Below are 56900 nucleotides of genomic sequence, written 5' to 3' on the forward strand. Positions count from 1 at the left end.
GGCGCACAGCGCGGCGCACAGCGCGGCGCACAGCGCGGCGCACAGCGCGGCGCACAGCGCGGCGCACAGCGCGGCGCACAGCGCGGCGCGGCGCGGCGCGGGCGGCCTCCCCCGTGGGGAGACCGCCCGCGCACTCGCACTGCGTACCTCTGGGTGGCCCTCTAGGTGGCTTGGACCACCACGGTCTTGGCCACCTTGTCGTGCAGACCCTGCTTGTAGGGCTTGTCGACGAGCATCGAGATGACGAGCGCGATCGGCCACAGGCAGAAGCAGCAGATCAGCGTCGGCAGCCAGAGCACGGCGGAGCGGGAGAGCGCGGCGTTGGACTGCGGGACGCTGCCGTCGTTGAGCATCGCGACGCGCAGGCCCATCCACTTCTTGCCGAGGGTCTGGCCGTTCTTCTTGACGAACCACCAGTCGTAGCCCACGTAGGCGACGATCGAGATCAGCGTCATGAGCAGGCCGCTGCCACTGTAGGACTTGGTGATGACCTCGGTGATGTCCTCGCCCTGGTTCGTCTCGACCGTGTAGCGGTTGCGGTCACCGGCAAAGAGCTGGATGACGAACAGCGGGACGGCGATGATCAGCAGGTCGATGACGCGGGCGGCCAGCCGCTTGCCGAAGTCGGCCAGCGGCGGCATCCCGGCGAGCGGGTCGGGCATGCCGTAGCCGCCACCACCGCCGTACGGGTCACCACCGCCCGCGCCTCCGTACGGGGGCGGCGGGGGCGGGTAGCCCCCTCCCCCGGGCGGGGGCGGCGGAGGATAGCCTCCTCCGCCTCCGGGCGGGGGCGGCGGGAAGCCTCCGCCGGCTCCTGCGGGCGGTGAGCCGTACGGCGAACCACCCGACGGCGGAGGCGTCGGTTCCTGGGGCTTCTTGAGGAACGGGTCGTCCTCGGGCGGCTGGCCCGGCGGCGGCTGGTCGGTGCTCATGGCCCGAGTCGAACCCGGCCCGGACCGGCCCGCAACGGGGACGCGTCCATTCGGGGGACGAGGGAGTCCGGCGGCAGGCCCTGGGGCCTGCCGCCGCCGCCCGCCCGGGCGGCAGGCCCTAGCGGGCCACGTACGTCCCCGCGGCGCGGTCGTGGAGGGTCCGGCGCCGCGGGCGGTCCGCGAGGGCCCACAGGGCCCCCGGGAGGCCCAGGAGGGCGTACACGAGCCAGCGGCGCAGCGCCGCGCCGAAGCGTGGCGGGCGCAGCGTGGCGGTGGCCAGGACCCGTACGCCGAGCAGCTTCTTGCCCGGGGTGCGGCCCCAACGGGCGGTGGGCAGGGCTTCGTAGAAGACGCCGAAGAGGAGGACGGCGCCCAGGACCAGGCCCAGCGAGCCCGCGGTGGTCCCGTCGAGCAGCCACACCGTGGTGCTGCGGCCGCCCGCCCGGGCGGCGTCCACCTTGGCCTGGAGGTGCGCGGTGGCGGCGGGCACCAGGGGCAGCGCCACCCCGGTCGCGACGGCGGCGTACACGAGGGAGTCCAGCAGCCGGGCCGTCGCGCGGCGCACGAGCCCGGCGGGGCGCACGGCCCGCTCCGCCATCCGCTCGAACACCGCGCGCCCGGTCCTCGGGGGACGCTCGGCGCGGTTCGGGGACACGGCGGCCTCGGCCCGCTCCGCACGGTCCGCCGCCTCTACGGGGGCCACGCGCCGGGCGGACTCCGCCGCGGCGGCCGGGGCCGGGCGCTGCGCCGGCCGCACGCGCTCCACCGGGTCCGCGTCCCGGCCCGGCGAGCCGGGCGAAGCCGGGGCGGCGGGCCGCACGGGCGCCGGAGCGGCGGCACGAGCGGCGGCCGCGGCCGCGCCGACCGGGGAGGGCGCCGACAGGATGCCGAGCCCGCCCGGGGCGGCGGAGCCGGACACCTGCCCGGGCAGGACCGCCGACACGGGGGCCGGGGCCGAATGCCGGGCCGGGGCCGGGATCTGCACCGGGGCCGGGGCCTGGGCCGAATGCCGGGCCGGGGCCGGAGTCTGGGCCGAGTGGTGAGCCTGTGCCTGGGCCTGCGCCGACTGGTGAGCCGGGGCCGGGGCCTGCGCCGAGTGGTGAGCCTGTGCCTGGGCCTGCGCCGAGTGGTGAGCCGGGGCCTGGGCTTGAGCCGAGTGGTGAGCCTGGGCCTGGGCCTGCGCCTGGGCCTGCGCCTGGCCGTGCGCCTGCACCGGGTGGGGAGTGGGGGCCGGGACCGGCGTGCGGGCCAGGGAGATGCCGGCGGGGCGGGGCGCGGCGGCCGCCTCGTGGCCCCAGGACACCCGCCGGTCGCGCGGCCCGCCGAAGCCGGCCTGGTGGAGCGGGTCGGCCTGCCATCCCGCGGCCTCGGCATCGGACTCCGCCCACGCCTGCTGCCCGGACCCCGCCGGGGATACGGACCCCGCCGGGTAAACGGGCTCCGCGCAGGACTCGAGCTCCGACCGGGAAACGGACTCCACCCAGGACTCGACCCCCGACCGGGAAGCGGGCTCCGGCCGGGAAGCGGCGGGCTCCGGCCAGGTCCCCGGCTGCGGGCACGACGTGGTCTCCGGCCCGGCGGCCGCCGGCTCCGGCCAGGCCTCGGGGGCCGGGCGGGGAGCAGGCCGCGGCTCGGGGTCCGGCCATCGCTCCGGCTCGCGCAGCGCCTCGCTCATGCCCGTCTGGTCGAGGAACACGGGACCCGTCTCGTCGGCAGGGGCCGCGGGGCGGCTCGTACCGGGAACCCAGTTCAGGCCGTTCCAGAACCTGACGTACCCGGGGATGGACGGATCGGGGTAGTAGCCCTCGCGGGCCGCGTGCTCGCCGTCACCAGGGGAGGCCGTCAATGTCCCCAACTCCGATCGTGGCTTGAGGCTTCTTGCAGGGGTGGACCATAGCCAAGAACCGCCCCCCGGCAGGTCCGGTAACGGGAGAATCCAAGCGTTCGGGCGAACCCTGGCGAACGCGGCCCCGTACGAAAGATTTCGGTCAGCCGATTGATTTCGGCCAATCCTCGATGTGCGTCGCGAAGTCGCGTCATACCCGGGCACTTCGGCGCTCTCTCCGGGTGTGGGCCGGTTCTCCGGCCCCGCGCAGCACCCGAACACGTACCCCCGTACCGAAGTGAGGCCGCCATGCACCACCCCGTCGTCGAGCGCGAGCTGGAACTCAAGCTGGTCCTGTCCCCCGAGCGCAGCGTCCCCGTCCCCGCCCGCCTGCTGTACCTGACGGACGACCCGTACGCCGTGCACATCACCTTCCACACCGGCTCCAGCACCCCGGTCAACTGGACCTTCGCCCGCGAGCTGCTGGTCGAGGGGGTGTTCCGCCCGTGCGGCCACGGCGACGTGCGGATCTGGCCCACGAAGGTCGGCCAGCAGGCCGTCCTGTGCATGGCGCTCAGCTCCCCCGACGGCGACGCCCTGCTGGAGGCCCCCGCCGGGTCGGTGTCGGCCTGGCTGGAGCGGACCCTGCGGATCGTGCCGCCCGGCACCGAGGCCGACCGGCTCGGCCTGGACGCGGCGCTGGCCGAGCTGCTCGCCCCGACGCCGGCCGACGAGCTGTGGATGCGCGACCCGTGGCCGTCGGACGAGTCGGCGGACGGGGAGCTGTGACTCAGAAGACCTTGCCCGGGTTGAGCAGTCCCTCCGGGTCGAAGGCGTGCTTGACGGCGCGCTGCATCTCCAGGCCCACCGGGCCGAGTTCGCGGGCGAGCCACTCCTTCTTCAGGACGCCGACCCCGTGCTCCCCGGTGATGGTCCCGCCCAGTTCGAGTCCCAGCGCCATGATCTCCTCGAACGACGCGCGGGCCCGCCGGGTCTCGTCCTCGTCGGCGGGGTCGAAGCAGACGATGGGGTGGGTGTTCCCGTCGCCGGCGTGCGCGCAGACCCCGATGAGCAGGTCGTGCGTACGGGCGATGGCGGCGGTCCCGTCCAGCATCTCGGCGAGCCGGGTGCGCGGGACGCACACGTCGTCGATCATCGTCGCGGGCCGCAGGGCCTCCAGGGCGGGCAGGGCCATCCGGCGGGCCTGGAGGAGCAGTTCGGACTCCGCCGCGTCCTCGGCCGGTACGACGGCGCTCGCCCCGGCGGCGGTGCACAGCGATCCCACGGCGGCCAGGTCCTCGGGCGCGTGCGGGGTGTCGAAGGCGGCGAGCAGCAGGGCCTCGGTGGTCTCGGGCAGGCCCATCTTGCCCAGCGCGTTGACCGCGCGGACGGTCGTACGGTCCATCAGTTCGAGCAGCGAAGGCGTCAGACCGGCCTCCATGACGGCGCAGACGGCTTCGCAGGCGGCCGCGGCGGAGGGGAACTCCGCGGCCAGCGCGAGCTGGCGGGGCGGGGCCGGGCGCAGCGCGAGGACGGCCCGGACGACGACGCCGAGGCTGCCTTCGGAGCCGACGAACAGGCGGGTGAGGTCGTACCCCGCGACGCCCTTGGCGGTGCGCCGGCCGGTCCGCAGGAGCCTGCCGTCGGCGAGGACCACGTCGAGGCCGAGGACGTACTCGGCGGTGACCCCGTACTTGACGCAGCACAGACCGCCGGCGGCGGTGCCGATGTTCCCGCCGATGGTGCACTGCTCCCAGCTGGAGGGGTCCGGCGGGTAGTGCAGTCCGCGCTCGGCGACGGCGCGCGAGAGGACGGCGTTGACGACGCCCGGTTCGACGACGGCGATCCGGTCGACGGTGTCGATCTCCAGGATCCGGTCCATCTTCACGAGGGACAGCACGATGCAGCCGTCGGAGGCGTTGGCCGCGCCCGACAGGCCCGTACGGGCGCCCTGGGGGACCACCGGGACGCGGAGCGCGTGGGCGGTGCGCAGGACGTGCTGGACCTGTTCGACGGTCCGGGGCAGGACCACCGCGGCCGGGGTGCCGGCTGCGCAGAAGCTCGCCATGTCGGTGGCGTAGGAGGCGGTCACCTGGGGGTCGGTGAGCAGGGCCTCGGGCGGGAGGCCTTCGAGGAGCAGCGCGTGGAGCTCGCGTGAACCATCATGAGCATCGTCAACCATGAGGCCAGCGTGGCACCCGGGGCCATCGGTGTGAACACGCCCGCGACGCTCTTCGGACACCTCGGCGAGCTCTTCATATTGACGCACAGTGACTTCATGGACCCTATGCGTGACGCATCCGTCTCTCAGGAGAGGCAGCAGCAGGCTGCCCCGCCCGTGACCTTCACCGGCCGCAAGACGCTCGTGGCGGCGGCGGCCCTGGTGGTCCTGATCGCCGGGGCCCTGCTGATCCGGCCGGCCCGCACGGGCGACGACGCGCGCCCGCCGGGGCCCAGCGAGCGGGCCCGGGCGGCGGTCGGGATGGGTGCGCCGGTGGCGGCGATGGACCTGTCGGCGCTGGTCCTCGACCGGGAGAACTGGGTCGCGGGGCACCCGGACGACGAGGCCTCGTGGGCGGTGCTGGGATCGGCGTACCTGGAGCAGGCGCGGCGCACGGCCGATCCCGGCTGGTACCCGAAGGCGGAGGGCGCGCTGAAGCGCTCACTGGAGCTGCGCCCGGCGGAGAAGGGCAACTTCGACGCGATGACGGGCATGGGCACGCTGGCCAACGCCCGGCGGGACTTCGGGACCGGGAAGAAGTGGGGCGAGCTCGTACGGGCGCAGGCGCCGAAGCGGTGGACGGCGTACCCGGTGCTCGTGGACGCGTACGGCGGCCTCGGCGACTACAAGGCCGCGGAGAAGGCGATGGAGCGCCTGGTGGACCTGCGGCCGGGGCTGGCGGCCTTCATGAAGGCCTCGCAGGTGTACCGGGACCGGGGCTGGCGCGAGGACGCGGCCATGTCCATGGAACACGCGGGCGGCGCGGCGAAGGCCCCGGCGGAGAAGGCGTACGTGCTGTTCCGGCTCGGGGAGCTGGCGTGGGAGCGCGGCGACGAAGCGGAGGCGCTGAAGCAGTACGAGGCCGCGCTGCGCACCGATCCGGCGCAGGCGCAGGCGCTGGGCGGCCGGGCGCGGGTGCTTGCGGCGCTGGGCCGCGGCGGGGAGGCCGTACGGGACTACCGGATGGCGCTGGGCCGGGCCGCGGTGCCGGCGCTGTCGCTGGAGCTGGGCGAGCTGCTGGAGTCGCTGGGCCGGGGCGACGAGGCGAAGGCGGTGTACGACGGGATCGCGGCGCAGGCCGCCCGGAGCGGGGTGAACGAGGAGCTGCTCCTGGGCCGGTTCGAGGCGGACCACGGCGACCCGGCGGCGGCCGTACGGCGCCTCACGGCGGAGTGGGCCCGGCACAAGAGCCTGCCGGTGGCGGACGCGCTGGGATGGGCGCTGCACAAGACGGGCGACGACGCGGCGGCGCTGGAGTACGCGAAGAAGGCCACCGAGCAGGGACTGCGGCTCGCGGAGTTCTCGTACCACCGGGCGGTGATCGAGCGCGGCCTGGGCGACGTGGCCGGGGCGCGGCGGCACCTGGAGGAGGCGCTGCGGACGAACCCGCGGTTCTCGCCGGTACGGGCGCCGCTGGCCAAGCAGGCCCTGGCGACGATCGGCAAGCCCCCGGCGGGCGGCCCGGAGAACCTGCAGCCCACCACCCCGTGGGTGGCCCCGGAACTCCCGAAGGCGGCCAAGCCCGCCGCCAAACCGAAGCCGAAGCCGTAGGGGGCGCTGACCGCCGGCGGGGCTGGAAAATCCAGCCCCGCCGGCGTTTGAGGCGGTCTTTTCAGCCCCGCCGGCGTTTGAGGCGCGGGGGTCCGGGGGCGGAGCCCCAGGCGGCGGCGCCGCCCAGGAACCCCGGCTCCGCCGGGCCGGGAGCCCGGTTCCCGCAATCTACAGATTGCCCCGCTTCTCCTGCTCCCGCTCGATCGCCTCGAACAGGGCCTTGAAGTTGCCCTTGCCGAAGCCCATCGACCCGTGCCGCTCGATCATCTCGAAGAAGACCGTCGGGCGGTCCTGGACCGGCTTGGTGAAGATCTGCAGCAGGTAGCCGTCCTCGTCGCGGTCGACGAGGATCTTCAGCTCGCGCAGGGTCTCGACGGGGACCCGGGTCTCGCCGGCCCACTCGCCGAGCGTGTCGTAGTACGAGTCCGGGGTGTCCAGGAAGGTCACACCGGCCGCCCGCATCGTCCGTACCGTGCTGACGATGTCGTTCGTCGCGAGCGCGATGTGCTGGACTCCGGCGCCGCCGTAGAACTCCAGGTACTCGTCGATCTGCGACTTCTTCTTCGCGATCGCCGGCTCGTTGATCGGGAACTTCACCTTCAGGGTGCCGTCCGCGACGACCTTCGACATCAGCGCCGAGTACTCGGTCGCGATGTCGTCGCCCACGAACTCCTTCATGTTCGTGAAGCCCATGACCTTGTTGTAGAACGCCACCCACTCGTTCATCCGGCCGAGCTCGACGTTGCCCACGCAGTGGTCGATGGCCTGGAAGGTGCGCTTGGCCGGGGGCTCGACCATCGGGGCGACGGAGACGAAGCCGGGCAGGTAGGGCCCGGTGTAGTCGCCGCGCTCGACGAGGGTGTGGCGGGTCTGGCCGTAGGTGGCGATCGCCGCCAGCCGCACCGTGCCGTGCTCGTCGGTGAGCTCGTACGGCTCGTCCAGGCCGCGCGCTCCGTGCTCGACGGCGTAGGCGTAGGCCGCCTTCACGTCCGGGACCTCGATGGCCAGGTCGACGACGCCGTCGCCGTGGTCGGCGACGTGCTCGGCGAGGAAGCGGCCGCGGTCGGTGGAGGCCTTGATGACCGAGGTGAGGACGAACCGTGCGCCGCCGTTGGTCAGGACGTAGCTGGCCGTCTCGCGCGTGCCGTTCTCCGGTCCGGAGTAGGCGACGAGCTTCATGCCGAAGGCGGTCGAGTAGAAGTGCGCGGCCTGCTTGGCGTTGCCTACGGCGAAGACGACCGCGTCCATGCCCTTCACAGGGAAGGGATCGGCCTTGGCGGCGGTGCTGGGCGCGGCGTCGAGCGGCTGGGTCTCAGTCATGACCGCAGAGTCCCGCCGTTCCACAAGCTGCGCAATAGTTTCCATTTCTGCTGTACATGCTGCACAGTCTCAGCCCACCATGGGTGGGATATCTGTGCACTATGACCACCGACCGGCCACCCCGGAGGCACCCATGGGAATCGACGAACTCGACGGCAGGCTCATCGTCCTGCTCGCCCGCGAGCCCCGGATCGGGGTCCTGGAGGTCTCGCGCCGGCTCGGCGTGGCGCGCGGTACGGCCCAGGCCCGGCTGGACCGGCTTCAGTCGAACGGAGTCATCCGGGGGTTCGGTCCGCAGGTGGATCCGGCGGCCCTGGGGTACCCGGTGACGGCCTTCGCCACGCTGGAGATCAAACAGGGGCAAGGCGCGGACGTACGGGCCCACTTGGACGGGGTGCCGGAGGTGCTGGAGCTGCACACGACGACCGGGCACGGGGACATGCTGTGCCGGCTCGTGGCCCGGTCGAACGCGGACCTTCAACGGGTGATCGACCGGGTTGTCGCGTTTGATGGGATTGTTCGGGCTTCGACGGCGATTGTCATGGAAAATCCCGTACCCTTGCGGATCATCCCCCTGGTCGAACAGGCGGCCGAGGACGACTGACGGTGGACGACCGACCCGCGGAACAGCGGATGAGACGGATGAGACGGATGAGGTGACATGGCGTGAGCTTCTGGGCCTACCTGTCCAACCGCCACCAGCAGCTCCTCACCGACGCCTTCCAGCACGCCAGCGCCGTCTTCCAGTGCATGGTGATCGCGACCGCCCTCGGCGTCGCCATCGGCGTCCTCACCTATCGCAGCGGCTGGGCCGGGAACCTCGCGGTCACCTCCACCTCCACGGTGCTGACCATCCCTTCCCTCGCCATGATCGGCCTGCTGATCCCGATCGTCGGCCTCGGCGTCGCGCCCACAGTGATCGCCCTGACCCTGTACGGACTGCTGCCCATCGTCCGCAACTCCATCGTGGGGCTGCGCGGGGTGGATCCGGCCCTGGTCGACGCGGCCAAGGGCATCGGGATGTCCCGTACCGCCCAGCTGCTGAGGGTGGAACTGCCGCTCGCCTGGCCGCCGATCCTGACCGGCATCCGGGTCTCCACGCAGATGCTGATGGGCATCGCGGCCATCGCCGCCTACGCCTCCGGGCCGGGGCTGGGCAACGAGATCTTCCGCGGGATCGCCTCGCTCGGCAGCGCCAACGCCATCAACCAGGTCCTGGCGGGGACGCTCGGCGTCGTCATCCTCGCCCTGCTCTTCGACGCCGCGTACGTCCTGCTCGGCCGTCTCACCATCCCGAGGGGAATCCGTGTCTGAGCCGACGTCCGAGCCGACGCACAGCCCGCAGCCGACCGGGGGCCCGCAGCCGGCGGCGAGCCCGCAGCCGGCCGCCGCCTCCGGCTCCCCCGCCGCCTCCGGTGCCACCATCCAGCTGGAGAACCTCACCAAGCGCTACCCCGGCAGCCCCAACCCCTCCGTCGACGACGTCTCGATGGAGATCAAGGCGGGCGAGCTGGTGGTCTTCGTCGGCCCCTCCGGCTGCGGGAAGTCCACCACCCTCAAGATGATCAACCGGCTGATCGAGCCCACCTCCGGCCGGATCCGCATCGGCGACGAGGACGTCACCGACATGGACCCGGTCAAACTGCGCCGCAAGATCGGGTACGCGATCCAGTCCTCCGGACTGTTCCCGCACATGACGGTCGCCGAGAACATCGCCCTGGTCCCGAAGATGACCGGCTGGTCCAAGTCCCGCGTGAAGGACCGGGTGGAGGAGATGCTCGACCTGGTCGGCCTGGACCCGCGCGAGTTCCACGGCCGCTACCCGCGCCAGCTCTCCGGCGGCCAGCAGCAGCGCGTGGGCGTGGCCCGGGCGCTCGCGGCCGACCCGCCCGTCCTGCTGATGGACGAGCCCTTCGGCGCGGTCGACCCCATCACCCGCGACCACCTCCAGGACGAGCTGATCCGGCTCCAGCACGAGCTGCACAAGACGATCGTCTTCGTCACCCACGACTTCGACGAGGCCATCAAGCTGGGCGACCGGATCGCCGTGCTGCGCGAGCGCTCGCACATCGCGCAGTTCGACACCCCCGAGGCGATCCTCACCAACCCCGCCGACGACTTCGTCTCCGGGTTCGTCGGCGCCGGAGCCGCACTCAAGCGCCTCAACCTCACCCGGGTGCGGGACGTGGAGATCGCCGAGTTCCCGACCGTGTCCGTGGACGACCCGCTCCAGCAGATCTTCAACACCCTGCGCGCCGGCCAGGGCAACGAGCTCTTGATGCTGGACCGGCGCGGCCGCCCGTACAAATGGCTGCGCCGCGGGGACCTGATGCGCGCCAAGGGCTCCCTCGCCCGGGCCGGCCAGCTCGTGCACGACACGGTGACCCGGGACGCGACCCTGCACGACGCCCTGGAGGCGGTACTCACCGACAGCGGCGGCCGGGTGGCCGTCACCGGGCGGCGCGGCGAGTACATCGGCGTCGTGGACATGGAGACCCTGATGAACTCCGTGCACGAGATGCTGGAGGCCGACCGGCTGACGGCCGCCGAGCACGCGCACGACCTGGAGGAGCTGCGCCACCACCGCGTCGAGCGGGACCTGGAGGGGCTCCGGGACCCCGCGGAGGGCTCATGAGCCCGCGGAACCCGGTCTCCCCCGAGCGCCCGCCCGGCGAGCACGAGCTCAAGGGACACGTCTTCCGGGATCCCGAGGAGCCCGAGCCCGGCGAGGAGGTCATGGCCTCCATCGCGCCGCCCCGCCCCGGGCGCCGGCTCACCTGGGCCCGGCTGGTGACCCTGCCGATCGTGCTGGCGCTGGTGCTGCTGGCCACGTACCTGTGGATCACCAACGCCACCCTCGACACGATCGCCGAGAACTCCCTCAAGGACGGCAACGTAGAGCTCCGGCTGTGGCAGCACGTCCAGCTCACCGCGATCTCCACCTTCTGGGTGCTGGTCATCGCGATCCCGCTCGGCATCGCCCTGACCCGAAGCGGCCTGCGCCGGGCGGCCCCGCTGGTCACCGCCGTCGCCAACATCGGCCAGGCCACCCCGGCCATCGGACTGCTGGCCCTGCTGGTCATCTGGCTCGGCATCGGCCCCTCGACGGCGATCATCGGCATGGTCGCCTACGCCGTCCTGCCCGTGCTGTCCAACACCGTCGCGGGGCTGCGCGGGATCGACCCGCAGCTGGTGGAGGCCTCGCGCGGGATCGGGATGTCCTCCATGGGGACCCTGATGAAGGTGGAACTGCCCCTGGCCGTCCCGCTGATCCTGGCGGGCGTACGGACGGCCCTCGTCCTCAACGTCGGCACCGCGACCCTGGCCACCTTCGGGGGCGGCGGGGGCCTGGGCGACCTGATCACCTCCGGGATCCAGACCCAGCGAATGCCGGTGCTGGTGCTGGGCTCGGTGCTGACGGTGGCGCTGGCGCTGTTCGTGGACTGGCTGGCCTCCCTGGCCGAGACGGTCCTGACTCCGCGCGGGCTGGAGGCGTAGATGCACAGGCTCTCCGCACGGACGGCCGTGGCCTGCGCGGCCCTGCTGGCACTCGGGGTGCCGCTCGCGGGCTGCGGGCTCAAGAGCGGGTCCCCGATGGTGGACGACGTCCTGCCGGGCTCGGTCGGCCAGGGACAGCCCCTCAAGGGCGCCTCGCTCACGGTCACCTCGAAGAACTTCAGCGAGAACATCGTGCTCGGCCAGATGATCGGCCTGATCTTCAAGGCGGCCGGCGCGGAGGTGCTGGACCGCACCAACCTGCCCGGTTCGATCAGCGCCCGCGAGGCGATCATCCAGGGCGACGCGGATGCCATGTACGAGTACACGGGCACGGCATGGATCACCTACCTGGGCAACGATAAGCCGATCGCGGACCCGTACGCGCAGTGGGAGGCGGTCCGGGACGCGGACGTGAAGAACGGCGTGGCCTGGCTGCCCGCGTCCACGCTCAACAACACCTACACGCTGGCCATCAGCAAGAAGAACAACGCCAAGTACGGGCTGAAGACCATGTCGGACGTGGCGGCGCTGTCGCAGCGCGACCCCAAGGCGGTGACGGTCTGCGTGGAGAACGAGTTCGCCTCGCGGGAGGACGGGCTGCCGGGGATGGAGAAGGCGTACGGGATGAAGATCCCGGCGGCCAACGTCATGAAGATGGACGCCGGGATCATCTACACGCAGGTCTCGAAGTCCGATTCCTGCCTGCTGGGCGAGGCCTTCACCACGGACGGCCGGATCAAGGCCATGGACCTGGACACCCTCGTCGACGACCGGCACTTCTTCCCCAACTACAACGCGGCGCCGGAGCTGCACGCGAAGACGCTGGAGAAGTACCCGGCGATCGCCGGCCTGCTGGACCCCCTGTCGAAGCGGCTGACGACGGAGACGGCGCAGCGGCTCAACGCGCTGGTGGACGTGGACGGGCAGGATCCGCACGAGGTGGCGAAGGACTGGCTGGTGGCGGAGGGGTTCATCAAGGAGGGGTGAACCCCGGGGTTACACGCAAGGGCATCACTCCAAAGGAGTGGATGCAAAGAAGTAGTTGCAAAGAAACCCTTGCACAGGCTTCTTTGCAACTCTACTGTTGAGGCATGCCCGATGAGAACGCCGATTCCCAGAAGCCTTCCGAGCCGAAGGTCCGCACGCTCGACCCGCACTCCCTGCGCGGCCTGGCGCACCCGCTGCGCATCCGCCTGCTGAGCACCCTGAGCCGGCATGGACCGGCCACCGCCTCGCAACTCGCGGAGCAGCTCGGGGAATCGAGCGGGGCCACCAGCTACCACCTGCGCCAGCTCGCCGCGCACGGGTTCGTCGAGGACGCACCCGAGCACGGCAAGGGCCGGGAGCGCTGGTGGCGGGCCTGCCAGGACGGCACCCAGTTCGACGAGGAAATGATCTACGACCCCGACCCGGCCACGCGTGGTGCCGCGGAGGTCTTCCTCGCCGAGATCGTGAAGATCCACGACCAGGAGCTGTCGACCTGGCTGGGCGCCGCGCACACCTGGCCGATGGAATGGCGGCGCAGTTCCGAGCTCAGCGACTTCACCCTGAAGCTGACCGCCGAGCAGACGCACGAACTGGTCCTCAAGGTCCAGGACCTGATCAACAGCTACCGCGACCTGCCGGCCTCGGAGGGCACGGAGATGGTCCGTTTCCACACGCACGCCTTCCCGGTCCACACCAAGTAGCGCCACCCAGCAGCACCCTCCACATCACCTTTCGCAGAAGGAGTCCTGCCGTGCACGCCTTCAGCCATGCCCAGAACCACGCCGAGATCCACGCCACCCGCACCGCCGAGGCCGCCGCCTGGCGCCTCGCGAGGGAGGCCGCACCTCACGTCTCCTACGTTCCCCACCTGCGCGCCCCCGCCCTGCGCAACCGGCTCGGCGAGAGCCTGATCGCGCTCGGCATCCGCCTGATCCAGCCCGCGCACCTGAACGCATGCATCACCCGCACCACCCGAACCTCCCGCCCGCACGGCGGCATCGCGTGAGCCGTCGCCCCTTCATCGCCGTCCTGCTGGCCAACACCATCTCGATAGCCGGCAGTTCACTGACCCTCATCGGGGTCCCGTGGTTCGTGCTCCAGACCACGGGCAGCGGTCGCCGAGCCGCAGCGTGCCGCTTGGGAAGGTGTCGCTGGCCGGCTACCGGGCCGAACTCGCCGAGGGCCGGCGGTTCCTGACCCGGGCCCGGCTGCTGCTGGGCATCACGGTGATGGTGATGATGACCAACGGCATCGACCAGGGCTGGGCCTCGGTCCTGCTGCCCGTGCACGGCCGCGAGGCCCTCGGCGGAGCCACCGCGCTCGGCCTGCTGATCGCCCTCTTCGGCGGGTTCGCACTGCTGGGGCCCTGCTCTACGGAGCGTCTCGGATGAGCTTAGGTTTTCCTGGGTGGGCCTGGGTTTCAGGGTCTGCCCGGAAGGCGGCGTGTGGTGCCGGGCAGGGTGTGGACGCCTGCGGTGTGCCGCGTGCCGCTGCCGCTGGATGCGGTACGGGTGCTCATCGCGTGCGGTGCCTGCCGCCTGTGCCGCCGCTGGGTGCGGCGATTCGGTGGCTACAGCAACCGCCCCGCCGGACGCTTTCCGCCCGGTATGGACCCGGGCGGGGCGGGGACCCCGCGTCGCTTCCTGGGCACGGGGCGGATTCTCATGGGCCCACCTCCAAGCGGCAGGCCGTTCTGACCCGTACAACGACGGCCCAGCCGCCAGGACACGGCCGAAGGTGCGATCAACGGATCAGCGGATCACCCACGAAACCCAGGCCAATCGACCGACTGCACGCGGCCCTGGGGCGAGCGCTTCTCCCGTAGGACCGTGTTCGCCGCGGCGTTCCTCCTGTGCGGGGCACCGCGCTTCGTGGTCGCCGCCTTCACCGACACCCCGCTGCCGCTCGCGGTGACGATGGCGCTGTCCGGGCTGGGTGCGGGCGTGCTCAACCCGATCCTGACCACCGTGATGATGGAGAAGGTCCCCGACGCCCTGCGCAGCCGGGTCGCGGGCGTGACCACGGCCGGCTGCGAGGTACGCGGGCGCTGATGGCGTTCGGCGGCGCGTACTTCCTCGTCACGCTCTCCCCGCTGGTGTTCCGGTCCTGGCGGAGCATGGAGGCGCCGCCCGCGTCCCGGCTCAGCAGGACGGAGCCGGTTCGCCCTTCTGCAGAGCCCGCAGCGCGTTCACCGCATCCGTCAGCGAAGTGACGGGGACCAGCCGGAGCCCCTCGGGGAGTTCGGACTCGGCGTCCGAGCACTCCGCCGCCGGTACGAGGAACACGCTCGCCCCGTCGCGCCGCGCGGCCTGAGTCTTCAGGGCCACCCCGCCGACCGCGCCGACCTCGCCGGCCGCGGTGATGGTGCCCGTACCGGCGATGGTCTTGCCGCCGGTGAGATCGCCGCCGCTGCCGTTCCCGTCGAGTTTGTCGACGATGCCCAGCGAGAAGAGCAGTCCGGCGCTCGGACCGCCGACGTCGGCGAGGTTCAGCTCGACCTTCACGTCCTTGGGGTCCTTGTGGAGGTAGCCGAGGGCGGCCTCGGAGGCCGTGTCCTGCGACTTGGTCATCTCCTCCATGTTGTGCTTCTCGATCTCCTTGTCGCTTCCGCCCGAGGGGTACACCGACTCCCTCGGCATGACCGCCCGGTTGGTGTCGAACCAGTCCCCGACCAGCGCGGGCAGGGTGACGGAGGTGGAGGGGCCGGTGGCCTGGATGGTGGTCATCCGCAGCTGCCCGGTGGTCGCGCGGGTGGGGGCCCCGGTGATGGAGATGACCTGCTTGCCGTCACGGGAGCCGAGCACGTCGGCCGTGAGGCCCGGCTGCGCGATCACGAAGGGCAGCGGGGCGAAGGCCGCGACGGCGAACAGCGCGAGCACGGGCACGGCGCAGACGGCGAGGGCGGCGGGACGCGGCAGACGTGTGAGGCGAGAGAGCACCGGGCCAATCTAAGACTTGATCCGTAATTCACAAAGGGTGAGCTGCGGGTCGCGGCCGGGGCGGTGTCCGGGCTTTCCGGCTTGGTCACGCGCAGGGCGTGTCTCATCCGGGGTCGCTCGGGACCGCTGTCCGGCGGTTCGGGGAGCAGAGGTTCCACGGCGTTGCCGTGGGACTGCCACGCGGCCAGCGCCCCGAGGGGTGTTCTGGCACGGTGTGGTTGACTCCCGCAGGGCTTCTTCCAGCCCTTCGTTGAAGGTGATCTGTGCGTGCCGGGATGCGGTGGTGTCCAGGTACGCGGTGGTGGGGTCGTCCACGTCGGTGAAGCGGACGAACGCCGCCAGGGCGGCGGACACCATGTCGCGCTTGCCGACCAGGCCGCACGCGATGCACCTGTGTTCCCGGTCCCGCAGCGACTTGTTGACCCTCTCTCCGCACAGGCAGTGCTGCGACAGCGCGGTGGACCAGGTGGAGGCCCGCACGAGACGCCCGCCCGCAGCCGTGCATTCGCGCCCAAGGGCGGCGATGAGCAGTCCAGGCGTGGTCTGGGACAGGCGCTTGCCCCACAGCCGGTACCAGGTGCGGATGTCGCAGTCCTCGACCACGAGCACGGGCCCGTGGGCCGCGATGATCTGCCGGGCGACCGTGCGGGCGCGATGGCGTCGGTGCTCCGCGCTACTGGCGGCGGCTTCGGCCTGGCGGGCGCGCAGCTCCCGGTAGCCGGTGGAGAGCCGGTCTCGGCGGAACGCCTGCTTGGGCACGCCATCGACGCGTGCGGCGCGGGCACCGCCGGGCAAGGTGACAGCCTTGGGTGTCAGACCCTTGGCCGCCCGCTGCTCCGCCCGCCGAGCCTGCTTCTTCGACAGTCCGTACTGCGCGGTGTTCGTCGCCCGGCGGGAACGCTCCAGCGCCCTCGCACGGCCGCGCCGCTTCTTCGCCTCCCGCTCCAGAAGCGCACGCTCCTGGGGGCTGAGGGTGATCTCGGTGGAGGCCGGGGCACCCTCGGCAGGTTCCAGGCTGGCGGGGAAGGAGACGATCGAGATGTTGGAGACGTTGCCGTCGACCCCGCCGATCCGGTCCAGGGCGGCGGCCTGCTTGCGCAGCTGTCGTACGGCGGGAGCGGTGTAGCCGGGGCCGAGGATCATCAGGTGCGCCTCGTACACCCAACCGCCTGGAGCGGACGCCTTGCGACGTCGTACGAGATCGACCTTGTGCCAGCGGCCGGGATTCGACAGGAAGTATTCGGCCCGCGCCCACTGTCCGGGCTGCTGCGGGATACGCACGGGCAGCCCGAGGTCACCCCGGCCGGAGTCGGGGCCGCCCGCGAACACCACGGCGAGCGGGCCGGTGTGATCCCACCATGTCGCCTTCCGCGTGCCGGGCTTCCCCGACGTAGTGGTCTCGCCCGTGAGAACGACGCCTGACGGCGCGGCCGGCACTCGCATCCGGCGCGGTTGCTGGACGGTGTGCCGGCCGCCGCCGGTGTAGGCCATCACGTGGCCGTAGAGGGTTCCGACGAGGCGGAAGGTCTCCCACTTTCGGTCGGTGGTGTGGGAGCGGGCGCGGCCGGGGATGCGGGTGAAGTCGTACCAGCGGCCCGTCTTGGGAGGGCCGTGCCGCTTGCCGGTGGCGTCGGCGAACAGGTGCCGCTGGACGCCGTTCCATACCTCGTCGGCCATGTGCATGGCCAGGGCCTTCGAGGCGTGGTGCTTGAGGTGCCCGGAGTCTTCGAGGTGCTTGTACGCGCACCGCTCCAGGGCCTCACGGGACAGTCCGAGGCGCTGCCGGACCGTCTTGGCCCCGTCGCGAGCGCGCTCGTGCTCGGCGGCCCAGTAGGCATCGGCCTTGGCGCGGGCGTCCCGCTGCGCGGCGCGCTTGATGTTCCACATCGCGCCGAACAGCTTCTCCAGTCGGGCCAGTTCGGCAGGGTCGGTGACGGCCAGCGGCAGCACCATCACCGACACCTGCCCGTCATCGGGCTTCTTCCACTTCGGAGCCCTATTCTTCCCCCGGAACGTCCGCTGTGGCTGGGCAGTCCGCACACTCGTCACCCCCCGTCACGCTTCGATTACCCTACGATACGCCATGCGGGTGTTGAGATCACGGTCTTCCCCGCAACCAGGCGGAACACCCCTTATCGCGGCCACCCGGCAACCGGTCGAGCCGCGCCCCCGGCTGGCGGGGACGCGGCTCGGTGTCCTGACGGACTGCTGGTGTGCCCGGTGCTAGCGCAGGGCGTCGGCCACCTCGCGGGCGGCGTCCACCACGCGCGGGCCGACCCGCTCGGGCACTGCGTCGGCCAGCATGACGACGCCCACGCTGCCCTCCAGCCCGGTGATGCCCACGAGGGGCGCCGCCGCGCCGCTGGCGCCCGCTTCGAGCTCCCCGTGGGTGAGCGTGTACCCGGGCTCGATGAGCGTGCCCAGGCGGGCGGCCAGGATGGCCCGGCCGGCTGCCCCGCGGTCCAGCGGATGGCGGAAGCCGGGCCGGTAGGCGACGTGGTAGTCGGTCCAGGTCGGCTCGACGACCGCCACGGCGAGCGCTTCGGTTCCGTCCACGAGGGTCAGGTGCGCGGTGGCGCCTATGTCCTCGGCGAGGGAGCGCAGCGCGGGCAGCGCCGCCTCGCGCACGAGCGGGTGCACCTGGCGGCCCAGGCGCAGCACTCCGAGCCCGACGCGGGCGCGGCCGCCGAGGTCACGGCGGACCAGGGCGTGCTGTTCGAGGGTGGCCAGGAGGCGGTAGACCACGGTGCGGTTCACACCGAGGCGGTTGGAGAGCTCGGTGACGGTCAGACCGTGGTCGGTGTCGGCGAGCAGTTTGAGAACTCGGAGTCCTCGGTCGAGAGTCTGGGAGGTTTCCGCGGTCACGACGCCTCTCCCTCTTTCGGTGGGCGGCGGTGACTCTCTGGGGATAGCGCCGCCGGTCCCTCGGCGACGCACGGAGAGGCCGCCGGTAGCGGCCATGGCACCGGCTGCGCTCCCGCGGCGGCGCTGCCACGGGGCGTTCGATGCGGGGACAGTAGCGAGCGGGTTCGCTCAGCGGAAGGGCTCGTCCAGAATCCGGGCGCCTACTGCCGTTTTATGCCGGTTGAAAACGCACATCGCTGTCGATTCGTGACCTTCGGCCCCTGACTGCGGCTCATGTCTGCGCACGGCCGCATAAGGCCCCGCAGGGCCTCCCACCACGGGTGCGGCGACACCCCTACGGCGGCCCGGGCGGGCGGGGACCGTACGAAACTCCCCCCGCCCCCCGCGCCGGATTCCGTAGGAATTCACCGCATCCGGGTGGCCCACTCCTGGACCTTCTTGATCCGCTCGCGCAGCTGTCCCGCCGTGGCTTCCGCGCTCGGCGGTCCGCCGCACACGCGGCGCAGTTCGGTGTGGAGCACCCCGTGCGGTTTGCCGCTCTGGTGGACGTAGGCGCCCACCATCGTGTTCAGCGACTTCCGCAGCTCCAGCAGTTCCTTGTGCGAGACCACCGGCCGACGGTCGGCCGGCAGCTCCAGCAGGTCAGCCTCCGAGTCCGGCTTGCGCCTGCTGTGCGCGATCTGCCGTGACTGCCGCTTCTGGAGCAGCATCTGCACCTGGTCGGGCTCCAGCAGCCCGGGGATGCCGAGGTAGTCCTGCTCCTCTTCGCTGCCCGGGTGTGCCTGCATGCCGAATTCGGCGCCGTCGTAGAGCACCCGGTCGAAGACGGCGTCGGACTCCAGCGCCTCGAAGGACATCTGCTCCTCGTCGCCGGTGTCCTCGTCCTCCTGCTTGTTCGCCTCCTCCATCTCCTTCTCGGAGTCGGCGTACGGGTCTTCCTCGCCCTGCTTCTTCGGCTTGTCGAGGACGTGGTCGCGCTCGACTTCCATCTCGTTGGCGAAGCCCAGCAGGTAGGGGATGGTCGGCAGGAACACCGAGGCCGTCTCGCCGCGCCGGCGCGAGCGCACGAAGCGGCCGACGGCCTGCGCGAAGAACAGCGGGGTCGAGATGGTGGTGGCGTACACGCCGACCGCGAGGCGCGGTACGTCGACGCCCTCGGACACCATGCGGACGGCGACCATCCACCGGTCGTTGCTCGCGGCGAACTCGTCGATCCGCTTCGAGGCCCCGGTGTCGTCGGACAGCACGACGGTGGCCTTGCTCCCCGTGATCTCCCGGATCAGCTTGGCGTAGGCGCGCGCGGAGTCCTGGTCGGCGGCGATGACCAGCCCGCCCGCGTCGGGGATGCCCTTCCTGACCTCGGTCAGCCGCTGGTCGGCGGCGCGCAGCACGTTCGGCATCCAGTCGCCGCGCGCGTCGAGCGCCGTGCGCCAGGCCTGCGAGATGGCGTCCTTGGTCATCGGCTCGCCGAGGCGCGCGGCGATCTCGTCGCCCGCCTTGGTGCGCCAGCGCATGTTGCCGCTGTAGGAAAGGAAAATGACGGGCCGCACGACCCCGTCGCCCAGGGCGTTGCCGTAGCCGTACGTGTAATCGGCGGAGGACCGCCGAATTCCGTCGTTCCCTTCCTCGTAGGCCACGAAGGGAATGGGATTCGTGTCGGACCGGAACGGCGTACCGGTGAGGGCGAGCCGCCGGGTCGCCGGGTCGAAGGCCTCGAGGCAGGCCTCACCCCAGGACTTCGAGTCACCGGCGTGGTGGATCTCGTCGAGGATCACCAGGGTCTTGCGCTGCTCGCACCGGTTGCGGTGCAGCATCGGGCGCACGCCCACACCCGCGTACGTGACGGCGACCCCGTGGTAGTCCTTGCTGAGCGGGCCGGCGGAGTACTCCGGGTCGAGCCGGATCCCTATCCGGGCGGCCGCTTCCGCCCACTGCTTCTTCAGGTGCTCGGTCGGCGCGACGACGGTCACCTGCTGCACCACGTGGTGGTGCAGCAGCCAGGAGGCGAGCGTCAGGGCGAAGGTGGTCTTTCCGGCGCCGGGGGTCGCGACGGCGAGGAAGTCGCGCGGCTGGGTCTCCAGGTACCGGTCCAGCGCACCCTGCTGCCAAGCTCGCAGGGCGCTGGCGGTACCCCACGGCGCGCGGCCGGGGAAGGCGGGTGAGAGGTGGTGGGAGGCGGTAGTAGTCACGGTCTCCGGTTCGGGCTCTCGGCGGCGTATCCGTTCCGGGCGTGCATTCCGGGCATCGGTACGGCCAGCGGTACGGGCAGTCGTACGTAGGACAACCGGGCCACCTTACCGGCCCGGGCCCACCCCTCGCGGAGGGACAGGCCCGTGACCTCGGCGCGTGCGGCGAGCGTCACATTCGCCGGTTCAGCGCGCGCAGCCGCTCCGCGATCCGCCCGATGTCCTCCTCGTTCCCCGCCGCCACGTCGATGACCAGGCCGTACGCAGCGTCCTGACCGGCATCACCGAGATCGACGCCGTTGAGCGCGAGGAAGGTGGCGGCGGCGAGCCAGGCCGTGCGCTTGTTCCCGTCGACGAGCGGATGGTTCGTCGCGATCGCGTGCAACAGGGCGGCCGCCTGCTCGAACACGTCCTCGTACGCCGCCATACCGAACATCCGAGCCCTGGGCCGGTGCACGGCCGACTCCAGCAGCCCGGGGGCGCGCAGCTCGACGGGCTGGTCCTGGGCGAGGCAGGCGTGCCGCGCGAGGTCGAGAACCTCTGCGAGGGTGAGGTGGCGGGTCGGGTTGCGGGCGCTCATTCCCCGAGCCTCCTCAGCAGCCCGGCGTGCCGCCCGGCCAACCGCAACGCCTCACTTCCGGCCCGCTCCCGCTCCCCCCGCACCCAGCCCCGCACGGCGGCCAGCACGGCCTCCTCGACGCTCTGCCCGGTGGCATCGGCCAGATCGGCCAACTCCGCCCGCTCGGCGTCGGGCATGACGATGATCAGCTCACTCATCCCCGGATGCTAGCCAGCACCACTCCGGGCGTGCGCCCGATTTCCGGCCTCGTCACCCTCCGGCCTGGTCACCCTCCGGCCTCATCACCCTCCGGCCTCGTCGCCCTCCGGCCTGGTCACCCTCCGGCCTCGTCACCCCCCGGCCTCATCACCCTCCGGCCTCATCACCCCTCCGGCCGCGTCGGCGTTGGAGCCGCGCATACGGGCCGACGCCGGCCAAAATCCAGCCCCTCCGGCGTTTGAGGAGCGGGGGTCCGGGGGCAGCGCCCCCGGCAACGGCGCCGCGCCGGACGAGGGGCTCCGGCCACCCCCCTCAGCCCCGCCGGGGCTCCACGTCCAGCCGGGTGGCAACCCACGCCCCCACCAAGGCCACGCAGGCCATCGGCAGGAACACCACCACGAACGCACCGGGGTGCGAAGCCCCGGCCCCCTCCGCCACGGAGTGCGCCGCACCCACCGCTCCCCCGCCCAGCGCAGCAAACGCCGCACCCCCGGCAGCCAGCAGCACCACATTCGCCAGCGCATCAGAAATCTGCAGCGACGCGGAGTTCGCCCCCGCCTCCTCCGGCGCCGACAGCTTCAGCAGCAGCACGCTCGTGGAGCCGATGACGAGCCCCATCCCCAGGCACCCCAACGCCCACACCAGCGCCAGGATCCACACCGGCACCCATTCCACGAGCACCGCCGGCACCCCGGCGATCGCCGCCGCGACCATGATCATGCCGAGCACGATCAGCCGTTCCCGGTACGGCTCCACCCGCCCCTGCGACTGCACCCACGAGCCGGCCGCCCACGTCACCCCGCCCAGCGCGAGCGAGAATCCGGCCAGCGTCGGGCTCAGCCCCCGTTGGGTGACCAGCATCAGCGGTACGAAGCTCTCCGCCGCGATGAACGACCCCGCCGCCACGCCCCGCAGCAGCACCACCGACGGCAGTCCGCGCCGTGCCCGGTAGGTCCCGCGCGGCAGCAGCCCCAGCACGGCGGGCACCAGCAGGGCCGCCCCCGCGATCCCCGGCAGCAGCGACAGCCACTTCAGATCCTGCGCGGCGTACTGCAGCAGCCCCGCACCGGCCGAGATCCCGAGCGCGAGCCGGATCCGCCGCCGGTCGAACGCCACGGGCGGAGCCTCGGGGTCCACCGGCCCGGAGGCGCTCCGCCGTATCGCGGGCAGCGCCACGGCCAACGGTACGAAGACCAGCGCGGGGATCCCGAGGAAGACCCAGCGCCACCCGAGGTGTTCGGTCACCGTGCCCGCGGCCAGCGGTCCGACGATCGAGGGCACGACCCAGCTCGCCGCGAAGGCCGCCATGATCGCGGGCCGCAGCCGCTCCTCGTAGGCCCGGCTGACCACCACGTACAGCGCGACGATGACCAGCCCGCCCCCGAACCCCTGCACGGCCCGCCCGAGCACGAACATCCACATCGTCCCGGCGGTCCCGGAACACACCAGCCCGGCGGCGAAGGACGCGATCCCCACGGTCAGCGGCCGCAGCGGCCCCTGCCGGTCGGCCCACTGCCCGGAGAGCACCATCCCGAAGAGGCTGGTCGTGAAGTAGGCGGAGAAGGCGAAGGCGTACAGCCCGATCCCGTCCAGCTCCCGGGCGGCCACGGGCATGGCGGTCCCGACGGCGGTGGCCTCGAAGGCGATCAGAAAGATGACGGAGATGATCCCGATGCTGAGCGTCCGGTACGCGGGCCCGAGGATCCCGCCCTTCGGGTGGTCGGGCATCGGTGCGGCTGGTGCAGCAGCTCGCTGCGGGAGGACGCTCATCGCCCCAGAGTAAGGCCCGTACTGCTCTTTCGACCCTGTCATTCCGACGGATCCCAACCCCTCCTCCAGCCCTAGGCCAAAGGTCCTCCCCGCCCCCTCCCGCCTCCCTCTGTGAACGCGGCATGGCAGTCGCATTGCACGCCCCGCAGATCCCTTCCCCACCCTCCCGCCCCCTCGTACGGTCATACCCATCACCACAACCCAGCCGTGTGCCCGAGTGGTTGAGGGACTCGCCTGCAAAGCGAGTTACGCCGGTTCGATTCCGGTCACGGCTTCCACGGCGAAGGCCGCTCAGGATGTTCCTGAGCGGCCTTCTTCTTGCTCGTGCGTCAGGGCTTCGGGAGGTCTGCGGCCCGAGCCGGCAGCCCGCCGCTGTTCTCGCATCCCGTCGCCTTGGCCATCGCGAGCGCCGCGGAATGGGCAAGGACCACGTAGTCCTCACCCAGGGCGGCGTCGCCCTTGCTGTTCCGGTACTCGTCCTGGTACCAGGCGGTGATCCTCAGCGGCACTGCGTGCGTGGAGCCGACACGGGTGCTCACGCAGTCGAAGGACACGCCACGCTCCTTGTCCGCACTCATCACCTGGACCCCCGTTCCGTCAGCTTCCGGGTTCCCGGGAGCCGGACTCCCGGCGGCGATGCGGATCTCCCCCGCCCGCTTCCCCTGGCCCACGGTTCCGGTAACCCGGCACACGGGCGCGGTGAACTGCCGGGGTCCGGGCCCGGCGTGGTACGCCTCCTCCAGAGTCTTGCCCATCGCCGAGACACCCACGGCCTGCGCGGCGTCGTTGAGCAGCTGCGAGGCCTGCAGCACGTTCATCAGCGCCTCAGCGGCAGCACCGTTGATCAACCCGGGGCAGGCCTCCGTAGGCTCCGCTTCCGGACGCTGCTTCGCAGAACGGGACGGCTTCGGCTCGGGGTCCGACGAGCCGCATCCCGCGATCGTCGCTGCGAGCACCGCGAGTGCCGCGAGTGCCGCAACGCGGGCGGTGCGGGTGGGCCGGGCAGTGTGCGGCATCGGGGTGTTCCTCTTCGTAGTCAGGGAAGGCGCTCCCCTGGCGGCCTTCGCCGTCTCCTCGCAGCCTTCCGGCCGATGCGCGTTACGCGGCGCAGCGCAACTGCTTCGTGGCGAATTGGTAGTACGGCTCCATCATCTCGGTGAAATAGGCGCGCGGATTCTCCGGCTTGCCCACCCCGGAGCCGCTGGTAAGGACGAGCTCCACCTTGAAAGCACCCTCGGGGCTCTTGCACGTGAAGGAAATCGCCGCGCCGCTGTTCCAGACGATCCCGCCGCTGCCGATCTTGATCCTGTCGGGATTCTCCTTCTCCCAGCTGGGCCAATGGAAGTTCTGCTCCACCGAAATCCGCGAGGCACGGGCGCTGAAACGGGTGTCCCCATCGACGTAGAGGTGACACGAGGTCCCCTTGTCGTTTTGGGGCAGAGCGAACACGGCCGGCGAATCGTCCCGGACCTTGTTTCCGTTGCCGGCCGTCCGGGCCACGTCCTTGCCCGCGAAAGCGCCCATGCCCCAGCAGACACGGTCCGGCAGCGGTGCCGCCCCCGGCCCGGTCTGGCCTGAGCATGCGGACAGGACCAGGACCAGGACCGCGGTGATCGCGCTCGCGCCGAAGCCGGGGGACGACTTGAGCGCCATATCAGGAACCCGCCTTACCGGAAGCCATGAGATTCCGGCCCGTCGAATGCGCGGTCCCGGTTTCCCTCGACGCACCCAGCTTGAGGTCGTCGATGTCCGTGGCCGTCATGTCCGAGCCCCTGGCCGCATTCGCGACGGCAGCCGCCGCCGCCTTGCTGGCCGACGCCTCCGCATCCGCGTAGTTGGCCATGACCCCCTTCTCGGTCTTTCCCGTCTTCTCCGCCACATCTTCCTTCGCGCTGTCGACGATGGCCTCGGTGATGTCCTCCTGAAGCCATTCGACGACGTCCCCTGCCAGTGGGACCAACTCCAGGTATTTCCCACCGGCCATGGTGATACCGCGGTTGACCCACTTGGCGCTGTCCTCGACACCCTTCACGTACTCTTCGTTCGCATGGGCGGCAGCGCCATAAGTGCCCTGCGCCCTGGCCTCGGAAAGCATGCCCGCGATCTGCCCACCCGGATTGACGGCATTGGCGATCGCGGTATCCAGTTGCGAATGGTCGGCGCGGTGCGCGATGACGTCGCTGACCAAGGCTGTCGTGTGGGTCTGCTGAGCGGTGGTGATCACGCCGTACGCCTCGGGATCCTGAGCCACCACCCCCAAGAACCGCGCCATGTCGGACTTCTTGAAGTCGGCCTGCTCGCCGAAGGTCTTGATCTCCTGCGTACTGTTCGCGGCGGTTGCCTGCAGGTCGGGCATGTACTCGGCGGCCATGCGTCCGAAGTTGCCGGACAGGCCGCCCAGCGCGGTCGGCTCGTCGGCAGTCGGCTTGGCCACGAGTTCCGGGTTGTCGCTGATCTTCTCGACGACCCGTTCCATGACGTCCGTCATCGGGCCGGTGTGCGGTACGGGCTTCGCGTCCTCGTCGCCCGCCGCGCGGCCCGACACCGCCGCTTCCAGGGCGCCGCCCAGCGCCTCTTGCGCCGCGTGCGGGTCGCCCGCCTTCGCCATGTCGAAGCCGTCCGCGTACGGCTTCTTGTCGAGCATGTAGTCGACCATGCCCTGATCCTTGCCGTGCTGACCGCCGACCGGCTCGTCGTCCTTGGTGACGATGCCGTCGCCGTTCGAGTCCTCACGGACCGGCTCGTTGAAGAAGGCCGTCGCCGCGTCCGGGTTGTTGCCCAGCGCCTCCATCAGGCCCGTCAGCGGGTAGAAGCCCCGGCCGCCGCCCTCGCCCTGGTTGAGGACCGAGTCGAGGCCGTACGGGGTGTGGTACTCCCAGGCCTTCGGATCCTTGCGGTCCATGGCGACCATGTCACGGCCGACCGAGGTCAGGAACTCCTTGTCGTACGTGCCCTCGCGGATCAGCGCACCGAGCGCCTGATAGCCGTAGATCGTCGTCACACCGCCGGTGACCTGCATCTCCTTGCGGCCGGCCTTCATCAGCTGGGTCGTCCACGCGGCGTCGAGGTGGTTCGGCACGTCCTTGTGCGTGGCCAGGCCGAGCATCGCCCCCATGTCGCTCTGGATGTTCGCGACTATCAGCGCACGGTCCCTGCCCGCGACGCCGAGACTCGTGGCGTCCAGGGACATGGTGGCGTACATCTCCAGCGTGCCTTCGGCGCCCACCGTCCGGTAGAAGCCCGTCGCGAACTCGGGATCCTCCCGGTTGTCGTCGAGCAGGTCCTCCAGCTCGCGCAGCGCCTCGGGGTGGCGGGCCGTGCCGCCTGCGCCCGCGACCTGCTTCATCAACGCGGCCGCCCGATCCGCCTGTTCAGCGTCGAGCGTGCCGTACTTCGGCGCGGTGAAGTTGTTGTCGTCCGTGACATTGGCCTGGAGCGCGCGGACGAGGGAGTCGTCCGCGTCCTGGGCGTCCTCGACGGCCCGGTCGACCCGGTCCTGCCACAGGCCCTGATTCTTGCGGAGCGATGCCTGGTAGTCCGGATCGTGCTGGGCGGCGTAACGGTCCTGCGCATCGGCCAGCGGGATGGCGGACACCCGCCCGCTCTCGTCTATCCGAAAGCCGGCGGCCGGGGCGTCCGCGACCAGCTTCTTGATCTGCTCCTGGACCGCCTTGAGGGTGGAGTGGCCGTCGCTGAGCAGGAGGTGGATGCCCTTGGCCTCGCGGGCCGCGTCGTCGAACTCCTTGGCCGTTTTGTCGACGAGCGGGCGGGCGACGCCCGCGGTGACGCCGTTCCACTGGGCCGTGTCCGACTTGGCCTTCATCCCGTTGCGGGCCGACTCCGCCAGCTCGTCCAGCTTCTTGACCATCGCGGCCCAGTCGGTGATCGCGGTCTGGAGCGGGCCCAGGGGCGCGTTCATCACGTTCTCGTACGTCGGCACGTGTCCGCCGCCTTCACTACTTGAGGAGCTGGTCGATCTTGGAGGCCGTGAAATCGGCGTGCAACTGCTGCTCTTCCTTGCTGTGCGAGGTGAGGGAGTAGTTCAGGCCGTTGGAGATGTTCGCGCAGGCGGCGACGAGGGTCTTGAGCTGCCTCTCCCAGCGGGTGTTGACCTTGAGCAGGGCCGCCCCACTCGCGAAGCCCTCGCGCGTGAGCGCGCCGGCCGCCTCGACGGTGGAGGCGGCGGCGTGCTTGCCGTCGGTGGAGAGCCGGGTGTGGAGCTTGTACGCCTCGGAGCCGACCTCGCCGATGTGGTCCTGGTCGAGCTCCAGATCGGCACTGCCGCCGCCGGGGCCGGGCGCGGCCGGGACGCTGTTGAGCCGCGTGGAGACGTTGGCGGACGCAGCGTTCCGGGCCGTGGACCATTCCTCGTCGAACGACATGCCGTGGCCTTCTCTTCCGTCTCTGGTGGTGTGCGGTTCAGCGGCGCCGGCGCCTGAGGGCAACGGCGCTGACGGCTCCGCCGATGAGCACGCAGGCACCGAGGCCGAGCGCGAGCCAGGGGAGGGCACCGCTGTCCTCCGCCTTGGCCTCGGCCTGGGGAGCGGGGTCCGCCTGGCCGGAGGGGGAGGCGGAGGTAGGCGCCGAGGGGGCCTTCGTCCCCGTCCCGCCGCCGGCTGCGGCCAGGTCGGGGAGCGGGTAGACGTCCGCGGGGCCGGGGTCGCCGGGATTGGGTACCGCGATGCGGGGGCGGACGACGCCGTAGCCGACGAAGTCGCTGCGCGCGGCGCCGTCGACGGGCTTGCCTGCCGTGTTGATGAGGACCCGGAGCACCTGGTTGTTGGTCCAGTCTGGGTGGGCGGACCAGATCAGCGCGGCAGAGGCGGAGGCGAGGGCGGTGGCGTCGCTCGTGCCGTGGCTTGTGCACAGGCCGGTCTTGCCGCCACAAGCTGTGACGATGTCCGCTCCAGGCGCAGTCAGATCCACCTGAGAACCGTGCTGCGACTCGGCCGTCGCCTTGCCGCCCTTGTCGACGGCACCGACCCCCACCACTCCTGGCGTCGCGGCTGGGTAGAGAACATCATTCGACCCGTCTCCGCGATTACCGACGCCAGCAAAGATCAACTTTCCCTTAGACAGGGCATATTTCACCGCAGCAAGGCGTTCCGGATCTTCATCACCCGAAGCCAGCGAAATATTGATGATCTTCGCTTCTGTGTCGGCTGCATAGCGGATCGCAGAAGTCCAGGCCGCGTTTTTCACGTCAACGTTCCCGGGAACACGAATCGGGAGAATCTTGGCCCCGGGCGCGAGCCCGAATGCCCCGTCCCCACTCGGGTGGTTCCCTGTGGCAGCAATAAGCGCCGCCATGGTGGTTCCGTGCTTATCCCAGTCCGTCCGCTCGTCACCGTCGTACGACGTCGCGAAGTCCTTTCCGGGGACCACTTGCCCTTCCAGTTCAGGGATACGGTCTACACCGCTGTCGATGAGCGCGACCGTGACGCCCTTGCCCGTGCTGGTCTTCCAAATGTCGTCAGCCTTCATCGACGTGAGATGCCACTGTCGCGACCGGATGGTCTCCGCGTGAGCTGGGGTCGCAGCAACCCCGGCCAGCAGCAGACCCACCAGAGCCGCGGTCGCCCTACGCTTTGCCATCCCGTGCAACGTCCGCTCCACTCAGTCGATCACCGGCGGAACGACGTTACGGTCGCCCTGCCACGTTTCTTCGTCCTCGGCCAGGTAGTCAGGGCGCTCGCCTTGCCGGCCGTCGCCACGTCGACCGGGGGCATGCGCACCCGCGCCGCCATGCCCCATCGGGCCCCCTGCAGGCCCCGCGCCCGGTCCACCGCGAATCAGTCCGGAACCGCCCTGGGTAAACGGCTGGCCACCGGAGATTGAGCGACCACCCACATTCGGCTGACGCCCACCGACGACACCGCCAGGCTCAGTTGCAAGACGACGCCCGGCCATGGCGCCGCCGAGACCGCCATGCGCACCGCCACCGCCCATACCCAGGCCGCCACCCATGCCCATGCCACGCCCGGCTGCCTGGCCTCCCTCGCCGCCGATGACCGTCCCTCGGGGAATACTCGCGCCCGGCCCACCGGGCGTCACTGGCCGACCGCCCGAGATCCCACTGTCGCGCGGGGGCAGGCCAGCGACACCGCCTGCTCCGCCACCCTTCCCACCCATACCGCCGGGACTGGGGATCCCCCCAGGACCGAAGCCGCCAGGGCCGACTCCACCGATCGGCTTCTGAACACCACCGCCCGGCGGCAGCGTCAGAGGCGGAACGAACCCTCCGGGAGGGACACCCGGACCGCCGCCCCCTGGTCCGACCGGACCCGGGCCTCCGGGCACCCCAGGGGCAGGGGGAAGGGTCGTACTCGGCGTTGGGCCGACGGTGTCGAGACCGGTGCCAATGCTGCGGTCCGGAGGTACCGGAACGGGGCCCGGTGTCGAACCTGTCGGTGGAAGGCCACTACCGCCTGGTGACGGCTGCGGGCTGGACGCAGAACCGGAATCATGCGACGAACCGCTGGGACCGACTGCTGCCGGGGCAGGCGACGAGCCGCCTCCCCCAACAGCGCCCTGACCACTCCCTCCAGAAGCACCACCAGAACGCGACGTATCGGCGTCCGTGGAAACTCCCTGCGGAATGAACGGATCCGGCAACTTTGGAAACGTCGGAACCTCCGCCATCTCCATCCCAGTAGCCGAAGCCTCGTACCCCTGCGCCAGCTTCGTCATCTGCTGAATCGCCTGCTGCCGGTCGCCGCTCAGCTTCGAGTGTGCCTGCTGGCCGATCTGCTGCGCGTCGGGGTCGTTGCGGTACTCGCGGGCGGCCTCCAGGTTGGCCGCGGCCCCGCTGTCGTACGTCGGCATGTTGGCCTTGACCTCGATGACGACCTGACTGGCCTGCGTCAGCTGCTTGCCGCCCTCGGCGCTGTACTCGCTCAGGCGCAGCGTCGCGTTGCCCGTGCGGCTGACCCAGTCCTGGAAGGCCGTGGCCGATTCGCCTTCCCAGCCGGTCACCCGGTGGTCCTTGAGACTTTCGCCGATCTCCTTGATGATCGCCGCGGCGTCCGTCAGCTGGGCTCCGCGGGCCTTGAGGGTCTCCGCGTTGGCCGAGGCGAGCATGGCCAGCAGCTGCTGGTGCGTGTGGTTCTCGAAGTTCGTCGCCATCAGAGACCCTCCACCTGCGACGTTCCGGACCCGGATGACTGCGAAGCCGAACTGTGCGGGGGCGGCGGCGCCAACGGGTCCCGTTCCGGGACGTAGTTCGCGTCCGCCTGCTTGCTGATCGCCAGCATCCGCCGCTTCGTGTCCTCGTCCACGCCCTCGAAACCACGGCCGCTCGTCTGGATCGCGATGCTGAGCCCCTCGATCTGCTCAGCCAGCCCCTTCGACAGCGCAAGCAGCTGCGTGTGCACGTTCGAGTAAGCCGTGAACAGTCGCTTGGCCTCCGCGAAGCCCTCGCCGAGGGAGGTCTCCGGGAGGGTGCCGTCCGCCAGTTTCTTGTCGCTCGCCGGAGAGCCGTCCAGCTTGGTCAGCAGACCGTCGACCCGCTTCTTGTAGTCCGTCAGCGATTCGTATTCGATCCGGAGCGCGCCCAGAGCCGCCGGCGAGGCCACGCCCACGCCGAAGTCCACTCCGAACACGCCCGGCCCATAGTCCACTGCCACGATGGCCTCCCCGACTCCCCGTCATCCCCGTTTACACCCGCTTCGCACGCATTCGCACACGCACGTCGCCAGTGTCCACAAACACTCTATCGAGAGACACCGACAGGCCCAAGTTCCGGGTTGCAGGTGCAATCAGGGTCACAAGGTTACGAGTTGGGCGCCGCCACCGCCGCCGATGGCCGGATCGGGAGCCTGTTGACGGGGCGGCCCGTGGCCGCGCGGACCGCCGAGGCGACCGCCGCCGGGGCCGTGACCACCGGGACCGCGCTCGCCGGCTTGGCGCCGAAGGGGGCCACCACGTCGCGTTCCTCGACGAGTTTGACGATGCGGACCGTCGGGGCGTCCAGGGAGGTGGGCAGGGCGTAGCCCGTGAGGTCGGGGTGGCGGATCAGGCCGGAGGCCGTGCGGAGGTTTTCCGTCAGGGCCGCGCCCACGCCCTGGATGACGCCCGCTTCGATGCGGGCCGCCAGCTGGCGGGGGTTGAGGACGCGGCCGACGTCCTGGGCGACCGCGAGTTCCACGACGCGTACCGAGCCGAGCTCGATGTCCACGTCGACCACCGCGCGGATCGCGCAGAAGGCGAGGCCCACGAAGGCGTCGCCCTGGCCGTCCCCGTCCAGCGGATCCGTCGGGTGCGGGCGGCACTGGGCCGTGGCCCAGAGTTCCTTGCCCTCCATCGCCTCCGCGACGGTCGTGGAGAAGGCTCCGTCGTACGACGTGATCCGGCCATCCGCGATCTGGAGGAGTTCGGTGGACATGCCGAGCTTGTGGGCCATCGGCTGGAGGAGCTGCGTACGGACCATCTTCGCGGCGCGTTCCACGGCGCCGCCCGAGACCCAGGTGTGGCGGCCGTGGGCGGAGGGGCCGGCCGGCGGCTGGTCGGTGTCGACCGGGGCCGTGACGACCTCGTCCACGCCCAGGATCTCCTGGACGATCTGGCGGGCGAGCGTGGAGAAGCCCTGTCCGGTGTCGACGGCCGCGCAGATGACGGTCGCCGCGCCGCCGACGATCTTCACGGTGGCCGTGGACACCTCGTCGGTGCCCTCCGCGCCGAGCATGTGGACCATGCCGACCCCGTACCCGACCCCGCGCCGTACCGCGCCCGGCTCGCCCGCGCCCTCCAGGCCGCCGGGGAGCAGCCACTCCTCCTCCGGGGTGTCCTTGGGGAGGGCGGGCAGTTCGTGGTCGCGGACCGCGCGCAGGAGTTCCGCCACGGGGGCGGGGCAGGTGACGGTCTGGCCGGTCGGGAGCAGGTCGCCGGTGGCCAGGACGTTGCGCAGGCGAAGTTCGGCGCCGTCGATGCCGAGGGCGGCCGCCAGCTTGTCCATCTGGCCCTCGTAGGCCGCGCAGACCTGCAGGGCGCCTTCGCCGCGCACGTGGCCCGACGGGGGGTTGTTCGTACGGACCGCCCAGCCTTCCACGAAGGCGTGCGGGACGACGTACGGGCCGCAGGCGAAGGCCACCGCCGCGGCGAGGGATTCCGAGGAGGCATCGGCGTAGGCGCCGGCGTCCATCAGGATCTGCGCCTCGACCTTGACCAGCCGGCCGTCCGCGTCCGCGTGGTGGCGGTAGCGCAGCAGCGTCGGGTGGCGGTGCGGGTGGCCGAGGAAGGACTCCTCGCGGGTGGCGGCCAGCTTCACCGGGCAGCCGGTGCGCAGGGCGAGCAGGCCCAGCGGGAGCTGGAACGCGGCGTCCTCGCGGTCGGCCGTCGCGCCCGGGACCCCGGTGACCACGACCCGTACGCGGTCCGGTTCGAGGCCGAAGCAGGCGGCGGCCAGGTCGCGGTCGGTGTGCGGGTCGGTGGAGGCCGTGTAGATCTCCACGCCGCCGTCGGGGCGCGGCACGGCCAGCCCGGCCTCGGCGCCGATGGGGGCGGGGTCCTGGCGGCCGATGCGGTAGAGGCCCTCGACGACGACGTCGCCGGTGGCTTCGGGGTCGCCGTAGCGCAGCGGGATGTGCCGGATCAGGTTGCCGTCGGGGTGCAGGTCGGGGGCGCCGAAGGCCTGTTCGGGGTCGGTGACCGGGTCGAGGAGCTCGTACTCGACGGCGATCGCGGCGGCCGCGAGGCGTGCGGTGTCCGGGTGGTCGGCGGCGACGGCGGCGATGGGCTCGCCGTGGTGGCGGACCACTTCGTGCGCGAAGACGGGCCGGTCGGCGATGCGGCGGCCGTGCGTGGTGGCGCCGGGGACGTCGGCGTGGGTGACGACGGCCCGCACGCCGGGCATGTCGGTGGCGGCGGAGGTGTCGATGGAGAGGATGCGGGCGTGGGCGTGCGGGGAGCGCAGCACGGCGGCCCACAGGAGGCCCTCGGCCCACAGGTCGGCGGCGTAGGGGAAGGTGCCCTCGGACTTGGCCCGGGTGTCGGTGGCCGGGACGGACGCGCCGATGCCGCGCGGGACCGCCGGCTCCGACGGCTCCGCGCCCCCGGGGAGCGGTGTCGTGACCGCTGCCGGGACCGTCGCCGCGTCGTGGGCGCTCACGCCGTGCCTCCCTCGTGGTTGCCGTGGATCCCCTGCATCCCGTGGTTCCCCTGGTTCCCCTGGTTGCCGTGGTTCCCCTGGTGGCTCTGGTTGCCCTGCATCCCGTGGACGCCGCCCTCGCCCGGCGCGGCCTGGTGCGGGATCCGGGCCTCGGCCGAGGCCGCGGCGGCCGCTTCCGCCGCCGACCCGCGCTCGGCCACGACCTCGCGCACGGCGTCGATGACGCCCGAGTAGCCGGAGCAACGGCAGAGGTTGCCGCACAGGGCCTGGCGGGTCTCCAGCTCGCTGGGGGCGTGGTTGCCTTCCAGCAGGTCGTGGATGGTCATGGCCATGCCGGGCACGCAGAACCCGCACTGCACCGCACCCGACCTGCACAACGCCTCTTGCACGTCCGACAGTTCCCCGTCGGTCGCGAGACCTTCCACGGTGCGGACCTCGCTGCCCGCCGCGGTGGCCGCCGGGACGAGGCAGGAGGCGACGAGCCGGCCGTCGACCTGCACGGCGCAGGCGCCGCATTCGCCCTGCGAGCAGCCGTCCTTGGCGCCGGCGAGGCCGAGGCGCTCGCGCAGCACGTAGAGGAGGGACTCGCCGATCCACGCCCCGGTGACGGGGCGGTCGGCCCCGTTGACGCGCAGGACGTAGGAGGCCGACGGGTGCTCGTGGTGGGCGACGGCCGCGGCGTCCGCTCCGTCGGCGGCTTCTTCCTCGTACGTCGCCCCCTCGCCCGGAGCCCCTTCGGCCGTAACCGCCGCAGCCGTCTCGACAGCCAGGTCGGCGCCGTCCGTACCCGGCGCGGGCGCGGCCCCGGCTCCGCCGGCGGCCGGCACGGCTCCGCCGTCACCCTGCTCCGCCTCCCCGGCCCCGGCTCCGGCCGGATCCCCGGCTCCAACTCCGTCCTGGCCCCCGGCTCCGCCCGGGCCCGGCACGCCCGCGCCGAACCCCTGCTCCGCCGCAACGCCCCCGGCTTCGTCAGCACCCCGGGCGTCATCACCACCCCGGGCGTCACCCTCGTTCCCCGGATGCGGCCGCTCCCCCGAGTCCGGGACCTGCGCCGGACCGTGGGCGGCTTCGATGTCGTGCGGGGCCGGGTAGCCCGGCTCCCCGTCCAGCGGGGTACCGACCCCCGGGCCGCCCAGCACGCGCGGTCCGCGCCCCGGGGCCGAGCCGGAGCCGAAGGGTCCGCCGGCCGGTGCGGAAACCCCGGGAAGCACCCCGGAGCCCAGCGGGTCGAAGCCGAGCCCGTCGGAGCCCGGCCCGTCCCCGCCCGGCTGCTGCGCCACGTACCCGCGCGCACCCTCGAAGTCCGGATGGGCCGCCCACGGTGCCGCCGCCCCGCCGGGCAGCGTCGCGGGGGCCTGGCTCCAGTCGGCCGAGGCCGCGAGCTGCCCGAAGCTGCCCGTGTCGCCGGCCCCGCCCGGGGTCCACACGTCGCTCGCCGCCTCGGGGAACCGCCACTCGGCGGTGGACCCCGGCTCGTGCACCGCAGCCCGGCCCCCCGCGAAGGGCTCGCCGAAGGGCTCCGCATAAGACTCACCGAGGGGCCCCGCGAACGGCTGCGCGAAGGGCTCGCCGAAGGGCTCCCCGACGGGCTCGGTCACCGGCTCCGCCACCGGATCCGCGAACGCCGCTGCCACCGACGCCGGAATCGGCACCGACGCCGGGATCGGCGCCCGCACCGCGGCCCCCGAAGCTCCCACACCCGCACCCGCGTCCGCCGGAGCCGCCGCACCCGCCTCCGGCCACTGCACCGGGATCGTCCACGTGCCCGTGGCCGCCGGATCCGTACTGCCCGTACCCAGCGGCACGATCATCGGCGGCGGCACGTAGCCGTGCCCGGGGGCGGCAAGGGGCTCCCCGGTTCCGAGCGCGTCCAGCATGTCCTGCGGCAGTTTCACGAAGGCCGTCGCGTCGGAGTCGTACTCGCCGCCGTGCGGCACCGGCTCCCAGCCCCAGTGGGGTCCCGCGGATCCCGTGGGACCCGCCGCACCCGTGTTCTCGTTCTCACTCATGAGCTCAGCGCCCTCCCCAGGGCCCTCCGTGCCAGCACGGCCACCGTCCGCCGCAAATGCAGTACTGCGGGAGCCACCGGCTCCCCCTGGTCGGGCACGCACGCCGCCGCGACGTACTCGCCGAAGGCTTCCAGCGCCTCGGGGGCCAGACTGCGGTCCCCGTCCCAGTCGATCAACGAAGCAACCCACTGCTCGGCTTCCAGCGGCCGCAGCGGCATCGGGGCGACCGCGCCGATCGCGCAGCGCACACCCCGGCGCGCGGGGTCCAGTACGAGCCCTACGGACGCCACCGCGCGCCCCGGTCCCGTACGGCCCGTGGCCTTGAGGAACACCTGCGGCGCGTGCAGCAACGGCACCCGCACGAAGCCGATCAGCTCTCCGGGGCGGAGCATCTCCCGGCCGGCCAGCAGGTGCGAGACCGGGATCTCGCGCCGCGATCCGCCGGGCCCGACGATGACGAGTACGGCCTCCAGCGCGGCCAGCACGGGCAGCGCGTCACCCGTCGGCGCGGCCGTGGCGATGTTGCCGCCCAGCGTGCCGGCGTTGCGGATCTGCGGCGGGCCCGCGGCGCGCGCGGCGGCGGCCAGGGCCGGGATCAGGGCGGCGAAGTCGGGCCGGCCCATGCGCGCGTGCGTGAGGCCGGCGCCGAGCAGCGCGTGGCCGTCCTGGTACTGCCAGCCGCGGATCTCGTTGATCCGGCCGAGGCCCACCAGGGCGGCGGGGCGCAGGAGTCCCGCGTTGACGGCGGCCATGAGGTCGGTGCCGCCGGCCACGGGGACGGCGGCGGGCATGGCCGCGAGCGCCGCCACGGCCTCGTCGAGCGAGGCCGGCAGCGTCACGGACTGCTCCGCGTTCCCCGCCCGCGGGTCGCTGCGGGGCCCCTGGGACGAGTCCCGTGCCTGCGGTGCGTGCGGTGCGTGCGTGGTCAACCCAGCTGCCCCTTCCCGATGTCCCGGTCCCGGCGCTCACGCCTGTCCGCCGTACGGTACGTGCTCACCGCCGGGACGTGGCAACTCTGGCACATCTTCCGGAGCACCGGACGCGAGGGTCCACCGCCCGCGCACCACCGGCGCACCACCCCCGCAAAGCCCCCCGTACCGCCCCCCGTACGGCCCCCGCACCACCCGCGCGATCCTCCGGCGGCCCCACCGCGATCCGGCCGCGGTCCCACCGCGACCCCGTCGTGATCCGGCCGCGACCCCGCTGCGATCCGGCCGTGACCGGGTCCCGCTCCGGCAACGCCGCGGCCTCGATCCCGCGCCGACGGCGCCGCGTTCCCGCCGGGGCTCCTCCCCGCGGGGGGCGGGCGGGGGGGCTCGTCACACGTTCGGGGGCGCTCCCTCGATCGGGCGGCCGAGCACCCCGGGCCTGCGCTGCCACGGCAACGGGCCGCCCGGCGGCCGGTAGTCGACCCCGAGGGCGTCCAGGCGCCGGTAGTGCGCCGTCATCCGTGCCTCGAAGTCCGCGTAGTCCCGCTCCCCGGGCTGGGGCAGCCGGGACCAGACCACCTCGGCGAAGGCCGCGAGGCGCGGGAACACCTGGTAGTCGACGCGGCTCTGGTCCTCCATCACCTCGGTCCACACGTTGGCCTGCGCGCCCAGCACATGGGCGGCGGCCTCGTCGGACAACTTCGGCGGTACCGGCTCGAACCGGTACACATCCTCCAATGTCCGTACGTACCCGATGGGCATCGGCTCGTCCTCGCCGCCCGCCTGACGGTGGTCCAGGTACACCTGCTGCTCGGGACACATCACCACGTCGTGGCCGGCCTCGGCGGCGGCGATGCCGCCCGCGTAGCCGCGCCAGGAGGACACGGCCGCTCCCGGGGCCAGCCCGCCCTCCAGGATCTCGTCCCAGCCGATGAGCCGGCGGCCGCGCTCGGCGAGCCAGCCGTCGAAGTGCCGGATGAACCAGGACTGCAGACCGTCCTCGCCGTCGACCCCCAGCTCGCGGATCCGCTCCTGCGCGACCGCGGAGGCCTTCCACTGCGCCTTGGGGCACTCGTCGCCGCCGATGTGCACGAAGGGCGAGACCTCGGCCGGGAACAGCTCCAGCAGCTCCTCGAAGACTCCCTCGTAGAACCGCAGGACGGCCTCGGTGGGCGCGAGCACGTTCTCGTTGATGCCCCAGTCGTCCCACACCCCGAGCGCGGCCGTGTCCACCACGTCCGTGTTCCCGAGCTCCGGGTACGCGGCGATCGCGGCCTGCGAGTGCCCCGGCACGTCGATCTCGGGCACCACCCGCACGTGCCGCTCGGCGGCGTAGGCGACGATCTCGCGGATGTCGTCCCGGGTGTAGAAGCCGCCGTGCGGGGTCTCGTTCCACAGCGGCGAGGCCCGGTGGCCCCACCGGCTGCGGGCGCGCCAGGCGCCGACCTCGGTGAGCTTCGGGTAGCGCTCGATCTGCACGCGCCAGCCCTGGTCGTCCGTCAGGTGCAGGTGCAGCACGTTGAGCTTGTGGGCGGCGAGCAGGTCGATGTACCGCAGCACCCCGTCCTTGGGCACGAAGTGCCGGGCCACGTCGAGCATCAGCCCGCGCCAGCCGAAGCGCGGCCCGTCCAGGAGGTCCCCGACCGGCAGCCGCCACACCGCGCCGGGCAGCGGCGCCCGCCGGCAGGCGTCGGGGCCGAGGAGCTGACGCAGCGTCTGGGCGGCATAGAAGAGGCCCGCCTCGTCGGCGCCCTCCAGGAGGACGGAGCCGGGTGCGACGTGGAGCTCGTACGACTCCGCCCCGGTCCCCCGCCCGATCCCGGGGCGCAGCGCGAGCCGGATGACCGGGCGTTCGCCGTACGCCTCCCCGCGGACCGGGGCCGGCAGCAGCCAGCCGGTGGCGGCGCCGAGTTCGCGGCGCAGCCAGCGGGCCGTGCCCTCGGTGCCGGGTGCGGCGTCGAGCAGCGGGTCGGTGAGCTCGAACGTGCCGCCGTCGGGCAGGAATCGCGCGTACCGCGGCTCCGGGATCAACTCGGGCATGGCCTCGACTCCTCCACCGTTGCATCATGTGCAACGTACGTTTCACAGGGCGCTGTCGCGGCGACCCTAACCCGCCCCCGGGGCACGGCAAAGGCCCCCGGACGCACTGGTGCGCACCGAGGGCCTTCGTCCCGTTCCAGGAGGGCCGGACGACGACTACTTGCCGTCCTTGCCGCCCTTGTCCTTGTCCCCGCCGGGGCCCATGGACTCGTAGATCTCCTTGCACATGGGGCAGACCGGGTACTTCTTCGGGTCCCGGCCCGGAACCCAGACCTTGCCGCAGAGCGCGACGACGGGGGTGCCCCCGAGCGCGCTCTCCATGATCTTGTCCTTCTGGACGTAGTGGGCGAAGCGCTCGTGGTCGCCGTCGCCGTGGGACACCTGCGGCGTCGGCTCTACGAGGGTCCCCGTACCAGTCCCGCGATCGGGCTCAAGAGTGCTCATGACTGCCAGGGTACCGAGTCCCTCGCGCGCGAGGGATTCCGCGGCGGCCGCCCCGGCCCCGGGCCGCCCCGGGCTCAGTTCAGCGACGGGTCGTCCGCGTACGTGGCCACCATGGCCAGCCCGCTGCGCTGGCGCCGCAGCACGGCGCGCCAGAGCCGCTCGGGGTCCGGGAAGGAGACGTCACCCGGCTCCGAGTCGACCACGTACCAGGCGCCGACGCCCACTTCCTCCTCCAGCTGCCCCGGGCCCCAGCCCGAGTAGCCGGCGAAGATGCGCAGGCCCCCCAGGGCCGCCGCGAGGAGTTCGGGCGGGGCCTCCAGGTCCACCAGGCCGATCGCCCCGTGCACCCGGCGCCAGCCGAGGGGGCCCTCCTCGCCCGGGATGACCGCCAGGCCCAGCGCGGAGTCCAGCGCCACCGGGCCGCCCTGGAAGACGACTCCGGGGTCTTTGGCCAGCGGAGCCCAGGGCAGCAGGACGTCACCGACGCCCACCGGGGTGGGGCGGTTGAGGACGACGCCGAGCGAGCCCTGCTCGTCGTGGTCGAGCAGCAGCACCACCGCGCGGTCGAAATTCGGGTCCGCGAGGGCGGGGGTGGCCACGAGCAGCCGCCCTGTGAGGGAGGACACCTCGGTCATGGCCACATGATCTCGCACATTCGCCCGCGAGGGGGAGTGGGCGGCGCATCCGGACCGTACGCAGCTCAGGGCGCACGGCGGCAGTACGGGGCGCGCACGGGCCGCCGGCCGGACCCGGCGCGGAAGGAGACGCTCCGCCACCTGGCGGGCACCCAGGGTGTTGTACCGAATTCATGACAGTCCTACGGCCCCGTCAGCCTTACGAACAGGGGGGTCATGCCCCTTACCCTTTTCACTGGCCCCCTGCCCACCCCTCTCCGGAACGCGAGATTCATGACCGGCATCAGTGACGATGTACTGCTTGTCCACGGCGGAACCCCGCTCGAGGGCGAGATCCGTGTCCGCGGCGCGAAGAACCTCGTACCCAAGGCGATGGTCGCGGCCCTGCTCGGCAGTGAGCCCAGCCGGCTGCGCAACGTTCCCGACATCCGGGACGTCCGGGTCGTGCGCGGGCTGCTCCAGCTGCACGGGGTGACCGTCCGCCCCGGTGACGAACCGGGCGAGCTGGTGCTCGACCCCTCGCACGTCGAGAGCGCGAACGTCGCCGACATCGACGCGCACGCGGGCTCCTCGCGGATCCCGATCCTGTTCTGCGGCCCGCTGCTGCACCGCCTCGGCCACGCCTTCATCCCGGGCCTGGGCGGCTGCGACATCGGCGGCCGGCCGATCGACTTCCACTTCGAGGTGCTCCGCCAATTCGGCGCGACCATCGAGAAGCGCGAGGGCGGTCAGTACCTGGAGGCCCCGCAGCGCCTTCGCGGCTGCAAGATCCGCCTGCCCTACCCGTCGGTCGGCTCGACCGAGCAGGTGCTGCTGACGGCCGTCCTGGCCGAGGGCGTCACCGAGCTCAGCAACGCCGCCGTCGAACCGGAGATCGAGGACCTCATCTGCGTACTGCAGAAGATGGGCGCCATCATCTCCATGGACACCGACCGGACCATCCGGATCACCGGTGTCGACCGCCTCGGCGGCTACAACCACAAGGCGCTCCCGGACCGGCTGGAGGCCGCCTCCTGGGCGTCCGCGGCGCTGGCCACCGGCGGCAACATCTACGTGCGCGGCGCGCAGCAGCGTTCGATGATGACCTTCCTGAACACCTTCCGCCGGGTCGGCGGGGCGTTCGAGATCGACGACGACGGCATCCGCTTCTGGCACCCGGGCGGCCCGCTCAACGCCATCGCGCTGGAGACGGACGTCCACCCCGGTTTCCAGACCGACTGGCAGCAGCCGCTGGTCGTGGCGCTGACCCAGGCCACCGGCCTGTCGATCGTCCACGAGACGGTCTACGAATCCCGTCTGGGATTCACCTCCGCGCTCAACCAGATGGGTGCGCACATCCAGCTCTACCGGGAGTGCCTGGGCGGCAGCGCCTGCCGCTTCGGCCAGCGCAACTTCCTGCACTCGGCCGTCGTCTCGGGGCCCACCAAGCTCCAGGGCGCCGACCTGGTCATCCCCGACCTGCGCGGCGGGTTCTCGTACCTCATCGCGGCGCTCGCCGCCGAGGGCACCTCGCGGGTGCACGGCATCGACCTGATCAACCGGGGCTACGAGAACTTCATGGAGAAGCTCGTGGAACTGGGCGCCAAGGTCGAGCTGCCGGGCGGCGACCTCGTCTGACCGGGATCTGACCGGGGTCCGACCGGAGTCCGACCAGGTTGTGACCGTAGAGATCCACCCAGACCGTCCCAGAACGCCCCCACAGGCCCCGTACAGGGCCTGTGGGGGCGTTCTGGCTCCCGGGGCCCCCGACGCACCGGGGACGCCGAGAGGCGGCCACCCGGTGCCGGGTGGCCGCCTCTGGCGTACTACGTACTACTGCCGTCCCGGGGGCCTGTGCGGCCCTCGGCACAAGGGCGGACTACTTGCCCTTGGCGGCTTCCTTGAGCTTGGAGCCCGCGGAGACCTTCACGCTGTAGCCGGCCGGGATCTGGATGGGGTCGCCGGTCTGCGGGTTGCGCGCGGTGCGAGCGGCACGGTGGGTGCGCTCGAAGGTCAGGAAGCCGGGGATGGTGACCTTCTCGTCGCCCTTGGCGACAATCTCGCCGACGGTCTCGGCGAGCGCGGCCAGAACGGCGTCGGCGTCCTTGCGGGTCACCTCGGCGCGCTCGGACAGAGCGGCCACCAGCTCACTGCGGTTCATGTTGTACTCCCGTGTTCAACGTGCCTTAGAGGCGTGAGATCGAAGCCGATGCTGCCAGGGCCCTAGGACAGTCCCCGGACCCGGGTCTGACGTCAGACCCTCTCGCCCGGTTACGCATCCTGCCCCCACCACCGGCGGGAAAGCCAATCCGGCACCCGCCGGGGTCACACGAAAAGCGCCACAGTCACGCCGCGGTGACGCTCCGTCCGCACCGGAAGGCGTCCGGATGGTGTCCGGAATGCTTTCCGCAGACGCGGACCGCGGGCCACGCGGGCATCCCCGCAACCCTATGGGCGGCCCGGGGGGCCCGCATCCCGCGACGCGCCGGGGATCAGGCGGAGGTGGGCGGCGTCACAGCCGCGGAGGCCGCCTTGCGGACGGCTCCGGCGACCGCGCCCGCGACCTTGTCGTTGAAGACCGACGGGATGATGTAGTTCGCGTTCAGCTCGTCCTCGCCGACCACGTCGGCCAGGGCGCTCGCGGCGGCCAGCATCATGTCGGTGTTCACCGTGCGCGACTGGGCGTCCAGCAGGCCGCGGAAGACACCCGGGAAGACCAGCACGTTGTTGATCTGGTTCGGGAAGTCGGAGCGGCCGGTGGCCACGACGGCGGCGGTCTGGCGGGCGATCGCCGGGTCCACCTCGGGGTCCGGGTTCGCGAGCGCGAACACGATCGCGCCTTCCGCCATGGCGGCCACGTCCTCGCCGCTGAGGACGTTGGGGGCCGAGACGCCGATGAACACGTCGGCGCCGACCACGGCCTCCTTCAGGGTGCCCGTGTAGCCCTCGGGGTTGGTGTTGTCGGCGATCCAGCGCAGCGGGGAGTCCGCGGCCGCGTCGACGAGGTCGGGGCGGTCCGCGTGCACCACACCGTGGATGTCGGCGCTGACGGCGTTCTTGACCCCCGCGGCGAGGAGCAGCTTGAGGATGGCGGTACCGGCGGCGCCGGCGCCCGACATGACCACCTTGACGTCGCCAACGGCCTTGCCCACCACGCGCAGTGCGTTGGTGAGGGCGGCGAGGACCACGATGGCGGTGCCGTGCTGGTCGTCGTGGAAGACGGGGATGTCGAGGGCCTCGCGCAGCCGGGCTTCGATCTCGAAGCAGCGCGGCGCGGAGATGTCCTCCAGGTTGATGCCCGCGAAGCCCGGGGCGATCGCCTTGACGATGGCGACGATCTCGTCGGAATCCTGGGTGTCCAGGCAGATCGGCCAGGCGTCGATGCCGGCGAAGCGCTTGAAGAGGGCGGCCTTGCCTTCCATGACCGGCAGCGCGGCCATCGGGCCGATGTTGCCGAGGCCCAGCACGGCACTGCCGTCCGTCACGACTGCGACGGAGTTGCGCTTGATGGTCAGACGGCGGGCGTCCTCGGGGTTCTCGGCGATCGCCATGCACACCCGGGCCACGCCCGGGGTGTAGATCATCGAGAGGTCGTCGCGGTTGCGGATGGGGTGCTTCGACTGCATTTCGATCTTGCCGCCGAGGTGCATCAGGAAGGTGCGGTCGGAGACCTTGCCGAGGCTGACGCCCTCGATCCCGCGGAGCTTCTCGACGATCTCGTCGGCGTGCGCCGTGGACGTCGCGGCGATGGTGACGTCGATACGGAGCTTCTCGTGGCCGGATGCGGTCACGTCGAGGCCGATGACCGAGCCACCGGAGGACTCCACGGCGGTGGTGAGCTGGGAGACCGCGGTACCGCTCGCGGGCACTTCCAGGCGGACCGTCATCGAGTACGAGACGCTGGGCGCCGTTGCCATGGCCGTGTTCCTCTTCTGTCCCTGGTTCTTTTACACACAGGGTCCCGCGCTGCGCCGCCGAGAACATGGCAGGACGGGCAGGACCTGTTGTCCGATCGTCCCACCTACCAGCCGGTACAAGGTAACCAGCTACAAATTTCAGAAGAACTCTTCCACCATACGAGATAAGTGGTGCCTGGGGAATGGGTGGCCCGTACAAAAAAGGTCCGCGCCCTCCACTTGATGGAGGACGCGGACCTGGTGCTTCATACGTCTATGACACCGACCCGCCATGCTCGCCTCGCGGCAAGTGGTCGCTCTAGGCGACTAAGGTTGGGCCCGGGGGCTTGGATCGAGTCGGTGCCGTAACCCAGGCTAACAAAGGTTCGCCGGAAGCGATCCCCCCACCGGTGACCGGTTGCGGGGACCACACCCTTGGCCGCCGACCAACCAGCCCCATGACGAGCCCTAGGGCTGGAGCAGCGCCGCGACCCCCTCGGCGTCCGGGGCGTCCCGGTCGGTGGAGATCACCGTCAGCTGCTGCGTCGCACGGGTCAGGGCCACGTAGAGCACCCGCAGACCGGCCGGGGACTCGTCCGCGATCTCCGCCGGGGAGACGACCACCGTGGCGTCGTACTCCAGGCCCTTCGCCTCCAGGCTGCCCAGCGCGACCGCCCGCTCCCCCAGGTCCGCGAGCCAGCCCGCGGCCTCCGCCCGCCGGTCCATGGCCACGACCACGCCGACCGTGCCGTCCACCTGCTCCAGCAGCCGCCGGGTCTCCTCCACGACCGTGGAGCGCAGGTCCCCGGCCACCGCCGTGAAGCGCGGCCGCAGGCCCGTCGAGCGCACGGCCGTCGGCGGCTCCGTGCCCGGCGCCGCCAGCTTCAGCACCCGCGAGGCGACCTCGGCGACCTCGGCCGGGTTGCGGTAGTTCACCGTCAGGGTGAACTTGCGCCGCGGCCGCGTGCCCAGCGCCTCGTCGCGCGCGGCGGCCGCCTCCTCGGGATCGGTCCACGAGGACTGCGCCGGGTCTCCGACCACCGTCCACGTGCCGCCCCGGCCGCGGCGGCCGACCATCCGCCACTGCATCGGCGTCAGGTCCTGCGCCTCGTCGACGATGACGTGCGCGTACTCGGTGCGCTCCGCCGCGAGCCGCTCGGCCCGCTCCCACTGGGTCTCCTCGTGGGTGGGCATCAGCTCCTCCAGCCCGCTCAGCTGGTCCAGCGGGTCCATCTGGCGCTTCTTCTTGGGCCGCGCGGGCGCGCCCAGCAGCTGCTGGAGCTCGTCCAGCAGCGCCACGTCGTGCACCGACAGGGCGCCCTTGCCGTCCGGGCCCACCCGGCGCAGGGAGCGCGCCACCTGCCGGGTCTCGCGCGGGTTCAGGTCCCGGCGCGACCAGCGCGACAGGCGCCGCTCGTCCGCCATGGAGGCCAGCACCCCGCGCGGGGTCAGCTCGGGCCACCAGGCGTTCAGGAAGTCGATGAAGGCGTCCTCCGTCGAGATGTCCTCGTCGAAGGCGGAGCGCAGCTCGGCGGCGAGCTCCGGGTCGCTGTGCCGGCCGGCCCCGCCGGACTTGGAGTACAGCGCGTCCAGCAGGAGCTTGCGGGCGCGCGGGCGCAGCAGGTTGACCGGGGCCGTGCCGGACAGGACGTTCTGCCGGATCCGGTCGAGGTCGGGGGCCTCCAGCTCCTGGCGGCGCCCGAAGGCCACCACGCGCAGCCGGTCGGGGGCGGGGGCCCCGCCCTGGCCGCCGAACTCCAGTGCTCCCCGTACGGCCTTGCGCAGCACCTTCAGCATCCGGGACGAGCCCTTGACGCGTGCGGTGGAGGGGTCGTCGTACGTGGTCGCCTCGGCGCCGTCGACGAGCGAGCCGAGCGCCCGGATGGCGACCTGGCCCTCCTCGCCGAGGGAGGGCAGGACGCCCTCGGTGTAGGCGACCAGGAGCGGGGTCGGGGAGACGATCAGGATGCCGCCGGAGTAGCGCCGGCGGTCCTGGTAGAGCAGGTAGGCGGCGCGGTGCAGGGCGACGGCGGTCTTGCCGGTGCCCGGTCCGCCCGCGACCTCGGCGACCGAGGCGGCGGGCGCCCGGATGACGAGGTCCTGCTCGGCCTGGATGGAGGAGACGATGTCGCGCATCGAGTGGGTACGGGCCCGCCCGAGGGCGGCCATCAGGGCGCCGTCGCCGATGACGGGCAGCTCGTTCCCTTCGAGGAAGGCGGTCACCTCGGGGCGCATCAGGTCGTCCTCGACGCCGAGCACCTTGCGGCCCTTGGAGCGGATGACCCGGCGGCGCACGACGCGGCCGGGCTCCTTGGGGGTGGAGCGGTAGAACGGCGCGGCCGCGGGGGCGCGCCAGTCGATGACGAGCGGCGCGTAGTCGGAGTCGAGGACCCCGATGCGGCCGATGTGGAGCGTCTCGGCAATGTCGGCCGTGAGGTCGGTACGGATCGCGTCGTCGGCGGGCTCGACGGAGGTGAAGGCGCCGTCGGGGCCCCGCTCCCCGTCTTTGCCGAGGACCAGGTCGATGCGGCCGAACAGGAAGTCCTCGAACTCGTTGTTGAGACGGTTGAGGTGGATCCCGGCACGGAACACCTGCGCATCCCGCTCAGCGAGGGCGCCGGGCGTGCCGACCTGGCCACGCTTGGCGGCGTCGTTCATCAGGAACTCCGCCTCGTGGATCTTCTCCTCAAGGCGTCGGTACACGTGATCGAGATGCGTCTGCTCGACCGCGATCTCCCGATCGCGGACGGAATCCGCCGTGCTGTCGACAGCGGCATTCTGCGCGGCCACCAAGGCCCCTTTCTGACGTGCATGGGCAGCCGTCAACCGTACGCCAAGGGGCCCGTGTGCGCACGCCCCTTCCGGGACGGCTCGCGGATCAGGACGAAGATCACGCCCGGCGGGCGGCGCGGGCGGGGTCAGCCGGGGCGGGATTCCAGGACGCGCCGACGGTGCCGGGCCACGCGCTCGCGGTTGCCGCAGAGCTCGCTGGAGCACCAGCGGCGGCGGTGTCCGCGCGAGGTGTCGAGGTAGACCCGGGCGCAGCCGTCGCCCTCGCAGGCCCGCAGCAGCTCCCGTTCGCCGGGGTCGGTGAGCAGTTCGACGGCGTCCCGGGCCACGGCGGCGAGCAGTCCGGCGCATTCGACGCCGCCGCACAACTCCCGTACGAGGTGCCCTTCTTGGTCCTGCACTGCACACAGTCCCGGGGGTGGACCGGCGGCCGCCGCGTTGACCCGGGCCAGCGCGGCCCCGGGCGGCGCGGCTCCGGCGAGCTCGGCCCGTACGAGGCTCTCGACGTCGGCGCGCAGCACCCGGAAGGCCCGCACCCAGTCGTCCCCGACGCGGCTGAGCGGCGTCCGGTCGGGCACCAGCCCGGCTCCGGTGAGCCACAGCCGCAGCCCGTCCCCGTCCCGGATGCCCTCGGCGCCCTCAGCGCCCTCTGTGCCTTCAGCGCCTCCGGGGTTCCGGCGGGGCGCGAAAGTCGCCACCAGGTCCAGGCAGACCCGCCCGGAGTCGAACCACATACCCGTCACCGCCTCCCTGTCGGGGCGTGCCCCCAGAGTGCCCGTCCCGCGGGCCGGCGGCTAGAGGGCGGGCGGCTAGAAGGCGGGCGGGTCGTCGCCCAGCAGCCGCTGGAAGAGGCGGTGGTCCTGCCAGTCCCCGCCGACGTGCAGGTAGCGGGGCGCGAGCCCGTACTGCTCGAAGCCCACCTTCGCGAGCACCCGCTGCGAGGCCAGGTTCCCGACCCGGGTCCCCGCCTCGACCCGGTGCAGCCCGACCTCGTCGCGGGCGATCCGGCAGAGCTCCTCCAGCGCCGCGGTGGCCACCCCCTTGCCGGCCCAGGCCTGGTCCACCCAATAGCCGATGCCGCCGCTGCACAGCGGCCCGAGCGCGATGGACCCGAGGTTGATCGCCCCGATCGGCACCCCGCCCCCGATCAGCACGTACGGCCGCACCCGCCCTCCGTCCCGGTCCTCGAGCAGCGCCTCGATGCGCTCCAGCTGCCCGGCCTCGGTGTAGAAGCCCGCGGCCCGCAGGGGCTCGTAGGGGGCCATGTACGCCCGGTTCCGGTCCAGCACCTCGGCGAGCCCGGCGGCGTCCGCCCCCCGGATCTCCCTCATCTCCACACCGTCAATGATCATCCGGGCACGCTAACGGATTACCGGGCCGCCCCCCAGTCCCTTCCGCCATGCTTGTAGGGAGCGGATGTCCCACACCACAGGAGGGCGTGTGCCGGCCACCCGGATTGACCTTGACGACGAGACCCTTGCCGCAGCGATGCGGCTGTCGGGCGCCCGGACGAAGGACGAGGCGGTCAACCTCGCGCTGCGCGAGTACGTCGAGCGCCGCCGCCGCGCCGGGGCCCGCATCCACTACCTCCATGCAGCCCAGGGCTGGGACGAGGAGAGCTTCTGGCGTCAGCACGCGGCGGAGAAGGGCACCGTCTGATCGCCGCCGTGGCGGGCCCGCTGCCGGAGGTCCGGGACCACGACCTGCACCGGACACTCCGCCGAGCCGAAGCCTCAGGCGTCCGCGTACTTCGTCTCGGCGGCCATGTCCAGCGACAGCCGGTAGCCGCGCTTGACGACGGTCTGGATGAGGTTCGGGGCGCCCAGGGACACGCGCAGGCGGGCCATCGCCGTTTCCACCGCGTGCTCGTCGCGGCCCGCGCCGGGCAGGACGCGCAGGAGTTCGGAGCGGGCCACGACCCAGCCCGGGCGCCGGGACAGGGCCTTGAGCAGGGCCATGCCGGCCGGCGGGACGGGGCGCAGCTCCGTGTCGACGAGGACCGCGTGGCCGCGCAGCTCCAGCCGGTGTCCGGCCACCGGGAGCACGCGGGCCCGGCCGGGGAGTTCCTGGCACAGGAGCTGCACGAGGGGTCCGAGCCGGAAGCGCTCGGGCTGCACCGTGGGCACCCCTTCCGCCTGCAGGGGCAGGGCCGTCACCGGTCCCACGCACGCGGAGAGGATCGACCCGCCGGTCAGTGCCGCGAGCACGGGTTCCCGTACGCCCCGCTCCGCGGCCCGGGTCAGCAGGGAGGCCGCCGCCGGCGCGGAGGTGAAGCTCACCGCGTCCACCCCGCCCGCGGCCACCGCGTCGAGCAGCCGGTCCAGCGGCCCGAGGTCCTCCGGCGCCATCCACCGGTAGACGGGTACGCCGACCACCTCGGCCCCGCCCGCCCGCAGGGCTTCGATGAACCCGGGCAGCGGTTCCCCGTGCAGCTGGAGGGCGATGCGCCGGCCGGCCACCCCGGCCGAGAGCAGCCGGTCCAGTACCTCGGCGAGCGATTCCGACCGGGGGGACCAGGTCTCGACGAGCCCGGCGGCCCGGATCGCCCCCTTCACCTTCGGTCCGCGCGCCAGCAGTTCGGTGTCCCGCAGCCGCCCGAGCAGTTCCTCGCCGAGCCCCCACCCGTCGGCGGCCTCGATCCAGCCGCGGAAGCCGATGGCGGTGGTCGCCACCACCACGTCGGGCGCGCAGCCGATCAGTTCCTTCGTGGCGGACAGCAGTTCGGCGTCGTCGGCGAGCGGCACGATCCGCAGCGCGGGCGCGTGCAGCACGGTGGCCCCGCGGCGGCGCAGCAGGGCGATGAGCTCGTCGGCCCGCCGGGCGGCGGTGACCCCGACGGTGAATCCGGCGAGCGGGCCGGCCGGCGGACCGGTGTGGGTGTCGTGCATGGTGACCTGCCTCGCGCAGTGGTCGGGTCCGGTGTCGGGGTCCGATATCGGGGTCCGGTGTCGCGTTCACACGCACTCGTGAGGTTCGCGTGAACCGAGCCTGCCCTGGGGGCGTATCAGGCTCGGTTCACGCGTATTTCGTCGCCGTTAACCGGCGTGTGCCCCCCGTTACACCGAGGTGAGCTGCGGCTTCGCCTCCGCCCCGGCCGTGGGGATCTTCACCTGGGCGGGCCGGCGAAGGTATACCGCCCAGGTGACGGCGCAGCACACCGCGTAGAAGCCGAGGAAGGTCACGAAGGCCGCCGTGCCCGAGCCGGAGCTCAGGAAGGCCTCCCGGAAGACCAGGTTGATGCCGAGCCCGCCGAGCGCGCCGACCGCGCCGATGAGCCCCATGGAGGCGCCGGACAGCCGTCGCCCGTACGCGGCCGCGTCCTCGCCGCTCATCCCGCGGGCCAGCGCCTTCGCCTGGAAGATGCCCGGGATCATCTTGTAGGTGGAGCCGTTGCCGAGCCCGCTGAGGACGAACAGCCCCACGAAGCCGACGAGGAACACCGGCAGGGATTCCCGTACGGAGGCCAGGATCACCACTCCGGTCGCCGCCGCCATCGACACGAAGGTGCCGAGCGTGATCCACGCGCCGCCGAAGCGGTCCGCGAGGGCCCCGCCGACGGGCCGGATCAGGGAGCCGAGCAGCGGTCCGATGAAGGTGAGCGAGGCCGCCTGGAGCGGGGTGCGGCCGAACTGCGTCTGGAGCACCAGCCCGAAGGCGAAGCTGTAGCCGATGAAGGAGCCGAAGGTGCCGATGTACAGGAACGCCATGATCCAGGTGTGCCCGTCGCGGGCCGCGTCGCGGACGGCTCCGGTGTCGTTGCGCACAGGCGCCAGGTTGTCCATCCGCACGGCTGCGAGCACCGCCGCGATCACGATCAGCGGGATGTAGGCGCCGAGCAGCAGCCGCGGGTGGCCGGCCCCGGCCGTGCCGATGACCAGCAGGGCGGCGAGCTGGACGACGGGGACGCCGATGTTGCCGCCGCCCGCGTTGAGGCCGAGCGCCCAGCCCTTCTTGCGCAGTGGGAAGAAGGCGTTGATGTTCGTCATCGACGAGGCGAAGTTCCCGCCGCCGACCCCGGTCAGCGCGGCCACCAGCAGGAACGTGTTGTACGAGGTCCCGGGCTCCATCACCAGCCAGGCGGCGACCGTCGGCGCGAGCAGCAGCAGGGCGCTGACGACCGTCCAGTTGCGGCCGCCGAAGCGGGCCACGGCGAAGGTGTAGGGCACTCGGACCAGGGCGCCCACGCAGGTGGCGGTGGCGATGAGGAAGAACTTCCCGGCGGGGTCGATCCCGTACTGCGGGCCCATGAAGAGCACCATCACGGACCACAGGGACCAGATCGAGAACCCGATGTGCTCGGAGAGCACCGAGTAGATCAGGTTGCGGCGGGCGGTCTTCTCACCCGTCTCCCGCCAGAAGGTCTCGTCCTCGGGGTCCCACCGCTCGATCCAGCGGCCACCCTTGCGCGGTGCGGTCGTACTGGTCATCACACGCCTCCACAGCTGCTGCGATCACGTCGCGCTCGTCGCGCTCGTCGGCCTTGCCGCGCTCGTCGGCCTGGTCGGGCTCGCCGCGTCTCGTCCGTGGTGACGACCGTAGGAACGGCTCGTTTCAGCCCCGGTCCCCGCCGGATGACCGGCGGGAAACCTTGCACTCACCCGACGCCCGGGCCGGGTGTGAGCGCGGGCAGCCAGCTGTCCGGGGGCACCTCCAGCCAGCCGCGCCCGGCCCCGAGCTCCGCGGCGGCGCGGCGCAGCGCGTCGAGCCCGGGATGGCTCATTCCCTTCCGCCACACCATCGAGAGCGGCGACAGCGGCACCGGGGCGGTCAGCGGCCGTTTGACGCAGCCGGGCATGTCCACGAAGCCCACCGTGGCGAGGACCGGACGGCCCGTCTTGACCATGACCCGGCGGAACTCCTCCTTGCCCACCGCCACCGGCGCGGGCGGCGCCGGCTCGATGCCCCGCCCGGCGAACAGCTCGCGCGCCAGCCCGGTCCACTCCAGCGTCCGCGGGTTCCCGGCCCCGGTGTACACCGTCTCGCCGCGCAGCGCGTCCAGCGGTACGGCGTCCAGCGCGGCCAGCGCGTGCCCCTCGGGCAGCAGCACGGCGAGCGGCTCGTACCGTACGGGCGTCCGCGCGAGGCGGGCCCGCAGCGCCGGGTCGAGGCCGTCGGCGTACCCGAAGGAGACGTCGAGGCGGCCCGCGGCGATCTCGGCGGCGGCGTGGGTGAGCCCGGACTCGAAGCGGGCCATCAGCTCGCAGTCGGGGGCGAGTTCGCGAGCCCGGTCCAGGACGGTGCGGGCGGTGCCGGGGCCGTCGGTGTTGAGGTCGACGAGCAGCGGCCGGGGCCCCGCGAACACCCCGGCCAGCTCCTCGTGCGCCCGCAGCACGCCCCGGGCCAGGGGCAGCAGCCGCTCCCCGTCCGGGGTCAGCTCCACGGCGCGGGTGGTGCGGACGAAGAGGGCCGCGCCCAGGGTCTGTTCGAGCCGGCGCACGTCCCGGCTGAGGGCCTGCTGGGCCACGTAGAGCCGGGCGGCGGCACGGGTGAAGTGCAGTTCCTCGGCGACGGCGAGGAAGGCGCGCAGCAGGCGGGGTTCCACGTCTCGGGGCGTCACCCGGGGAGACTAACAACGCAGAGCGGTGAATCGGTCCCGAACAGGTGTTGGACCGCTCGCAGCCCCCGGCCCGAGCCTTGATCCATGCCCACCACCCCGCCGTCCACCGGCCCGGTCGCCGCCGGCCCGCCGTCTGCCACCCCGCCGTCCGCCGGCCCGTCCGCCGGCCCCGTCCCGGGCACCCCGCCGTCTGCCACCCCGTCCACCGGCCCCGTCGCCGCCACCCCGCCGGTCGCCCGGTCCGGCGGCGCCGCGCGCCGCGCCGCCCCGGCCGCGCGCGGCCCGCTCATGGCCGTCTCCGGCACCACGCTGGTGCTCGTCGCCGCCCCGGCGCGGCGGGAGCACCCGGCTCGAGCGGCGCAGCCGACCCGCGCCCCGGGCCCGTACCGCCGGCTGTTCGCGCTCCCCGGCACCCGCGGGTTCACCGCCGGGAACCTCATCGCCCGGCTCCCCATGGGCATGTTCGGCGTCAGCGCCGTCATGATGATCGCCGGGCAGCGCGGCTCGTACGCCCTCGCCGGCGCGGTCGTGGCGGTGGGTCTGGCCGCCACCGCCCTCGTGGCGCCCTGGACGGCCCGGCTGGTCGACCGGCACGGGCAGGCCCGGGTCGCCGTGCCCGCCACCCTGATCGCGGTCCTCGGCTCGCTCTCCCTGATCGCGTGCGTCCGTACCGGGGCCCCCGCGTGGACCCTCTTCGCCTCCTACGCCGCCACCGCGACCACCCCCAACATCGGCGGCATGTCCCGCGCCCGCTGGACCCACCTGCTGCGGGCCGACCCGGCCTCCCGGCACACCGCGATGTCCTTCGAGCAGGCCGCGGACGAACTGGCGTACATGCTCGGGCCGGTGGCCGCCGCATTCCTGTGCACCGCCGCCTTCCCGGAGGCGGGGACCCTCGCCGGGGCCGTACTGCTCCTCGCCGGGATGCTGGTCTTCACGGCCCACCGCGCCACCGAGCCGCCGCCGGCGCCCGCCGTCCGGGGGCCGTCCCCGCTCCGCGCCCTGGGAGGGATGCTGCCGCTCTTCCTCGCCCTCGGCGCGATGTTCGGCTCCATGGAGATCACCTCCATCGCCCACCTCGGCGCCCACGGCCTCGGCGCGCTCTCGGGCCCGGTCCTCGCCCTCCAGGCGGCCGGTTCCTTCGCGGCAGGCCTGCTCTACGGCACCCTGCGCCCGCGCACGCTCCCCGCCTGCCTCGGCGTCCTGGGCTTCGCCATGACCCTGCCGCTGGCGGCGGCGGCCACCGGCTCCCTCCTCCCCCTGGCCGCCGCCCTGCTGCTGGCCGGCATGGCCACGGCCCCGGTCATGGTCACCGCGATGTCCCGGGTCCACGCCGTGACCCCGCCGGGCCGCCTCAACGAGGGCATGACCCTCGCCGTCACCGCCCTCTTCGCGGGCATCGCGGCGGGCTCGGCGACGGCCGGCTCCGCGATCGACCACCTCGGCACGACCGCCCCGTACGCCCTCCCGGCGGCGGCGGCGCTCCTGGCCCTGCTCCTGGGCGCGACAGCAACGGTACGAGCTTGGGGCGCGAGCTCGGCAGGATAGACCGTAGCGTCGGCGACCGCTTGGGCGAGGCGAGCCGTTCCGAGCTGGGATCCCTCAACGGGATACCTTTAGGGATACCTTCCGGGTATGCTGCGCGTATGGCTACAGCGATCACCACCATGAAAGTCCCCGTGGACCTCCGCGACAGGATCAGCGAGGTAGCAGCCGAAATAGGCGGGACGATGGCTTCCGCCCTGGAACGCCTCCTCGACGACCACCGCCGCCAGCGCATCCTCGACCAGTACACCCGCCTCCAGGCCGACCCGGACGCGTGGTCCGACTACATGGCCGAGTTGGGCGAGTGGGACGGTCTCGCAGGCGACGGCCTCTCCGGCGACTCCTGGGAGGCCGGTAAGTGAGTCGCCTCGCACGCCCCTGGCAGGTCTGGTACGCCGATCTCTCCCCTGTAATCGGCAGCGAACAGGCAGGCCGCCGCCCGGTCCTCGTCGTCGCCTCCCCCACGCACGCGGCCTTCCCGATCCCCATGACGATCATCGTGCCGCTCACCACCAAGACCCGGGGCCTGGACCACCACGTGCCCATCAACTCACCCGAATCCGGTCTCGACCGGCCGAGCTGGGCCCGCACCGACGACATCCGCTCCATCTCCGAGCAACGACTCGTCGGCCACACCCCCCTCGGCGTCGTCAGTGACAAGGAACGCAACGAGGTCCGCCTCTACTTGCGACTCATGCTCGACCTCTGACCCCTGACATGAACGACACGCGAAAGACCCCCCGCCCTGGCGATGTTCTCGCAGGTCAGAGGGTCTTTGCTCAACATGGGGTGGTGGAGATGGCGGGAATCGAACCCGCGTCCAACGGTGCAGAAGTAGGGCTTCTCCGAGCGCATTCCGCTGCGCTTTTCTCAGCCCCGGAGATCACACGGACAAGTCTCCGACGGGCTCAGTCACTGTTTGATTTCCCTCTATCCCCCGTGACCGGAGTTAGAGGTTTAGATCCCTAGTTGACGCCAGGATCCGGACCGGGACCACTTCCGGGCTGACGCTCCTCACAGAGGCTTCAGCTCACTGTTATTAGGCAGCGAGGGTGAAGCGGGAGTTATCGCTCTTGGAGTTGGCGATTATTGTTTGCGACATATGGTTAACGAGATCATTGCCGCTTTCTCGGCTCGCTTCCCCTACATCGACATCCGCTGTCGAAACCGATCATCCCCATGTTTCACGCTGTTCAGTTATGAAATCCAGCCGGCGCTCTCCATGCGTCCCGCCAGACCGGCACCACCCGCAAGCGCGTGGTGCTGACGCCATGGTACGCGAAGTGGACCACGGTGTGCCAGGAGGTTAAAGCCGGCCGCGCTCCTTGCGCTTCACGGCCGAGATCACCCGGTTCGTCTCGCGCGTGTCCTGCTTCTCGCGCAGCGCCTGCCGCTTGTCGTACTCCTTCTTGCCCTTCGCCAGCGCGATCTCGATCTTCGCCCGGCCGTCCTTGAAGTACAGGGCGAGCGGCACGATCGTGTTGCCCGTCTCCCCCGTCTTCGAGTCCAGCTTGTCGATCTCCTCGCGGTGCAGGAGGAGCTTGCGCTTGCGCCGCGCGCTGTGGTTCGTCCAGGTGCCCTGGCTGTACTCCGGCACGTGCACGTTGTAGAGCCAGGCCTCGCCGCTCTCCACCGACACGAAGCCGTCCACCAGCGAGGCACGGCCCTGACGCAGGGACTTGACCTCGGTACCCGTGAGCACGAGGCCGCACTCGTAGGTGTCGATGATCGTGTAGTCGTGCCGCGCCTTCTTGTTCTGGGCGATCAGCTTGCGCCCTGTTTCCTTAGCCATAGTGCGGCCATTTTCGCACTACGGACCCACTCCGATGCCACTCAATACCGTGCGGGCCCGTTCCTCGACCCGGTCCGCCGCCGCCAGGTCCGGGGTGATGCCCGCGCCGTCCAGGCTGCGGCCCCCCGGAGTGCGGTACGTACCCACCGTCAGCTCCGCCACCGATCCGTCCGGCAGCTCCGTGGGCATCTGCACCGAGCCCTTGCCGAAGGTGCGGGTGCCGACCGCCACCGCGCGGCCGCGGTCCTGGAGGGCGCCGGTGACCAGCTCGGCCGCGCTCATCGTGCCGCCGTCGATCAGCGCGACCAGCGGCCGGGCCGTATCGCCGCCCGGGGTCGCGTAGAGGGCGCGCTGTTCGCCGCGTACGTCGTACGTCGCCACCAGCCCGCCGTCCAGGAAGGCGGATGCGGCCGTCACGGCCTCGGTGACCAGGCCGCCGGTGTTGCCGCGCAGGTCGAGCATGACCCCGCCGCCGGGCGGGGCCGCGCGGACCGCGGAGCGGACCCGGTCGCCGGAACCCCGGGTGAAGGAGGCGACCTTGATGACCGTGATCCCGCCGGGCAGTTCGCGTACGGTCACCGGCTCGCTGCGCAGCTGCTCGCGCCGCACGGTCTCCGTGAGGTCGGTCCCGCCGCGGGTCAGCTTCAGGACCACGGGGGTGCCGGCCTCGCCGCGCAGCAGGGCCACCACCTCGGCCACCCTGAGCCCGGTCACGCCCTGCCCGTCGACGCTGAGCAGCCGGTCCCCGGCGCGCATCCCGGCCCGCGCCGCGGGGCTGCCGGGCTGGACCCGGTCGATCTCGATGCGGCCGTCGCGCAGCCGCCCGGCCCACAGGCCGACGCCCGTCCAGTGGCCGTCCAGGTCGTCGGCGAAGGCCTCGTACTCGCCCTGGTCGTACACCGCGGCCCAGCGGTCCCCGCTGCGGCTGACGACGTCCTGGGCCGCCGACTTGGCGGACTTGCCCTCGGCGACGGCCTCGGCGGCCGCACGGGCCACGGCGTCCCGGTCGGCGGTGCCCGCTTCGCGGTCCGGCGGCGCCGGTGCCCGCGGCCCGGGCACGGCCCCGGGTGCGGCCTCGGTCTCGGTCTCGGAGGGCTCCGTACGCGCCACCAGGGCGGCGGCGTCCGTGGATCGCCCGGGGCCGGAGTGGTCCCAGCTCCCGGTGCACGCACCGGCTCCCACGGCGGCGAGGAAGGCCAACGTCAAAACGGCCCCGCGACGCACGTCGCGGGGCCGGAGACAGAAGGCGGGCAGTCCCGGCATGGCGCCGAGTCTAGGACAAGGCCCGCGGCGGTACGGGTGGTTGGCCGTACCGCTCGCGGGGCACTCGTCACACCTTCAGGTACTTGCGCAACGCGATGAAGGCGGCCAGCGAGGGCATCAGCACACCGATCACGAGCACCAGCGGCAGCTTGGTCAGGACCGAGTCCCAGCCGATGAAGTTGATGAGCTCCATCTTGTCGCGCAGCGCGGCGCCGTGGTCGATCACGAAGTACTGGCCGGCGCCGAGCATCCCGCAGGCGAGCAGCGCACCGATCAGGCCGGCGAAGGCCGCCTCCATGATGAACGGCACCTGGATGTAGAAGCTCGAGGCGCCCACCAGGCGCATGATCCCGGTTTCCCGCCGACGGCTGAAGGCCGAAACGCGCACCGTGTTGACGATCAGCAGCAGCGCCACCACCAGCATGATCAGCATGATGCCGAGGGCGGCGATGTTGAGGTAGCCGAGGAGTCTGAAGAGGTTGTCCAGCACGGTGCGCTGGTCCTCCACCGACTGGACTCCGTCGCGCCCCGAGAAGGAGGTCGTGATGACCTTGTACTTCTCCGGCTGCTTGAGCTTCACCCGGAAGGATTCGGGCATCTGGTCCGGGGTGATGGACGCGGCCAGGGCGGTGTGCCCGAACTGCTCCTTGTAGTGCTTGAAGGCCTCGTCGGAGGACTCGTACGTGACGGCCTCGACGAGGTCCATGCCCTTGAGCTCGGTCTCCAGGGCCTGCTTCTGCTCCGGGGTCACCGCGCCCTTGGAGCAGGAGGCCCCGTTGGTCGCCTCGGCGTCGTTCTTGTTGCAGAGGTAGATGGAGACGTTGACCTTGTCGTACCAGTACCCCTTCATCTTGCTCACCTGGTCGCGCATGAGCAGGGAACCGCCGAACAGGGCCAGCGACAGGGACACGGAGATGATGACCGCGAAGGTCATGGTCAGATTGCGGCGGAGACCGACCCCGATCTCCGACATGACGAACTGGGCGCGCATCGCGTCTCAGGAGCCTTTCAGTGCTGGTAGCCGTAGACGCCGCGCGACTGGTC

53 protein-coding genes, 1 tRNA gene and 1 other RNA gene (1 of these 55 running past the window's edge) are annotated in these 56900 nt (G+C 72.0%); 17 read left to right on the top strand and 38 right to left on the bottom strand.

The features are described 5' to 3' along the window. Nucleotides 1–161: 161 nt before the first annotated feature. Together MTF69_RS23360 and MTF69_RS42980 are read right to left on the bottom strand one after the other, a co-directional pair. Nucleotides 162–932, bottom strand: coding sequence for an RDD family protein (locus MTF69_RS23360; RefSeq protein WP_243337286.1), 771 nt, complete (start codon nt 930–932; stop codon nt 162–164). A gap of 118 nt (nt 933–1050) precedes the next feature. Continuing rightward, nucleotides 1051–2778, bottom strand: a complete 1728-nt coding sequence (locus MTF69_RS42980) for an RDD family protein (RefSeq protein ID WP_279346122.1) — start codon at nt 2776–2778, stop codon at nt 1051–1053. A gap of 288 nt (nt 2779–3066) precedes the next feature. On the opposite strand from MTF69_RS42980, the gene MTF69_RS23375 reads away from it, so the two are divergent. Further along, on the top strand, nt 3067–3546 hold the full coding sequence (locus MTF69_RS23375; RefSeq protein WP_243337287.1) for an SsgA family sporulation/cell division regulator: 480 nt from the start codon (nt 3067–3069) through the stop codon (nt 3544–3546). 1 nt (nt 3547) lies between these two features. Here MTF69_RS23375 and MTF69_RS23380 read toward each other — a convergent pair whose 3' ends face one another. Further along, entirely contained in the window at nt 3548–4939 is a 1392-nt protein-coding gene (locus MTF69_RS23380; RefSeq protein ID WP_243337288.1) for an FAD-binding oxidoreductase, read from the bottom strand. On the opposite strand from MTF69_RS23380, the gene MTF69_RS42985 reads away from it, so the two are divergent. Beyond that, entirely contained in the window at nt 4922–6529 is a 1608-nt protein-coding gene (locus tag MTF69_RS42985; RefSeq protein ID WP_279346123.1) for a lipopolysaccharide assembly protein LapB, read from the top strand. The two genes, MTF69_RS23380 and MTF69_RS42985, sit on opposite strands and share 18 nt — an antisense overlap. Before the next feature lie 168 nt (nt 6530–6697). On the opposite strand, the gene hppD is transcribed toward MTF69_RS42985, so the two are convergent. Further along, nucleotides 6698–7849, bottom strand: a complete 1152-nt coding sequence (hppD, locus tag MTF69_RS23390; RefSeq protein ID WP_243337290.1) for a 4-hydroxyphenylpyruvate dioxygenase — start codon at nt 7847–7849, stop codon at nt 6698–6700. A gap of 133 nt (nt 7850–7982) precedes the next feature. Here hppD and MTF69_RS23395 point away from each other — a divergent pair, with 133 nt between their 5' ends. From MTF69_RS23395 to MTF69_RS43785, 9 genes are all read left to right on the top strand, one after another. Next, nucleotides 7983–8453: an Lrp/AsnC family transcriptional regulator gene (locus MTF69_RS23395; RefSeq protein WP_112448141.1), complete on the top strand. Its 471-nt coding sequence runs from the start codon at nt 7983–7985 to the stop codon at nt 8451–8453. Between the two features lie 62 nt (nt 8454–8515). Then, nucleotides 8516–9163 carry an ABC transporter permease gene (locus MTF69_RS23400; RefSeq protein ID WP_243337292.1) on the top strand — a complete coding sequence of 216 codons (648 nt, stop codon included), beginning with the start codon at nt 8516–8518 and terminating at the stop codon, nt 9161–9163. A gap of 109 nt (nt 9164–9272) precedes the next feature. Further along, entirely contained in the window at nt 9273–10484 is a 1212-nt protein-coding gene (locus MTF69_RS23405; RefSeq protein WP_243337451.1) for a betaine/proline/choline family ABC transporter ATP-binding protein, read from the top strand. Then, nucleotides 10481–11347 carry an ABC transporter permease gene (locus tag MTF69_RS23410; protein WP_243337294.1) on the top strand — a complete coding sequence of 289 codons (867 nt, stop codon included), beginning with the start codon at nt 10481–10483 and terminating at the stop codon, nt 11345–11347. Before MTF69_RS23405 ends, MTF69_RS23410 begins: the two co-directional genes overlap by 4 nt. Then, nucleotides 11348–12334, top strand: coding sequence for a glycine betaine ABC transporter substrate-binding protein (locus tag MTF69_RS23415; protein WP_243337295.1), 987 nt, complete (start codon nt 11348–11350; stop codon nt 12332–12334). It begins immediately after the preceding gene. A gap of 104 nt (nt 12335–12438) precedes the next feature. Then, nucleotides 12439–13035: a transcriptional regulator gene (locus tag MTF69_RS23420; RefSeq protein ID WP_243337297.1), complete on the top strand. Its 597-nt coding sequence runs from the start codon at nt 12439–12441 to the stop codon at nt 13033–13035. Nucleotides 13036–13085: 50 nt separating this feature from the next. After that, nucleotides 13086–13340: a hypothetical protein gene (locus MTF69_RS23425; protein ID WP_243337299.1), complete on the top strand. Its 255-nt coding sequence runs from the start codon at nt 13086–13088 to the stop codon at nt 13338–13340. Between the two features lie 124 nt (nt 13341–13464). After that, nucleotides 13465–13725, top strand: a complete 261-nt coding sequence (locus MTF69_RS23430) for a hypothetical protein (RefSeq protein ID WP_308401443.1) — start codon at nt 13465–13467, stop codon at nt 13723–13725. Nucleotides 13726–14163: 438 nt separating this feature from the next. Next, entirely contained in the window at nt 14164–14385 is a 222-nt protein-coding gene (locus MTF69_RS43785; protein ID WP_374323610.1) for a hypothetical protein, read from the top strand. A 90-nt stretch (nt 14386–14475) separates the two neighbouring features. On the opposite strand, the gene MTF69_RS23440 is transcribed toward MTF69_RS43785, so the two are convergent. The 8 genes from MTF69_RS23440 to MTF69_RS23475 all read right to left on the bottom strand — a co-directional run bounded on the left by MTF69_RS23440 (nt 14476) and on the right by MTF69_RS23475 (nt 22872). Next, nucleotides 14476–15273: a S16 family serine protease gene (locus tag MTF69_RS23440; protein WP_243337301.1), complete on the bottom strand. Its 798-nt coding sequence runs from the start codon at nt 15271–15273 to the stop codon at nt 14476–14478. Between the two features lie 9 nt (nt 15274–15282). Next, complete coding sequence (locus MTF69_RS23445; RefSeq protein WP_243337303.1) at nt 15283–17226, bottom strand: transposase; 1944 nt, start codon at nt 17224–17226, stop codon at nt 15283–15285. Nucleotides 17227–17496: 270 nt separating this feature from the next. After that, a complete protein-coding gene (locus tag MTF69_RS23450) occupies nt 17497–18138 on the bottom strand; it encodes an IclR family transcriptional regulator (protein ID WP_243337304.1) in 642 nt (213 codons plus the stop codon). Nucleotides 18139–18542: 404 nt separating this feature from the next. Next, on the bottom strand, nt 18543–20327 hold the full coding sequence (locus tag MTF69_RS23455) for a DEAD/DEAH box helicase (RefSeq protein WP_243337305.1): 1785 nt from the start codon (nt 20325–20327) through the stop codon (nt 18543–18545). Then, nucleotides 20324–20500, bottom strand: a complete 177-nt coding sequence (locus MTF69_RS23460; protein WP_243337306.1) for a hypothetical protein — start codon at nt 20498–20500, stop codon at nt 20324–20326. Before MTF69_RS23460 ends, MTF69_RS23455 begins: the two co-directional genes overlap by 4 nt. Continuing rightward, entirely contained in the window at nt 20497–20904 is a 408-nt protein-coding gene (locus tag MTF69_RS23465) for a type II toxin-antitoxin system death-on-curing family toxin (protein ID WP_243337307.1), read from the bottom strand. Before MTF69_RS23465 ends, MTF69_RS23460 begins: the two co-directional genes overlap by 4 nt. Next, complete coding sequence (locus MTF69_RS23470) at nt 20901–21101, bottom strand: hypothetical protein (protein WP_243337308.1); 201 nt, start codon at nt 21099–21101, stop codon at nt 20901–20903. The genes MTF69_RS23465 and MTF69_RS23470 overlap by 4 nt, the downstream gene beginning before the upstream one ends. 313 nt (nt 21102–21414) lie before the next feature. Beyond that, the gene (locus tag MTF69_RS23475) at nt 21415–22872 is read right to left on the bottom strand and encodes an MFS transporter (protein WP_374323614.1); all 1458 of its coding nucleotides are present in this window, start codon (nt 22870–22872) and stop codon (nt 21415–21417) included. 203 nt (nt 22873–23075) lie between these two features. On the opposite strand from MTF69_RS23475, the gene MTF69_RS23480 reads away from it, so the two are divergent. Further along, nucleotides 23076–23150: transfer RNA gene (locus MTF69_RS23480), tRNA-Cys, on the top strand. A 51-nt stretch (nt 23151–23201) separates the two neighbouring features. On the opposite strand, the gene MTF69_RS23485 is transcribed toward MTF69_RS23480, so the two are convergent. The 13 genes from MTF69_RS23485 to MTF69_RS23545 all read right to left on the bottom strand — a co-directional run bounded on the left by MTF69_RS23485 (nt 23202) and on the right by MTF69_RS23545 (nt 39034). After that, nucleotides 23202–23888, bottom strand: coding sequence for a hypothetical protein (locus tag MTF69_RS23485; protein ID WP_243337309.1), 687 nt, complete (start codon nt 23886–23888; stop codon nt 23202–23204). Between the two features lie 82 nt (nt 23889–23970). Further along, nucleotides 23971–24525: a hypothetical protein gene (locus MTF69_RS23490; protein ID WP_243337310.1), complete on the bottom strand. Its 555-nt coding sequence runs from the start codon at nt 24523–24525 to the stop codon at nt 23971–23973. A 1-nt stretch (nt 24526) separates the two neighbouring features. Continuing rightward, the gene (locus tag MTF69_RS23495) at nt 24527–26812 is read right to left on the bottom strand and encodes a hypothetical protein (protein ID WP_243337312.1); all 2286 of its coding nucleotides are present in this window, start codon (nt 26810–26812) and stop codon (nt 24527–24529) included. Nucleotides 26813–26828: 16 nt separating this feature from the next. After that, the gene (locus MTF69_RS23500; RefSeq protein ID WP_243337314.1) at nt 26829–27254 is read right to left on the bottom strand and encodes a hypothetical protein; all 426 of its coding nucleotides are present in this window, start codon (nt 27252–27254) and stop codon (nt 26829–26831) included. A 37-nt stretch (nt 27255–27291) separates the two neighbouring features. Continuing rightward, nucleotides 27292–28437 (bottom strand): type VII secretion-associated serine protease mycosin, encoded by a 1146-nt coding sequence (gene mycP, locus MTF69_RS23505; RefSeq protein WP_374323617.1) that lies wholly within the window; start codon nt 28435–28437, stop codon nt 27292–27294. Between the two features lie 51 nt (nt 28438–28488). Beyond that, a complete protein-coding gene (locus MTF69_RS23510) occupies nt 28489–29997 on the bottom strand; it encodes a WXG100 family type VII secretion target (RefSeq protein ID WP_243337478.1) in 1509 nt (502 codons plus the stop codon). Next, nucleotides 29997–30497: a hypothetical protein gene (locus MTF69_RS23515; RefSeq protein ID WP_243337317.1), complete on the bottom strand. Its 501-nt coding sequence runs from the start codon at nt 30495–30497 to the stop codon at nt 29997–29999. Before MTF69_RS23515 ends, MTF69_RS23510 begins: the two co-directional genes overlap by 1 nt. Nucleotides 30498–30643: 146 nt before the next feature. Further along, nucleotides 30644–32977 (bottom strand): xanthine dehydrogenase family protein molybdopterin-binding subunit, encoded by a 2334-nt coding sequence (locus MTF69_RS23520; RefSeq protein WP_374323620.1) that lies wholly within the window; start codon nt 32975–32977, stop codon nt 30644–30646. Then, the gene (locus tag MTF69_RS23525) at nt 32974–34986 is read right to left on the bottom strand and encodes a (2Fe-2S)-binding protein (protein WP_243337319.1); all 2013 of its coding nucleotides are present in this window, start codon (nt 34984–34986) and stop codon (nt 32974–32976) included. Before MTF69_RS23525 ends, MTF69_RS23520 begins: the two co-directional genes overlap by 4 nt. Then, on the bottom strand, nt 34983–35915 hold the full coding sequence (locus MTF69_RS23530) for a xanthine dehydrogenase family protein subunit M (RefSeq protein WP_374323622.1): 933 nt from the start codon (nt 35913–35915) through the stop codon (nt 34983–34985). Before MTF69_RS23530 ends, MTF69_RS23525 begins: the two co-directional genes overlap by 4 nt. A 390-nt stretch (nt 35916–36305) precedes the next feature. Then, nucleotides 36306–37955 (bottom strand): beta-N-acetylhexosaminidase, encoded by a 1650-nt coding sequence (locus MTF69_RS23535; protein ID WP_243337321.1) that lies wholly within the window; start codon nt 37953–37955, stop codon nt 36306–36308. A 156-nt stretch (nt 37956–38111) separates the two neighbouring features. Beyond that, on the bottom strand, nt 38112–38399 hold the full coding sequence (locus tag MTF69_RS23540; protein ID WP_243337322.1) for a DUF3039 domain-containing protein: 288 nt from the start codon (nt 38397–38399) through the stop codon (nt 38112–38114). Between the two features lie 74 nt (nt 38400–38473). Next, a complete protein-coding gene (locus tag MTF69_RS23545; RefSeq protein ID WP_243337324.1) occupies nt 38474–39034 on the bottom strand; it encodes a YqgE/AlgH family protein in 561 nt (186 codons plus the stop codon). A 273-nt stretch (nt 39035–39307) separates the two neighbouring features. On the opposite strand from MTF69_RS23545, the gene murA reads away from it, so the two are divergent. Next, nucleotides 39308–40651 carry a UDP-N-acetylglucosamine 1-carboxyvinyltransferase gene (gene murA / locus MTF69_RS23550; protein WP_243337326.1) on the top strand — a complete coding sequence of 448 codons (1344 nt, stop codon included), beginning with the start codon at nt 39308–39310 and terminating at the stop codon, nt 40649–40651. Between the two features lie 241 nt (nt 40652–40892). Here murA and MTF69_RS23555 read toward each other — a convergent pair whose 3' ends face one another. The 5 genes from MTF69_RS23555 to MTF69_RS23575 all read right to left on the bottom strand — a co-directional run bounded on the left by MTF69_RS23555 (nt 40893) and on the right by MTF69_RS23575 (nt 47051). After that, nucleotides 40893–41174 (bottom strand): HU family DNA-binding protein, encoded by a 282-nt coding sequence (locus MTF69_RS23555; protein WP_007264399.1) that lies wholly within the window; start codon nt 41172–41174, stop codon nt 40893–40895. A gap of 331 nt (nt 41175–41505) precedes the next feature. After that, a complete protein-coding gene (locus MTF69_RS23560) occupies nt 41506–42930 on the bottom strand; it encodes an NAD-dependent malic enzyme (protein WP_243337328.1) in 1425 nt (474 codons plus the stop codon). A gap of 447 nt (nt 42931–43377) precedes the next feature. Further along, nucleotides 43378–45699, bottom strand: coding sequence for a UvrD-helicase domain-containing protein (locus tag MTF69_RS23565; RefSeq protein WP_243337331.1), 2322 nt, complete (start codon nt 45697–45699; stop codon nt 43378–43380). A 128-nt stretch (nt 45700–45827) separates the two neighbouring features. After that, complete coding sequence (locus MTF69_RS23570) at nt 45828–46433, bottom strand: ABATE domain-containing protein (RefSeq protein WP_243337459.1); 606 nt, start codon at nt 46431–46433, stop codon at nt 45828–45830. A 75-nt stretch (nt 46434–46508) separates the two neighbouring features. Next, nucleotides 46509–47051: a GNAT family N-acetyltransferase gene (locus MTF69_RS23575; RefSeq protein ID WP_243337333.1), complete on the bottom strand. Its 543-nt coding sequence runs from the start codon at nt 47049–47051 to the stop codon at nt 46509–46511. 88 nt (nt 47052–47139) lie between these two features. Here MTF69_RS23575 and MTF69_RS23580 point away from each other — a divergent pair, with 88 nt between their 5' ends. Further along, nucleotides 47140–47358, top strand: coding sequence for a type II toxin-antitoxin system VapB family antitoxin (locus MTF69_RS23580; protein ID WP_243337339.1), 219 nt, complete (start codon nt 47140–47142; stop codon nt 47356–47358). Between the two features lie 74 nt (nt 47359–47432). Here MTF69_RS23580 and MTF69_RS23585 read toward each other — a convergent pair whose 3' ends face one another. The 3 genes from MTF69_RS23585 to MTF69_RS23595 form a co-directional block, all read right to left on the bottom strand. Next, nucleotides 47433–48587, bottom strand: a complete 1155-nt coding sequence (locus MTF69_RS23585) for a uroporphyrinogen-III synthase (RefSeq protein WP_243337340.1) — start codon at nt 48585–48587, stop codon at nt 47433–47435. Nucleotides 48588–48755: 168 nt separating this feature from the next. Further along, nucleotides 48756–50126 carry a NarK/NasA family nitrate transporter gene (locus MTF69_RS23590; protein WP_243337342.1) on the bottom strand — a complete coding sequence of 457 codons (1371 nt, stop codon included), beginning with the start codon at nt 50124–50126 and terminating at the stop codon, nt 48756–48758. 167 nt (nt 50127–50293) lie between these two features. Continuing rightward, entirely contained in the window at nt 50294–51256 is a 963-nt protein-coding gene (locus MTF69_RS23595; protein ID WP_243337343.1) for a LysR family transcriptional regulator, read from the bottom strand. A gap of 288 nt (nt 51257–51544) precedes the next feature. On the opposite strand from MTF69_RS23595, the gene MTF69_RS23600 reads away from it, so the two are divergent. The 3 genes from MTF69_RS23600 to MTF69_RS23610 all read left to right on the top strand — a co-directional run bounded on the left by MTF69_RS23600 (nt 51545) and on the right by MTF69_RS23610 (nt 53510). Further along, nucleotides 51545–52804: an MFS transporter gene (locus MTF69_RS23600; protein WP_374323645.1), complete on the top strand. Its 1260-nt coding sequence runs from the start codon at nt 51545–51547 to the stop codon at nt 52802–52804. 98 nt (nt 52805–52902) lie between these two features. After that, nucleotides 52903–53163 (top strand): hypothetical protein, encoded by a 261-nt coding sequence (locus MTF69_RS23605; RefSeq protein ID WP_243337347.1) that lies wholly within the window; start codon nt 52903–52905, stop codon nt 53161–53163. Beyond that, nucleotides 53160–53510, top strand: a complete 351-nt coding sequence (locus MTF69_RS23610; protein ID WP_243337349.1) for a type II toxin-antitoxin system PemK/MazF family toxin — start codon at nt 53160–53162, stop codon at nt 53508–53510. Before MTF69_RS23605 ends, MTF69_RS23610 begins: the two co-directional genes overlap by 4 nt. An 81-nt stretch (nt 53511–53591) precedes the next feature. On the opposite strand, the gene ssrA is transcribed toward MTF69_RS23610, so the two are convergent. The 5 genes from ssrA to ftsE form a co-directional block, all read right to left on the bottom strand. After that, nucleotides 53592–53980: a transfer-messenger RNA gene (ssrA, locus tag MTF69_RS23615) on the bottom strand. 127 nt (nt 53981–54107) lie between these two features. Beyond that, on the bottom strand, nt 54108–54593 hold the full coding sequence (smpB, locus tag MTF69_RS23620) for an SsrA-binding protein SmpB (protein ID WP_243337352.1): 486 nt from the start codon (nt 54591–54593) through the stop codon (nt 54108–54110). 18 nt (nt 54594–54611) lie between these two features. Further along, nucleotides 54612–55856: a S41 family peptidase gene (locus MTF69_RS23625; protein WP_243337355.1), complete on the bottom strand. Its 1245-nt coding sequence runs from the start codon at nt 55854–55856 to the stop codon at nt 54612–54614. A gap of 67 nt (nt 55857–55923) precedes the next feature. Continuing rightward, a complete protein-coding gene (gene ftsX / locus MTF69_RS23630; RefSeq protein WP_243337358.1) occupies nt 55924–56847 on the bottom strand; it encodes a permease-like cell division protein FtsX in 924 nt (307 codons plus the stop codon). A gap of 17 nt (nt 56848–56864) precedes the next feature. After that, nucleotides 56865–56900, bottom strand: partial view of a cell division ATP-binding protein FtsE gene (ftsE, locus tag MTF69_RS23635; protein ID WP_243337359.1) — the 3' end only. It continues 654 nt past the right edge of the window; only the last 36 of its 690 coding nucleotides appear in the window; its start codon lies beyond the right edge, outside the window; its stop codon occupies nt 56865–56867.

Source organism: Streptomyces sp. AP-93 (genome assembly GCF_022808175.1).
In the GTDB taxonomy this organism is placed as follows: domain Bacteria; phylum Actinomycetota; class Actinomycetes; order Streptomycetales; family Streptomycetaceae; genus Streptomyces.

Bases quoted from the DNA above. Each gene is read 5' to 3' on its own strand.
- MTF69_RS23490 (WP_243337310.1), bottom strand. From the start codon at position 24,525: ATGGCGCTCAAGTCGTCCCCCGGCTTCGGCGCGAGCGCGATCACCGCG.
- MTF69_RS23375 (WP_243337287.1), top strand. From the start codon at position 3,067: ATGCACCACCCCGTCGTCGAGCGCGAGCTGGAACTCAAGCTGGTCCTG.
- MTF69_RS23585 (WP_243337340.1), bottom strand. From the start codon at position 48,587: ATGCACGACACCCACACCGGTCCGCCGGCCGGCCCGCTCGCCGGATTC.
- MTF69_RS23545 (WP_243337324.1), bottom strand. From the start codon at position 39,034: ATGACCGAGGTGTCCTCCCTCACAGGGCGGCTGCTCGTGGCCACCCCC.
- MTF69_RS23560 (WP_243337328.1), bottom strand. From the start codon at position 42,930: ATGGCAACGGCGCCCAGCGTCTCGTACTCGATGACGGTCCGCCTGGAA.
- MTF69_RS23470 (WP_243337308.1), bottom strand. From the start codon at position 21,101: ATGAGTGAGCTGATCATCGTCATGCCCGACGCCGAGCGGGCGGAGTTG.
- murA (WP_243337326.1), top strand. From the start codon at position 39,308: ATGACCGGCATCAGTGACGATGTACTGCTTGTCCACGGCGGAACCCCG.
- MTF69_RS42985 (WP_279346123.1), top strand. From the start codon at position 4,922: ATGAGCATCGTCAACCATGAGGCCAGCGTGGCACCCGGGGCCATCGGT.
- MTF69_RS23485 (WP_243337309.1), bottom strand. From the start codon at position 23,888: ATGCCGCACACTGCCCGGCCCACCCGCACCGCCCGCGTTGCGGCACTC.
- MTF69_RS23445 (WP_243337303.1), bottom strand. From the start codon at position 17,226: ATGGTGCTGCCGCTGGCCGTCACCGACCCTGCCGAACTGGCCCGACTG.
- MTF69_RS23510 (WP_243337478.1), bottom strand. From the start codon at position 29,997: ATGGCGACGAACTTCGAGAACCACACGCACCAGCAGCTGCTGGCCATG.
- MTF69_RS23420 (WP_243337297.1), top strand. From the start codon at position 12,439: ATGCCCGATGAGAACGCCGATTCCCAGAAGCCTTCCGAGCCGAAGGTC.
- MTF69_RS23415 (WP_243337295.1), top strand. From the start codon at position 11,348: ATGCACAGGCTCTCCGCACGGACGGCCGTGGCCTGCGCGGCCCTGCTG.
- MTF69_RS23500 (WP_243337314.1), bottom strand. From the start codon at position 27,254: ATGTCGTTCGACGAGGAATGGTCCACGGCCCGGAACGCTGCGTCCGCC.
- MTF69_RS23410 (WP_243337294.1), top strand. From the start codon at position 10,481: ATGAGCCCGCGGAACCCGGTCTCCCCCGAGCGCCCGCCCGGCGAGCAC.
- MTF69_RS23465 (WP_243337307.1), bottom strand. From the start codon at position 20,904: ATGAGCGCCCGCAACCCGACCCGCCACCTCACCCTCGCAGAGGTTCTC.
- MTF69_RS23600 (WP_374323645.1), top strand. From the start codon at position 51,545: ATGGCCGTCTCCGGCACCACGCTGGTGCTCGTCGCCGCCCCGGCGCGG.
- MTF69_RS23605 (WP_243337347.1), top strand. From the start codon at position 52,903: ATGGCTACAGCGATCACCACCATGAAAGTCCCCGTGGACCTCCGCGAC.
- MTF69_RS23575 (WP_243337333.1), bottom strand. From the start codon at position 47,051: ATGATCATTGACGGTGTGGAGATGAGGGAGATCCGGGGGGCGGACGCC.
- ftsX (WP_243337358.1), bottom strand. From the start codon at position 56,847: ATGCGCGCCCAGTTCGTCATGTCGGAGATCGGGGTCGGTCTCCGCCGC.
- MTF69_RS23535 (WP_243337321.1), bottom strand. From the start codon at position 37,955: ATGCCCGAGTTGATCCCGGAGCCGCGGTACGCGCGATTCCTGCCCGAC.
- MTF69_RS23570 (WP_243337459.1), bottom strand. From the start codon at position 46,433: ATGTGGTTCGACTCCGGGCGGGTCTGCCTGGACCTGGTGGCGACTTTC.
- MTF69_RS23395 (WP_112448141.1), top strand. From the start codon at position 7,983: ATGGGAATCGACGAACTCGACGGCAGGCTCATCGTCCTGCTCGCCCGC.
- MTF69_RS23555 (WP_007264399.1), bottom strand. From the start codon at position 41,174: ATGAACCGCAGTGAGCTGGTGGCCGCTCTGTCCGAGCGCGCCGAGGTG.
- MTF69_RS23525 (WP_243337319.1), bottom strand. From the start codon at position 34,986: ATGAGTGAGAACGAGAACACGGGTGCGGCGGGTCCCACGGGATCCGCG.
- MTF69_RS23540 (WP_243337322.1), bottom strand. From the start codon at position 38,399: ATGAGCACTCTTGAGCCCGATCGCGGGACTGGTACGGGGACCCTCGTA.
- smpB (WP_243337352.1), bottom strand. From the start codon at position 54,593: ATGGCTAAGGAAACAGGGCGCAAGCTGATCGCCCAGAACAAGAAGGCG.
- MTF69_RS23475 (WP_374323614.1), bottom strand. From the start codon at position 22,872: ATGAGCGTCCTCCCGCAGCGAGCTGCTGCACCAGCCGCACCGATGCCC.
- MTF69_RS23625 (WP_243337355.1), bottom strand. From the start codon at position 55,856: ATGCCGGGACTGCCCGCCTTCTGTCTCCGGCCCCGCGACGTGCGTCGC.
- MTF69_RS23590 (WP_243337342.1), bottom strand. From the start codon at position 50,126: ATGACCAGTACGACCGCACCGCGCAAGGGTGGCCGCTGGATCGAGCGG.
- MTF69_RS23380 (WP_243337288.1), bottom strand. From the start codon at position 4,939: ATGGTTGACGATGCTCATGATGGTTCACGCGAGCTCCACGCGCTGCTC.
- hppD (WP_243337290.1), bottom strand. From the start codon at position 7,849: ATGACTGAGACCCAGCCGCTCGACGCCGCGCCCAGCACCGCCGCCAAG.
- MTF69_RS23360 (WP_243337286.1), bottom strand. From the start codon at position 932: ATGAGCACCGACCAGCCGCCGCCGGGCCAGCCGCCCGAGGACGACCCG.